The 55,980-nt window shown below is 60.8% G+C and carries 57 protein-coding genes and 1 tRNA gene (1 of these 58 only partly in view); 38 read left to right on the top strand and 20 right to left on the bottom strand.

Features of this window, described 5'->3' with window-relative positions:
* Positions 1–1,057, bottom strand: the 5' portion of a protein-coding gene (gene pdxR / locus CYR55_RS20665) for a MocR-like pyridoxine biosynthesis transcription factor PdxR (protein WP_101818232.1). Its footprint begins 425 nt before the window's first position; the window shows 1,057 of its 1,482 coding nt (coding positions 1–1,057); it begins with the start codon at positions 1,055–1,057; its stop codon lies beyond the left edge, outside the window.
* Positions 1,058–1,276: 219 nt separating this feature from the next.
* Between pdxR and CYR55_RS20660 the strand changes: the two genes are divergently transcribed.
* On the top strand, positions 1,277–2,017 hold the full coding sequence (locus CYR55_RS20660) for an NADPH-dependent oxidoreductase (protein ID WP_101818231.1): 741 nt from the start codon (positions 1,277–1,279) through the stop codon (positions 2,015–2,017).
* An 88-nt stretch (positions 2,018–2,105) separates the two neighbouring features.
* Here the strand turns inward: CYR55_RS20660 and CYR55_RS20655 are convergent, their stop codons facing one another.
* The 3 genes from CYR55_RS20655 to CYR55_RS20645 all read right to left on the bottom strand — a co-directional run bounded on the left by CYR55_RS20655 (position 2,106) and on the right by CYR55_RS20645 (position 4,222).
* On the bottom strand, positions 2,106–2,501 hold the full coding sequence (locus CYR55_RS20655) for a VOC family protein (RefSeq protein ID WP_101818230.1): 396 nt from the start codon (positions 2,499–2,501) through the stop codon (positions 2,106–2,108).
* Between the two features lies 1 nt (position 2,502).
* On the bottom strand, positions 2,503–3,207 hold the full coding sequence (locus tag CYR55_RS20650) for a DJ-1/PfpI family protein (protein ID WP_101818229.1): 705 nt from the start codon (positions 3,205–3,207) through the stop codon (positions 2,503–2,505).
* A gap of 82 nt (positions 3,208–3,289) precedes the next feature.
* A complete protein-coding gene (locus tag CYR55_RS20645) occupies positions 3,290–4,222 on the bottom strand; it encodes a LysR family transcriptional regulator (protein WP_101818252.1) in 933 nt (310 codons plus the stop codon).
* 116 nt (positions 4,223–4,338) lie between these two features.
* Here CYR55_RS20645 and CYR55_RS20640 point away from each other — a divergent pair, with 116 nt between their 5' ends.
* The 7 genes from CYR55_RS20640 (at position 4,339) to CYR55_RS20610 (ending at position 9,299) form a co-directional block, all read left to right on the top strand.
* Positions 4,339–5,091, top strand: a complete 753-nt coding sequence (locus tag CYR55_RS20640) for an SDR family NAD(P)-dependent oxidoreductase (RefSeq protein ID WP_101818228.1) — start codon at positions 4,339–4,341, stop codon at positions 5,089–5,091.
* Between the two features lie 343 nt (positions 5,092–5,434).
* Positions 5,435–6,751 (top strand): CitMHS family transporter, encoded by a 1,317-nt coding sequence (locus tag CYR55_RS20635; RefSeq protein ID WP_101818227.1) that lies wholly within the window; start codon positions 5,435–5,437, stop codon positions 6,749–6,751.
* 114 nt (positions 6,752–6,865) lie between these two features.
* Complete coding sequence (gene lysM / locus CYR55_RS20630) at positions 6,866–7,306, top strand: peptidoglycan-binding protein LysM (RefSeq protein WP_101818226.1); 441 nt, start codon at positions 6,866–6,868, stop codon at positions 7,304–7,306.
* 502 nt (positions 7,307–7,808) lie between these two features.
* Positions 7,809–8,021, top strand: coding sequence for a transcription antiterminator/RNA stability regulator CspE (gene cspE, locus CYR55_RS20625; RefSeq protein WP_101818225.1), 213 nt, complete (start codon positions 7,809–7,811; stop codon positions 8,019–8,021).
* 126 nt (positions 8,022–8,147) lie between these two features.
* Positions 8,148–8,228, top strand: a tRNA-OTHER gene (locus tag CYR55_RS20620).
* Between the two features lie 382 nt (positions 8,229–8,610).
* The gene (locus tag CYR55_RS20615; RefSeq protein ID WP_101818224.1) at positions 8,611–9,003 is read left to right on the top strand and encodes a type II toxin-antitoxin system RelE/ParE family toxin; all 393 of its coding nucleotides are present in this window, start codon (positions 8,611–8,613) and stop codon (positions 9,001–9,003) included.
* Complete coding sequence (locus CYR55_RS20610) at positions 9,000–9,299, top strand: helix-turn-helix domain-containing protein (protein ID WP_101818223.1); 300 nt, start codon at positions 9,000–9,002, stop codon at positions 9,297–9,299. The genes CYR55_RS20615 and CYR55_RS20610 overlap by 4 nt, the downstream gene beginning before the upstream one ends.
* A 62-nt stretch (positions 9,300–9,361) precedes the next feature.
* Here the strand turns inward: CYR55_RS20610 and norR are convergent, their stop codons facing one another.
* Entirely contained in the window at positions 9,362–10,879 is a 1,518-nt protein-coding gene (norR, locus tag CYR55_RS20605; protein WP_101818222.1) for a nitric oxide reductase transcriptional regulator NorR, read from the bottom strand.
* 154 nt (positions 10,880–11,033) lie between these two features.
* On the opposite strand from norR, the gene norV reads away from it, so the two are divergent.
* From norV to CYR55_RS20585, 4 genes are all read left to right on the top strand, one after another.
* Positions 11,034–12,494 carry an anaerobic nitric oxide reductase flavorubredoxin gene (gene norV / locus CYR55_RS20600; protein WP_101818221.1) on the top strand — a complete coding sequence of 487 codons (1,461 nt, stop codon included), beginning with the start codon at positions 11,034–11,036 and terminating at the stop codon, positions 12,492–12,494.
* A 4-nt stretch (positions 12,495–12,498) separates the two neighbouring features.
* Positions 12,499–13,656 (top strand): NADH:flavorubredoxin reductase NorW, encoded by a 1,158-nt coding sequence (gene norW, locus CYR55_RS20595; RefSeq protein ID WP_101818220.1) that lies wholly within the window; start codon positions 12,499–12,501, stop codon positions 13,654–13,656.
* The gene (gene tehB, locus CYR55_RS20590; protein WP_101818219.1) at positions 13,644–14,543 is read left to right on the top strand and encodes an SAM-dependent methyltransferase TehB; all 900 of its coding nucleotides are present in this window, start codon (positions 13,644–13,646) and stop codon (positions 14,541–14,543) included. Before norW ends, tehB begins: the two co-directional genes overlap by 13 nt.
* Positions 14,544–14,764: 221 nt before the next feature.
* Positions 14,765–15,115 (top strand): DUF3147 family protein, encoded by a 351-nt coding sequence (locus CYR55_RS20585; RefSeq protein WP_101818218.1) that lies wholly within the window; start codon positions 14,765–14,767, stop codon positions 15,113–15,115.
* 21 nt (positions 15,116–15,136) lie between these two features.
* Here CYR55_RS20585 and CYR55_RS20580 read toward each other — a convergent pair whose 3' ends face one another.
* The 5 genes from CYR55_RS20580 to CYR55_RS20560 all read right to left on the bottom strand — a co-directional run bounded on the left by CYR55_RS20580 (position 15,137) and on the right by CYR55_RS20560 (position 18,941).
* Entirely contained in the window at positions 15,137–15,361 is a 225-nt protein-coding gene (locus CYR55_RS20580) for a DUF4926 domain-containing protein (protein WP_101818217.1), read from the bottom strand.
* Between the two features lie 206 nt (positions 15,362–15,567).
* The gene (locus CYR55_RS20575) at positions 15,568–15,891 is read right to left on the bottom strand and encodes a hypothetical protein (protein WP_101818216.1); all 324 of its coding nucleotides are present in this window, start codon (positions 15,889–15,891) and stop codon (positions 15,568–15,570) included.
* 142 nt (positions 15,892–16,033) lie between these two features.
* Entirely contained in the window at positions 16,034–17,080 is a 1,047-nt protein-coding gene (locus CYR55_RS20570; RefSeq protein WP_101818215.1) for an NAD(P)-dependent alcohol dehydrogenase, read from the bottom strand.
* Positions 17,081–17,191: 111 nt separating this feature from the next.
* Entirely contained in the window at positions 17,192–17,419 is a 228-nt protein-coding gene (locus tag CYR55_RS20565) for a tautomerase family protein (RefSeq protein ID WP_101818214.1), read from the bottom strand.
* 133 nt (positions 17,420–17,552) lie between these two features.
* Positions 17,553–18,941, bottom strand: coding sequence for an aldehyde dehydrogenase family protein (locus CYR55_RS20560; protein WP_101818213.1), 1,389 nt, complete (start codon positions 18,939–18,941; stop codon positions 17,553–17,555).
* A gap of 225 nt (positions 18,942–19,166) precedes the next feature.
* Between CYR55_RS20560 and CYR55_RS20555 the strand changes: the two genes are divergently transcribed.
* Together CYR55_RS20555 and CYR55_RS20550 are read left to right on the top strand one after the other, a co-directional pair.
* Entirely contained in the window at positions 19,167–19,979 is an 813-nt protein-coding gene (locus CYR55_RS20555; protein WP_101818212.1) for an AraC family transcriptional regulator, read from the top strand.
* 80 nt (positions 19,980–20,059) lie between these two features.
* On the top strand, positions 20,060–20,422 hold the full coding sequence (locus CYR55_RS20550) for a cupin domain-containing protein (RefSeq protein WP_101818211.1): 363 nt from the start codon (positions 20,060–20,062) through the stop codon (positions 20,420–20,422).
* A 113-nt stretch (positions 20,423–20,535) separates the two neighbouring features.
* Here CYR55_RS20550 and CYR55_RS20545 read toward each other — a convergent pair whose 3' ends face one another.
* Positions 20,536–21,255: a pirin family protein gene (locus tag CYR55_RS20545; protein WP_101818210.1), complete on the bottom strand. Its 720-nt coding sequence runs from the start codon at positions 21,253–21,255 to the stop codon at positions 20,536–20,538.
* A gap of 122 nt (positions 21,256–21,377) precedes the next feature.
* On the opposite strand from CYR55_RS20545, the gene CYR55_RS20540 reads away from it, so the two are divergent.
* The 16 genes from CYR55_RS20540 to CYR55_RS20465 all read left to right on the top strand — a co-directional run bounded on the left by CYR55_RS20540 (position 21,378) and on the right by CYR55_RS20465 (position 36,651).
* On the top strand, positions 21,378–22,268 hold the full coding sequence (locus CYR55_RS20540) for a LysR family transcriptional regulator (RefSeq protein WP_101818209.1): 891 nt from the start codon (positions 21,378–21,380) through the stop codon (positions 22,266–22,268).
* 134 nt (positions 22,269–22,402) lie between these two features.
* On the top strand, positions 22,403–22,939 hold the full coding sequence (locus tag CYR55_RS20535; RefSeq protein ID WP_206604054.1) for a TetR/AcrR family transcriptional regulator: 537 nt from the start codon (positions 22,403–22,405) through the stop codon (positions 22,937–22,939).
* A 71-nt stretch (positions 22,940–23,010) separates the two neighbouring features.
* Positions 23,011–23,874: a DMT family transporter gene (locus tag CYR55_RS20530; protein WP_101818207.1), complete on the top strand. Its 864-nt coding sequence runs from the start codon at positions 23,011–23,013 to the stop codon at positions 23,872–23,874.
* A 30-nt stretch (positions 23,875–23,904) separates the two neighbouring features.
* Entirely contained in the window at positions 23,905–24,618 is a 714-nt protein-coding gene (locus CYR55_RS20525) for an alpha/beta fold hydrolase (RefSeq protein ID WP_101818206.1), read from the top strand.
* A gap of 209 nt (positions 24,619–24,827) precedes the next feature.
* Entirely contained in the window at positions 24,828–25,448 is a 621-nt protein-coding gene (locus tag CYR55_RS20520) for a response regulator transcription factor (RefSeq protein ID WP_101818205.1), read from the top strand.
* Positions 25,449–25,472: 24 nt separating this feature from the next.
* Entirely contained in the window at positions 25,473–25,910 is a 438-nt protein-coding gene (locus CYR55_RS20515; RefSeq protein WP_101818204.1) for a hypothetical protein, read from the top strand.
* 171 nt (positions 25,911–26,081) lie between these two features.
* A complete protein-coding gene (locus CYR55_RS20510; RefSeq protein ID WP_101818203.1) occupies positions 26,082–27,095 on the top strand; it encodes a sugar ABC transporter substrate-binding protein in 1,014 nt (337 codons plus the stop codon).
* Entirely contained in the window at positions 27,085–28,617 is a 1,533-nt protein-coding gene (locus CYR55_RS20505) for a sugar ABC transporter ATP-binding protein (protein WP_101818202.1), read from the top strand. Before CYR55_RS20510 ends, CYR55_RS20505 begins: the two co-directional genes overlap by 11 nt.
* Positions 28,610–29,629: an ABC transporter permease gene (locus CYR55_RS20500; protein WP_175580823.1), complete on the top strand. Its 1,020-nt coding sequence runs from the start codon at positions 28,610–28,612 to the stop codon at positions 29,627–29,629. Before CYR55_RS20505 ends, CYR55_RS20500 begins: the two co-directional genes overlap by 8 nt.
* A complete protein-coding gene (locus tag CYR55_RS20495; protein WP_241522198.1) occupies positions 29,622–30,611 on the top strand; it encodes an ABC transporter permease in 990 nt (329 codons plus the stop codon). The genes CYR55_RS20500 and CYR55_RS20495 overlap by 8 nt, the downstream gene beginning before the upstream one ends.
* A complete protein-coding gene (locus CYR55_RS20490; protein ID WP_101818201.1) occupies positions 30,611–31,984 on the top strand; it encodes an LLM class flavin-dependent oxidoreductase in 1,374 nt (457 codons plus the stop codon). The genes CYR55_RS20495 and CYR55_RS20490 overlap by 1 nt, the downstream gene beginning before the upstream one ends.
* A gap of 296 nt (positions 31,985–32,280) precedes the next feature.
* Positions 32,281–33,282: a D-cysteate sulfo-lyase gene (gene cuyA, locus CYR55_RS20485; protein ID WP_101818200.1), complete on the top strand. Its 1,002-nt coding sequence runs from the start codon at positions 32,281–32,283 to the stop codon at positions 33,280–33,282.
* The gene (cuyB, locus tag CYR55_RS20480) at positions 33,279–34,004 is read left to right on the top strand and encodes a cysteate racemase (protein ID WP_101818199.1); all 726 of its coding nucleotides are present in this window, start codon (positions 33,279–33,281) and stop codon (positions 34,002–34,004) included. Before cuyA ends, cuyB begins: the two co-directional genes overlap by 4 nt.
* Before the next feature lie 93 nt (positions 34,005–34,097).
* Positions 34,098–35,105 carry a taurine ABC transporter substrate-binding protein gene (locus tag CYR55_RS20475; RefSeq protein ID WP_101818198.1) on the top strand — a complete coding sequence of 336 codons (1,008 nt, stop codon included), beginning with the start codon at positions 34,098–34,100 and terminating at the stop codon, positions 35,103–35,105.
* A gap of 2 nt (positions 35,106–35,107) precedes the next feature.
* On the top strand, positions 35,108–35,872 hold the full coding sequence (locus CYR55_RS20470; protein ID WP_420912743.1) for an ABC transporter permease: 765 nt from the start codon (positions 35,108–35,110) through the stop codon (positions 35,870–35,872).
* Positions 35,872–36,651, top strand: a complete 780-nt coding sequence (locus CYR55_RS20465) for an ABC transporter ATP-binding protein (protein ID WP_101818196.1) — start codon at positions 35,872–35,874, stop codon at positions 36,649–36,651. Before CYR55_RS20470 ends, CYR55_RS20465 begins: the two co-directional genes overlap by 1 nt.
* Before the next feature lie 67 nt (positions 36,652–36,718).
* Here CYR55_RS20465 and CYR55_RS20460 read toward each other — a convergent pair whose 3' ends face one another.
* The 5 genes from CYR55_RS20460 to CYR55_RS20440 all read right to left on the bottom strand — a co-directional run bounded on the left by CYR55_RS20460 (position 36,719) and on the right by CYR55_RS20440 (position 43,895).
* Complete coding sequence (locus CYR55_RS20460; RefSeq protein WP_101818195.1) at positions 36,719–42,202, bottom strand: trifunctional serine/threonine-protein kinase/ATP-binding protein/sensor histidine kinase; 5,484 nt, start codon at positions 42,200–42,202, stop codon at positions 36,719–36,721.
* Between the two features lie 61 nt (positions 42,203–42,263).
* Positions 42,264–42,641 carry a response regulator transcription factor gene (locus CYR55_RS20455; protein WP_101818194.1) on the bottom strand — a complete coding sequence of 126 codons (378 nt, stop codon included), beginning with the start codon at positions 42,639–42,641 and terminating at the stop codon, positions 42,264–42,266.
* 11 nt (positions 42,642–42,652) lie between these two features.
* Positions 42,653–42,916 (bottom strand): DUF1427 family protein, encoded by a 264-nt coding sequence (locus CYR55_RS20450; protein ID WP_175580822.1) that lies wholly within the window; start codon positions 42,914–42,916, stop codon positions 42,653–42,655.
* Positions 42,916–43,149: a DUF1427 family protein gene (locus CYR55_RS20445; protein WP_101818193.1), complete on the bottom strand. Its 234-nt coding sequence runs from the start codon at positions 43,147–43,149 to the stop codon at positions 42,916–42,918. Before CYR55_RS20445 ends, CYR55_RS20450 begins: the two co-directional genes overlap by 1 nt.
* Before the next feature lie 59 nt (positions 43,150–43,208).
* A complete protein-coding gene (locus CYR55_RS20440; protein ID WP_101818192.1) occupies positions 43,209–43,895 on the bottom strand; it encodes a hydrolase in 687 nt (228 codons plus the stop codon).
* Positions 43,896–44,116: 221 nt separating this feature from the next.
* Here CYR55_RS20440 and CYR55_RS20435 point away from each other — a divergent pair, with 221 nt between their 5' ends.
* The 5 genes from CYR55_RS20435 (at position 44,117) to CYR55_RS20415 (ending at position 49,928) form a co-directional block, all read left to right on the top strand.
* The gene (locus CYR55_RS20435; protein ID WP_101818191.1) at positions 44,117–45,994 is read left to right on the top strand and encodes an amidohydrolase; all 1,878 of its coding nucleotides are present in this window, start codon (positions 44,117–44,119) and stop codon (positions 45,992–45,994) included.
* Positions 45,995–45,996: 2 nt separating this feature from the next.
* Complete coding sequence (locus CYR55_RS20430; protein ID WP_101818190.1) at positions 45,997–46,419, top strand: DoxX family protein; 423 nt, start codon at positions 45,997–45,999, stop codon at positions 46,417–46,419.
* Positions 46,416–48,041 (top strand): MFS transporter, encoded by a 1,626-nt coding sequence (locus tag CYR55_RS20425; RefSeq protein WP_101818189.1) that lies wholly within the window; start codon positions 46,416–46,418, stop codon positions 48,039–48,041. Before CYR55_RS20430 ends, CYR55_RS20425 begins: the two co-directional genes overlap by 4 nt.
* Positions 48,042–48,125: 84 nt before the next feature.
* The gene (locus CYR55_RS20420) at positions 48,126–48,947 is read left to right on the top strand and encodes an alpha/beta fold hydrolase (RefSeq protein WP_101818188.1); all 822 of its coding nucleotides are present in this window, start codon (positions 48,126–48,128) and stop codon (positions 48,945–48,947) included.
* Positions 48,948–49,052: 105 nt separating this feature from the next.
* Entirely contained in the window at positions 49,053–49,928 is an 876-nt protein-coding gene (locus CYR55_RS20415; RefSeq protein ID WP_101818187.1) for a glyoxalase, read from the top strand.
* 36 nt (positions 49,929–49,964) lie between these two features.
* Here CYR55_RS20415 and CYR55_RS20410 read toward each other — a convergent pair whose 3' ends face one another.
* Entirely contained in the window at positions 49,965–50,156 is a 192-nt protein-coding gene (locus tag CYR55_RS20410) for a hypothetical protein (RefSeq protein WP_101818186.1), read from the bottom strand.
* Positions 50,157–50,174: 18 nt separating this feature from the next.
* On the opposite strand from CYR55_RS20410, the gene CYR55_RS20405 reads away from it, so the two are divergent.
* Both CYR55_RS20405 and CYR55_RS20400 read left to right on the top strand, forming a co-directional pair.
* Positions 50,175–50,801, top strand: coding sequence for a DUF1007 family protein (locus CYR55_RS20405; protein ID WP_101818185.1), 627 nt, complete (start codon positions 50,175–50,177; stop codon positions 50,799–50,801).
* Positions 50,792–51,802: a nickel/cobalt transporter gene (locus tag CYR55_RS20400; protein ID WP_101818184.1), complete on the top strand. Its 1,011-nt coding sequence runs from the start codon at positions 50,792–50,794 to the stop codon at positions 51,800–51,802. The genes CYR55_RS20405 and CYR55_RS20400 overlap by 10 nt, the downstream gene beginning before the upstream one ends.
* Positions 51,803–51,953: 151 nt before the next feature.
* Here the strand turns inward: CYR55_RS20400 and bdcA are convergent, their stop codons facing one another.
* Positions 51,954–52,676 carry an SDR family oxidoreductase gene (gene bdcA / locus CYR55_RS20395; protein WP_101818183.1) on the bottom strand — a complete coding sequence of 241 codons (723 nt, stop codon included), beginning with the start codon at positions 52,674–52,676 and terminating at the stop codon, positions 51,954–51,956.
* Positions 52,677–52,804: 128 nt separating this feature from the next.
* Between bdcA and CYR55_RS20390 the strand changes: the two genes are divergently transcribed.
* A complete protein-coding gene (locus tag CYR55_RS20390; protein ID WP_101818182.1) occupies positions 52,805–53,440 on the top strand; it encodes a TetR/AcrR family transcriptional regulator in 636 nt (211 codons plus the stop codon).
* 89 nt (positions 53,441–53,529) lie between these two features.
* On the opposite strand, the gene CYR55_RS20385 is transcribed toward CYR55_RS20390, so the two are convergent.
* Positions 53,530–54,630, bottom strand: a complete 1,101-nt coding sequence (locus CYR55_RS20385; protein ID WP_101818181.1) for an NADH:flavin oxidoreductase/NADH oxidase — start codon at positions 54,628–54,630, stop codon at positions 53,530–53,532.
* Positions 54,631–54,687: 57 nt separating this feature from the next.
* Positions 54,688–55,872 carry an MFS transporter AraJ gene (gene araJ, locus CYR55_RS20380; RefSeq protein ID WP_101818180.1) on the bottom strand — a complete coding sequence of 395 codons (1,185 nt, stop codon included), beginning with the start codon at positions 55,870–55,872 and terminating at the stop codon, positions 54,688–54,690.
* Positions 55,873–55,980 lie beyond the last annotated feature (108 nt).

Genomic DNA, 55,980 nt, shown 5'->3' with positions numbered 1-55,980 from the left:
AAAACGCCTCCACCAGCGCCTCCGGCACCACGGCATAACCGAGGCGCAGTGACGGGAACAGAATTTTGCTGAAGGTGCCGAGGTAAACCACCTGGGCCGGGGCCAGCCCCTGCAACGCGGGGAACGGGTGGCCGGTGTAGCGGAATTCGCTGTCATAATCATCTTCCACGATCCACGCCTGTTGCGCCCTGGCCCAGCCAACCAGGGCATTGCGGCGCGACATGCTCATCGGCATGCCGAGCGGATACTGGTGGGACGGCGTCACAAACGCCGCCCGCGCGTGCGGGGCGAGCGCCTCTCCGGCCTGCACATCCAGCCCTTCGGCGTCCACCGGCACCCGGATCATCCGGCGGTCCCGGCAGGTGCTCTCAAACAGGGCGGTAATACCGGGGTAGCCCGGGTCCTCCACCCAGGCTGCCTCACCGGCATCCAGCAGTACCTGAGCGGACAGCGCCAGCCCTTGCTGGATACCGGCGGTGATGATCACCTGTTCCGGCGTGCACTGAACCGACCGGGCGGTGCGTACGTACTCCGCCACCGCCTGGCGCAACGGCCACGCACCGTGCGGGGCGGCGTAACCGGCGGGCGCACCTGCGCCCCGTGCACGCAGGCGGTTGCCCAGTGTGCGCCAGACATCATCCGGCGCGGCGGCCCCCACCGGCTCAGAGACGGCAAAGGGTGCGGCGGGGAGGGTGACGATGCAGCCGGCGGCCCGGGCAAAGGCCTGCGCCTGCGCGGACAGGGGCGGTGCGCACAGGGGCGGAGCACTGGTGGGCGGCGTCACGTCCTGAAATGGGGTCACCCAGGTGCCTGACCCGCGGCGCGAGACCAGAAACCCCTCCGCGACCAGTTGTTCATACGCCTCGGTGACGGTGCCGCGCGCCAGCTGCAACGCCCGCGCCAGCCTGCGCGTGGAGGGCAGCGCCTCGCCGGGTTGCAGGCTGCCATTGCGGATGGCCTGCCGCAGGGCCTGCGTCAACTGGCGGCTGAGTTGCCCGGCCTGCCGGTCCAGCGCACCCAGCGCAGGCACATCATTCTGTTTTGCTTTTCTGGTCACCCGCTGCACCTTTCGTCCGTTCTCTGGTCAGGCATCGTACCCGATCCGCCCGTGGTTACCGAGGGTTAACCCGCTGATAATGTGCTTATTGCGCTTTTTCATCCTGTTTTGCATCGCGCTTTCTATGGCGCTTTCCATCGCACTTTCCATGGCACAACGAAACAATTATCAGGCCAGGAATCATAGTAGGGTGACGGGCAAGACACCGTGGAGAGCACTATGAATTCCGTTATTGACACCCTGACCAGCCATCGCAGTGAAAGAAGTTTCCTTGATACCGCTATTTCTGACGAAACCCTGGATGCAATTATTGCGTCCGCTTACCGTGCGCCGACCTCGGTGAACTCCCAGCAGGTGTCGGTGATTGTGACGCGTGACAGCGCGCGCCGCCGCCAGATTGCCGGGATTGCCGGTGGTCAGCCGTGGATTGCCCAGGCACCGGTGTTTATTACCTTTGTGCTGGATATGCATAAAAGTGAACAGGCGATTGCCATGAATGGGGAGACGCAGATCGCCCATCAGAGCATCGAGAGCCTGGTCTCCGGCTGCACCGACATCGGCATTGCGCTGGCCTCCGCGATGGCGGCCGCCCGCTCGGCGGGGCTGGGCGTGGTGCCGATTGGCGGTATCCGCCGCAGCCCGGACGAGATGATCGCCCTGCTGGATCTGCCGCCCCTGACCTTCCCGGTGGTGGGCCTGGCGCTGGGCTATGTCGATCAGCCGGCGCACCAGAAACCGCGCCTACCGATGGAGACCTTCCGCCATAGCGAAACCTATAACAAGGATGGCCTGCCGGCACTGATCGCCCGTTATAACCAGGAAATCCAGCAGCATTGGGAAACCATTGGCCGCAAAGACGGCGACAGCTGGAGTGAAAGCGTGGGCGGGTATTATAAAAATATCTATTTCCCGAACGTGCTGCCGGCCGTGATTAAACAGGGCTTCGGCACTGAGAAATAATGAGGTAAAGGCGAAGGGCAACCCTTCGCCTTAGTTTTTCCGCCCGTCTTTATATTCTTATCCCTTTCAATAAGATGACCAGCGCACTTCAGGCGTTCTGGTAGAGATCCCAGCGGTTGCCGTAGAGATCTTCAAACACCACCACCAGGCCATACTCCTCCTCGCGCGGTTCCCCGCAGAAGTGTACGCCGTTGGCTTTCATCGCGTGGTAGTCGCGCCAGAAGTCATCCGTCTGCAGGAATAAGAAAACCCGCCCGCCGCACTGGTTGCCGATAAAGCCCGCCTGGCGTTCGTTTGAGGCGCGCGCCAGCAGCAGATTGCAGTCGCTTTCCGGGTTGGGCGTCACCACCACCCAGCGTTTGCCGGGCTGGGGCGTGTCTTCCACCAGGGTAAAGCCCAGTTTTTCGGTGTAGTAGGCGATGGCGCGGTCGTAATCATCCACCACGATCGCCACATAGCCCATGCATCGTTTTTGCGTTCTCACGTTATGACTCCTTGTCTGAAGGCTGCAACGCAGCGGCGGCGCGTTCAGTCACGGCGCGGCGTTTTTCAATAAAGGCCGCGCTCTGTTCGCGGGCGGCGTGCAGTAATGCCGGGGAGGCGCTGTGTGGGGAGCCGCCGGGGAAGGGCGGGGCCGGGTCATACTCCATATGCAGCTGGATCAGCTGCGCCACCTCGGTGCCATAGATTTCCGCCACCACATGCAGGGCAAAATCGATGCCGGAGGTCACCCCCGCGCCGGTGATACGGTTGCGGTCATGCACCACGCGCTCCGCCACCGGCTCTGCGCCCAGCAACGCGAGCTGGTCCAGCGAGGCCCAATGGCTGGTGGCGCGGTAGCCCTGCAACAGCCCGGCGGCACCCAGCACCAGCGAGCCGGTACAGACCGAGGTGATAAGCCGCGCCCGTTGCGCCTTATCACGCAGGAACGCCAGCGTCTCCCTATCTTCCATCAGGTCAATCTGCCCCGGCCCGCCGGGTACGCAGAGAACATCCAGATCCGGGCAGTCGGCAAAGGTGGTGGTCGGCAGCAGGCCCAGGCCGCGGTCAGCGGTGACCGGATCGAGGGTTTTCCAGATCAGGTGCACGCGGGTATAGGGCGCACGCACAAACACCTCGTACGGCCCGGTCAGGTCAAGCTGGGTGAGGTGGGGGAACAGCAAAAAGCCAACAGAAAGCGGGCCGGACATGGGTGTCTCCTCGCAGGAAAGGGGGGCTTATCTTTTGCTGTTTTTTGAGCAGGATGCAAGCCAATTGGTATCGTGGGGCGCTTCACTCCCTTTTTTTCAGATTCAGCCCCGCTTTATCACTCAGCGCCTCGGCCGGGAACCCGCCGGCGAGGCAGTCGATAAAGGCCCGCACCGCCGGGGGCAGCCCACGCCGGGTGGTGAACACCAGATGCACCCGCCCGGCCTGGCTGTGCCACTCGGGCCAGAGGCGGATTAACTCCCCCTGCGCCAGCGCCTCACGGCAGCTGTGATCCGGCAGAAACGCCACGCCCAGCCCCTGGATCGCGGCGGCGCGCACCGCAGCGAAATCACTGCAAGTCATGCGCGGCACATGGCGCACGGTGTGCGTGTCGCCCGCCATCGACTCCAGTTCCCACACCACGTCGCCCGGTTCATCCTGGGTGGCGAGCGTCGGCAGGTCAGCAAGCGCGGTGATCGCCTGGCCGCGCTGGGTTGCCCACTGCCGCCCGGCCACCAGAATACGGCGTGATTCCCCGAGTGAGCGCATGATAAGTTCCGCATCGCTGGTCAGCGCGATGCGGATGCGCAGCGCCACATCTATCCGCTCCTCAATCAGATCCACGGCGCGATCAATGGCGATCAGTTGCAGCCTGACTTTCGGGTAACGGTGCAGGAACGCGGTGATAAGCGGCGAGACCACCTCCACCATGCCGGTCGGGCAGCTGAACCGCACCAGGCCGTGCGGCTCGGCCTGGGTCTCGGCCACCACCGCTTCGGCCTGTTCTGCCTCCAGCAGCATCGCCCGGCAGCGCAGGTAAAACGACTGCCCCACCTCAGTCACCCGGAAACGGCGGCTGGTGCGCTCAATCAGCCGTACCCCGAGGCGCGCCTCAAGATTGGCGATGCGGCGGCTGAGCTTGGATTTCGGCTCATGCAGCGCCCGCCCGGCGGCGGCAAACCCGCCGTGGGCCACCACCTCTGCAAAGTAGCGGTAATCATTTAAATCAATACGCATCAGCACCCTCAGTGTTCCGTAAACAGAACGATGGATACCATTTTTGCTGACTTTTTGCACCTTCGTTGCGGTGATAGTCTCATTTCCAACAACCCAATAGATAACGGAGAGACAACATGAAAACGACATTTGCGCAAAAAGTAGTGGTAGTGACCGGGGCAACCAGCGGTATTGGCCTCGCCACCGCAAAAGCCTTCGCTGACCAGGGCGCGGCGGTATTTATCACCGGCCGCCGTAAGGAGACGCTGGCCGCGGCGGTGAAAACCATCGGCGGTGACGTGACCGGGGTGCAGGGTGACGTCAGCCAGCTTGCGGATCTCGACCGCCTGTATGACGCGGTGCAGCAGAAGCATAACCATATCGATGTGGTGGTGGCGAACGCCGGTGGCGGGGAGTTTGCGCCGCTGGGGGCGATTACCGAGGCGCACTATCAGCAGACGTTTGATATCAACGTGAAAGGCGTGCTGTTTACGGTGCAAAAGGCGCTGCCGCTGCTGCGTGACGGCGGCGCGGTGGTGCTGACCTCTTCGACCACCAGCATCGCCGGCACCCCGGCCTTCAGCGTGTACTCCGCGACCAAGGCGGCGGTGCGTAACTTCGCGCGTAGCTGGATTCTGGATCTCAAGGAGCGCCGCATCCGGGTCAACGTCATCAGCCCCGGCGTCACAGACACCAGCGGGCTGGACACCTTGTTCGGCAACGGTGGACAGGCCGAAGAGATCAAGGCGCAGATGGTTGAGTCCATCCCGGCCGGGCGGGTCGGCCAGCCGGACGAGATCGCTAAGGCCGTGCTGTTTTTAGCCTCTGACGACGCCAGCTACATTAATGGGGTAGAACTCTTTGTGGATGGCGGCCTGGTACAGATTTAAGGCTTCCTGCTGTTCACAACGCGTGAATCAGGCCGGCTCCGCGCTGGCCTGCTCTGTTTCCCTGCCCGGTAGCATTAGCCGTTTTTATGCGTGATCCCTGTCACATTCCCTCCTTCGCTACGCCCTCCTGCATGATCGTCATCACCTTTTAGGGTTAAAAAAAGTATGCATGAAATTTTATTGCTACGCTGCAAAGTGGATATATCAATCTAAAACAAAAGGTTAACCGTTTAACGCGCGCCTGTGAAAACCTAAGCGCCTGGTTGGTTACCTGCATTCTCATCACATCGCGGCCGCGCCCCATTTCGTTGCCCACGTTCGCCACTGATAAGAGGAATTGATTTTGCTGACGATACTTGGTTTTTCGATGGTGATCTGTTTCATGTACTTAATCATGACCAAAAGGATGTCAGCGCTGATTGCGTTGATCATTGTGCCGACCCTGTTTGCGCTGGCGGGCGGTTTTTATTCCGGGCTGGGCGATATGATGCTCAACGGCGTTAAAGTGTTGGCCCCGACCGGCGTGATGCTGACCTTCTCGATCCTCTATTTTGGCCTGATGATCGATGCCGGGCTGTTTGACCCGCTGGTGCGCGCCATTTTGCGGATTGTGCGCGGTGACCCGCTGAAAGTGCTGATGGGTACCGCCATCCTGACCCTGCTGGTGTCACTCGACGGCGACAGTTCCACCACCTATATGATCGCCGTGGCAGCGTTTTTACCGCTCTACCGCACACTCGGCATGAACGTGCTGGCGATGACCTGCCTGATCAACCTCGCCAGCGGCATCATGAACCTCTCCCCGTGGGGTGGGCCGACCGCCCGCGCCGCGGCGGCGCTGCATATTGATGCGCTGGATATTTTCATCCCGATGCTGCCGGCGATCTTCCTCGGCTGCGTCACGCTGGTGGGGCTGGCGGTGCTGTTCGGGCTGCGCGAGCGCAAACGGCTGGGGGTGATGCGCCTTGACAGCCGGCACCTAGACGCCATCGATCTGGGCTTTGGCGATGCCGAAGAGAATGAGGCCAACCGCCGCCCACGGATGTTCTGGCCGAACTTCATCCTGACCACGGTGCTGCTGGTGTTGCTGGTGGTGGGGCTGCTGCCGATCCAGATCCTGTTTATGCTGGCGTTCGCGATTGCCGTGATGCTGAACTACCCCTCTCTGGCGCAGCAGAAAGCGCGTATCGGTGCCCATGCCGGCAATGTGCTGGCCGTGACCTCACTGATTTTCGCCGCCGGGATATTCACCGGCATCCTCTCCGGCACCGGCATGGTGGACGCGATGGCGAAAAGCCTGCTGGCGGTTATCCCCCACAGCTTCGGCCCCTATCTGGCGGTATTTACCGCACTGGTCAGTTTGCCGTTCACCTTCTTTATGTCGAATGACGCCTTTTACTTCGGCATTCTGCCGGTGATTGCGCAGACGGCCGCCAGCTACGGCATTACCCCGGAGCAGATCGCCCGCGCCTCGATCATCGGCCAGCCGTTCCACCTGCTCAGCCCGCTGGTGCCGTCGGTCTACCTGCTGGTGGGGCTGGCGAAAGTGGACATCGGCGACCACCAGCGTTTCGCCATAAAGTGGGGGATTCTGGTAAGCCTGGCGCTGATGGCCGGCGGCCTGCTGTGTGGCGCGTTCCCGCTTTACCAGAAGGGGTGAGGGCAGGGCGGCGGTCAGAATCGTCCGGAAACGGCGCGGGTTTGCCGCGCCAACCGGCTGAAACGCCAAATCTTTGCTACGTTTACTACTCTTAGTCATAACAAGGAGCAAGGCATGGGACTTTTTGATTTTGTGAAAGATGCAGGCGAAAAACTGTGGGATGCGGTAAAAGGCAACGAATCGCAGGCCAGCGATGCCCTGAAAAAGCACATCAACGAACTGAATCTGCCGGGCAGTGACAAAGTGGATGTGAAAGTGGACGGCAATAAAGCGGTAGTGACCGGCGACGGCCTGACCCAGGAGCAGAAAGAGAAGATCCTGGTGGCAGCCGGTAACGTGCACGGCATCAGCGAAGTGGATGACCAGGTGACCAGCGCGGCCGCTGAGCCGGCGTCACAATTCTATAACGTGGTCTCCGGCGACACGCTGAGCAAAATCTCCCAGAAAATGTACGGTGACGCGAACCAGTACAACAAGATTTTCGAAGCCAACAAGCCGATGCTCTCCAGCCCTGATAAAATCTATCCGGGCCAGAAACTGCGTATTCCTGCGTAATCTCGTCTGTCCGCGCCCCGGCCAGCCGGGGCGTTTCCTCCACGCGGTTTTAGCATCCTGATGCAAAAGCGTGTATTCTTTACTTCATAGTTACAACATACTTATAACATCAACTGATTTATTCTCACTTTTCCCTCCGGGAAACTCTTTTTTGCCTGGCAGTGTAACATGGTGCGTTTCGCCGGGGATCGGCGCACAGCGCGGAGGATTCCCTTCGGGAAATAAATAATGCCTGTGTCATGTCCGCGGATTGTTGCCGCTGCCTTTGCGGGTAAAATAAATAGCGCTTGCTAATGCCTGTTAATTATGTGTAAATAGCGTTCTCGGTTTGTGGTACAGATTTTTGAAAGCAATTTTAGTCAAGCGATTCTCCGTATTAGCGATATCTTCAGATACCCCTTCTTCAGTGAAATTTCTTCTTTTAGTGCCCCATAAATTCTCACTAAAAAAACAGACCTCCTTCGCCATTATGGCGGCCTAAAAAAACAGAAAGGAAATTTCTATGTCTACTAAAATGACCGGTTCAGTAAAATGGTTCGATGCAGGTAAAGGTTTTGGTTTTATTTCTCCGGCTGACGGCAGCAAAGACGTGTTCGTGCACTTCTCTGCCATCCAGAGCAATGATTTCAAAACTCTGGAAGAAAACCAGCAGGTTGAATTCAGCATTGAGCAAGGTGCGAAAGGCCCATCAGCCGTGAATGTTGTCGCGCTGTAAGCTGAAAAAACAGGGAAGGCAGACGTGCGACAGCGATGATGGGTTCCCCGGAGCAGACACGTTGCGTTAACTTCCCTTATTCCCCCGGCGCATGACGTTACCGTTATGTGCCGGGGTGAAGAAAATACGTCATTAGCTCAGTTGGAAGAGCGGCAACCTTATTCCGAAGGTTGGCAGTCCGGGGTTCGAACCCTCGATGGCGGTCCATATTTTCTTTTATTCCCTGTTTATAATTATTGACCCGCAGCAAAGCCTGTTCAGGTGTATTTATTCACGCGCATATTTTGCTGCCGGAAATAATCATTGACCCCGTGTGCCTCTGGCATACGGGGTTTTTTATTTATAACGCTAATCAAAATAATAAGAAATCAGCTGTGAGTGCTTCCGCCGCTGCCACCAACCCATTCAAAGACTTTTGAGAGCTGTTGGTCATGAGGTTGGATCTGCTCCTCGACAGCGCCAATTGCCCCCTATCTTATCGAGCATCATGGGTAAAAAGTGATCTTAATCAGCGTGTATCGACACAATTTAGTTTATAAACTACAGGTTATATAATATAAACTATAGTTTATAGGGACGGGTCGGTAAGATGGGAAGATGGATTGTTGATACCACGGCATACTTTGATGAATGGTTGGAAGAACAAGATACTGACATGATCGAAGATGTGTTGGCAGGCTTAAAGGTGCTTGAGCAATTTGGGCCGATGCTTGGCAGGCCGGAGGTTGACCATATCAAGGGGTCAACGATTTCCAACATGAAAGAGCTGAGGGTACAAAGTAACGGTCGGTCTGTCAGAGCGTTCTTTGTATTCGACCCAAAAAGGCAGGCTATTGTGTTATGCGCGGGTGACAAAACTGGCCTTAAAGAAAAAAGATTTTACGCAGATATGATAAAAACTGCTGAAGAAGAGTATAGAAAACATCTTGAAACAATGAACAGCGCCGACGCAAACAGAAAATATCCGGAGTCAATAAAATGAGTAAACTCAATGAATTAATTGCTAAATGCTCCCCGGAGTCACAGGCGCGCATCCAACAGAAAGCAGAAGCGAAAATCCTTGAGATCCGGCTTCGCCAGCTACGCGAAGAGTTAGAAATGTCACAAACAGAGTTGGCGAAAAAGATGGGGATCAGCCAACCGGCGATAGCGGCTATTGAAGCGCGTGGGGAAGAGATCAAACTTGCCAGCCTGAAAAGATATGTTGAGGCATTAGGCGGAACCCTCAGTCTCAGTGTTGAAATGCCGACCGGCACAGGCCGTATTTACCGCCTCTGAGACAACGTGTATAGGGGCTGATTCAGCTATCTAAGCCCCGCCGTAAAACTATTATCTGCCCCCTATTTCAACCCCAGTTTCTTCGCCAGCCGGTGCAGGTTGCCGGGGTCCATCTCCAGGCGGCGGGCGCAGGCGGCCCAGTTGTGATTGCTGGCCTGAAGGGCGCGGCGCACGTAATGGCGCTGAAATTCCCGCGTGGCGGCCTGCAAATTTTGCAGCGGCAGCGGGTCTTCCGGTGCCTCATCCTGCGGCGCGTCACTGCCCGGCGTCAGCGCAAAGTGGTGGGGCAACAGCAGCAGGTCACCGCCACCGTTTTCCGCCTGCGCAATCACCGTGGCACGGTAGATGGCGTGCTCCAGTTCGCGGATATTGCCCGGCCAGGGGTAGGCACGCAGCCTGGCGCGGGCGGCGGCGCTGAGCGCCAGATGCCGCAGCCCGAATTTCACCCGGCATTTTTCACAGAAGTAACCCGCCAGCAGCACGCTGTCTTCACCGCGCTCCCGCAATGGCGGCACCTGCAACGGGAACACGCTCAGCCGGTGGTAGAGGTCGGCACGGAATGTGCCCTGCGCTGCCGCTAACCGCAGATCTTTATTGGTGGCGGCCAGGATGCGCACATCCACCCGCAGCGGCCGGTCTTCCCCGACGCGTTGCAGATCGCCATACTGCAACACCCGCAGCAGCTTCGCCTGTAACGGCAGCGACAGCTCGCCGATCTCATCCAGAAACAGTGTGCCGCCGTCGGCCATCTCAAATTTACCGGTGCGATCGTGGATCGCGCCGGTAAAGGCCCCTTTGACGTGGCCGAACAGCTCGCTCTCCGCCACCGATTCCGGCAACGCTGCACAGTTCAGGTAGATAAGCGGGTTCGCTGCCCGGGCTGAGCGCCGGTGCAGCGCCTGTGCCACCAGCTCTTTGCCGACCCCGGTCTCACCGGTGATCAGCACATTCAGGTCGGTGGGCGCGACCACCGCCATCTCCCGCTGCAGCTGTTGCAGCGCCGCCGAGTCACCCACCATCTCGGTCTCACCGGCCTCATGCGGCGCGTCATCCGCCATGGTCAGCCGCTGGCCCGGCTTCTCCAGTTGCTCCATCAGCAGGGCATTGTTGAGCGCCCCGGCCACCAGCGAGGCCACCACCCGCAGCTCCTCATCGCTGTAGGCATCAAACTGTCGGGCGTCCATGCCGTCCAGCGTCAGCGCGCCGATCAGGGCCTGCCCGGAAAACAGCGGCAGCCCCACGCAGGCGTGAACGTGCAGATCCTGCTGTGCCGGGATCAGCCCGTCATAGGGGTCGGGCAGGTCGCTGTCTGCCGGGAAGCGCACCACGTCCCCGGCGCGGGCAATCGCCTCCAGCCGGGGATGGGCCGCCAGCTGAAACCGCCGCCCCATCACATCCGGCGCCAGCCCGGCGGTCGCCAGCGGGCGGAAATGTTGCGCTTCATAGCGCAGCAGGGCGGTGGCATCACACTGCAACAACTGATGCAGGCTGCCAATCATCCGGTTAAACCGGTCGGGCCGTGATAACCCGTTTTGCATCTCGACTGCCAGCGCAGCCAGCCCGTTTACGGACATGTTCATGGTGTCTTTTCCACAATAACCGTGTCAAAAACACAATAGCCTTCGGGTGTCATTTTAACAATCTCTTATTTTTAGTTGTTAAAATTCAATAAGATAAAAACTGGCACGCCACGTGCACTCTCAGGGTAACTGAATACTATTCTGAGGACATTCCATGAGCATCCACGTTAAAAACAACATCACCTGGGTCGGCCAACGTGACTGGGAAGTGCGTGACTTCCACGGCACCGAATACAAAACCCTGAAAGGCAGCAGCTATAACAGCTACCTGATCCGCGAAGAGAAGAACGTCCTGATCGATACCGTGGACCACAAATTCAGCCGGGATTTTGTGCTGAACCTGATGCAGGAGATTGATCTGGCGAGTATCGACTACATCGTGATTAACCACGCAGAAGAGGACCACGCCGGCGCGCTGACGGCGCTGATGGCCCAGATTCCGGACACGCCCATCTATTGCAGTGAAAACGCCATCGATTCAATTAACGGCCACCACCACCATCCGGAGTGGAATTTCCATGTGGTGAAAACCGGTGACCGGCTGGAGATCGGTAACGGCAAGCAGCTCATCTTTGTCGAGACGCCGATGCTGCACTGGCCGGACAGCATGATGACCTACCTGACCGGCGACGCGGTGCTGTTCAGTAATGACGCCTTCGGCCAGCACTATTGTGACGAGCACCTGTTCAATGACGAAGTGGATCAGAACGAGCTGTTCGAGCAGTGCCTGCGCTACTACGCCAACATCCTGACGCCGTTCAGCCGGCTGGTGACGCCGAAAATCAATGAGATCCTCGGCTTCAACCTGCCGGTCAGCATGATTGCCACCTCGCACGGCGTGGTCTGGCGCGATAACCCCACCCAGATTGTGCAGCACTACCTCAACTGGTCAGCGGACTATCAGGAAGACCGTATCACGCTGCTGTATGACACCATGTCCAACAATACCCGCATGATGGCGGATGCGATCGCCCAGGGCATTATTGAGACTGACCCGCGCGTGGCGGTGAAAATTTATAACGTCTCGCGGCACGACAAAAATGAGATCCTGACGCAGGTGTTCCTCTCCAAAGGGATTCTGGTCGGCTCCTCCACCATGAATAACGTGATGATGCCGAAAGTGGCGGGGATGCTGGAAGAGATGGCGGGCCTGCGTTTCCGCAACAAAAAAGCCTCCGCCTTCGGCAGCTACGGCTGGAACGGCGGGGCGGTTGACCGCATCCAGACCCGGCTGATGGATGCCGGGTTTGATACCACGCTGGCGCTGAAAGCCAAATGGCGGCCGGATGGCGATATGCTGGAAGTCTGCCGCGAGCATGGCCGCACCATCGCCCGCCAGTGGGCGCTCTCTCCGCTGCCGGTGAAGCCCCAGCCGGTTCAGGCGCCGCAACCGGCCGCGCTCACCGATCTGGCGGTCAATGCCGCGCCGGAGAGCGAGGGCGCCGCCACCGGCCAGTGTATGCAGTGCAGCGTTTGCCAGTGGGTCTACGATCCGGCGCTCGGCGAACCGCTGCAAAATGTGGCACCGGGCACGGTGTGGTCAGATGTCCCGGACGATTTCCTCTGCCCGGAGTGTGGGCTGGGAAAATCGGTGTTTGACCCGCTGGAGGGCTGAGAGGATGACTGACGACATCATTATCATCGGCTCCGGCTTTGCCGCCCGTCAGCTGATTAAAAACCTGCGGCGGCTGGATAACCGCCTGAGCCTGCGGCTGATCGCCGCCGACAGCTGTGATGAATATAATAAACCGGAGCTGAGCCAGGTGTTCAGCCAGCGCCAGCGGGCAGAGGATCTCACCCGCCTGCCTGCCCGGGCGTTTGCCGAAAGCCATAACCTGATGCTGCACCCGCATACGCCGGTCACGCGCATCAACCGGGCGGCGCACCGCATCGAGACCAACGCCGGAGCGTTCACTTACCGTAAGCTGGTGCTGGCGCTGGGGGCGGAGCCGCGCATCCCGGCAATCCCCGGCCGGGAATGGATGCACACGCTCAACAGCCAGCAGGAATATCGCCGGGCAGAAGCAGAGTTGCAGGGCGCGCAGCGGGTGCTGTTGCTGGGGGGCGGGCTGATCGGCACCGAGCTGGCGATGGATCTTAACCGGGCGGGCAAGCAGGTGATGCTGGTGGACCGCGCTGCCGCGCTGCTCGCCACGCTGATGCCGCCGGAAGTGAGCGCCCGCCTGCAACACCGGCTGATCGGCGCGGGGGTGCAGATGTATTTCAACGCAGCGCTGGCTGGGCTGGCACGCCAGGATGACCAGATTGTCGCAACGCTGGCCGATGGCCGCACGCTGCATACAGACGCGGTGGTCTGCGCCATCGGGCTGGTGCCGAATATTGCGCTGGCGCAGGAGGCCGGGTTGCAGGCCCGCCACGGCATTGTGGTGGATGACTGCCTGACCACCTCAGACCCGGCGATTTTCGCCTTGGGCGACTGCGCCGAAATCCAGGGCAGGCTGTTGCCCTACCTGCAACCCGCGCAACTGGCGGCGATGACGCTGGCGAAAAACCTCACCGGCGCACAAGACAGCCTGCGCCTGCCACCGATGCTGATCAAAGTGAAAACCCCGGATCTGCCGCTGCACCTGGCGGGCCAGACCACCGCCCCGGATCTGCACTGGGCGATCGAGGCCGGCCCCGAAGGGCTGGTGGCCTGCGGCAGGGATGGGCAGCAGCAGCTTCAGGCTTTTGTGGTCAGCGAAGGCCGGATGAAACAGGCTTTCCAGTTATTGAAACAGTTACCCGACACCGCGAGGCACCTATGTACGATGTAATTTGCGACACCCAGATTTCCGGCGACACCCTGATCTGCTACAAAACCCTGCCGGTCTGGCACCACGACACCTTGCCCGCGGCGTTTCAGCAGCAGCACAATACCCAGCCGGGCACCTGGGCGCAGCTGACGATCCTCCACGGCACGCTGGAGTTTGCCCTGCTGACTGAACAGGGTGAGGTGACGCAGCGCTTTACCTTTGACCCGGAGCACCAGCCGCCACGCATCGCGCCGCAGCAGTGGCACCGCATTGTGGCGTTCAGCCCGGACATCGCCTGCCAACTGGCGTTCTACTGTGAACCGGCGGCCTATTTCCATAAAAAATATCAGCTGACGCTGCCTCATTCCGAGGTAATCGAAGCGGCCGGGATCATCCCGCCGGGGCGGGCGCTGGATCTGGGCTGCGGCAACGGCCGCAATGTGCTCTATCTGCACCAGCAGGGGTTTTCGGTGGAAGGGTGGGACAAACACGCCGACAGCCTGGCGAATCTGCAAGAGATCATCAACGCCGACGATCTGGCTGGCATCACGCTGGCGCAGCGTGATTTGAATGGCGTCAGCATTGAACGGCAGTACGATTTTATTGTATCGACAGTGGTGATGATGTTCCTGCAACCGGAAAGCATTGCGCCCCTGCTACAGCAGATGCAACAGGCCACGGCACCGGGTGGGTATAACCTGATCGTGGCGGCGATGGACAGCGAAGACTACCCCTGCGTGATGCCGTTCCCGTTTACCTTCCGGGCCGGGGAGCTGCGGGACGCCTACGCGGGCTGGGAGATGGTGAAATATAACGAGAACCCCGGCGCGCTGCATAAAACAGACGCACGGGGTGAGCGGATCAAAATGCGTTTTGCCACCCTGCTGGCACGCAAGGGGCGCGGGTAAGGCAGGAAAAGACAAAAAAAGCGGCCTGGGCTGTGTCCCTTAACGTAACAACTGCTTTAAAAATAACCGGATGGCAGTCAGTTTAAGCATGCTCTGCGCGTTTCTGGCTGCCTTTTCTGAACGTGTTGCGTCAGATCCCGGAAACGCTGCCAGTAGCGATCTGACAGGGTGTGCAACAGATGTTATGGTAAATACGGGCCACTGGGATAAGAAGGAATGAAATGATCTGGCTGATTGTGAAATATGCGGTGACTGCAGGGATGGTTGTGCTTGTCTCTGAGGTGGCAAAGCGAAGCGACCGGCTCGGCGGACTGCTGGCTGCGTTGCCACTGGTGACTGTTTTGGTGCTGATATGGATGAAGCTCGAGGGGCAAACGCAGGAGAAGATCGCCAGCCACGCGTGGTACACGTTTTGGTACGTGCTCCCGACGCTTCCCATGTTTCTCTGCTTTCCCGTCATGTTACAGCGCTGGGGCTTCTGGCTCGCGCTGCTGGCCTCCTGCCTCATGACCGTGGTGATTTTCTGGTTGTATGCGCTTGTGCTTCACTGCTTCGGTATTGACCTCATGTGACACCGGTACTAATAGCGGGTGTCAGGGTAAATCGGTGGCATAATCGTTCAGTTGAACAGGTAGTAAGGTCGGCAGCGCAATCGTTCTTCCTTCCTCATCGCAAAACTCAACTAAATAGGCGAGTGTAGGAACTTCAAATACGTTAACAACCGTACCGATCATCCCTTTAGTTAGCCTTTCATCCGGTAAATCTTCAGCTAAAACGACAACCTCTAATTCAGATCGCAAAACAACGTTCCACGACATTGCATTTTTGTACCACCGGAAGTTGAGTTTCCGGCCTGAATATCGTTTATCCGCCAGAGTGGCTCAGATGCCCACTCTGGCGGATAACGACGACCGGAAAATCAGCGGCCATGCATCTTCAGGGAAATCGTAACGGGCCACATTAAAAGACTTTTTGTAGTCAGAACATGCACTGGATGGTGCTAAAAACAGTGACGGAACACGGCCTAGTGCCGCTCACTCTCCCCCGGGTGTTGGCTCTCCTGCCAGTGCTCCTCACACCGGGTAATGGCGTCACTGACCAGATCGCGCAGGGCGGCGGCGCTGTCGCTGTAGCCATAATCCATCACGGAACCGGCCTCCTGCTTTTCCTGCCCAGCGGTCAGGCTGATGTGCTCCTCACTCTCCACCCAGCTGCTGCCGTTGGCCTGCCGCTCAAACAGCAGCGCATAGTCCGGGGTCTGACTATCTGACCCGTAAATCTCATATTTATGGGTCGGGTGCTCATCTTCCCCGATCAACAGGGTCTCAATCAGACGTACAGATTTCATTCGCGGCTCCTTGGTTAAAGGGTAAGTGTAGCAACCCTGGGGAAAAGGCCGGTTTCAATCAGGTGACTTCAGAAAGAGGGAGAAGGGAAGGAGGGGAAGCGAAAGGAAAGAACGCTGCGCCCACCGGGCGCAGCGTGGAACATCAGGCGGAAAGGGACGCCATGTCGATCACGAAACGGTAACGCACGTCAGAACGCTCCATGCGCTCGAACGCTTCGTTGATCTGGTCGATGTTGATGATTTCACACTCCGGCAGAATGTTTTTACGGCCGCAGAAGTCCAGCATTTCCTGGGTTTCTTTGATGCCGCCAATCAGGGAACCGGCCAGACGGCGACGGCCAAACACCATCGGGAAGGTGTTCTGCTCGTCGATCGGGCCAATCTGGCCGACCATCACCATGGTCCCGTCCACATCCAGCAGCGGCATGTAAACCGACACATCGTGGCGTACCGGGATGCTGTCGATGATCACATCAAAGCTGTTGTACGCCTGCTGCATCGCCTGCTCATCGGTGGAGATCAGGTAGTGATCGGCACCCAGTTCGCGCGCGTCGTCCGCTTTGGCTGCGCTGCGGCCAATCACGGTCACGGTGGCGCCCATACCGGCTGCCAGTTTTACCGCCATGTGGCCGAGGCCACCCAAACCGACCACGGCGACGCGGCTGCCCGGGCCAACGCCCCAGGTGCGCAGCGGGGAGTAAGTGGTGATACCGGCGCACAGCAGCGGGGCAACTTTGGACAGCTCCAGCGTCTCCGGCACGGAGAGCACGAACTCTTCACGCACCACCAGGTGCTTGGAGTAGCCACCCTGGGTGGTTTCCTGCGTGATGCGATCCTGGCCGGCGTAGGTCGGGGTCATGCCTTCGCGGCAGAACTGCTCTTCGCCCTGGCGGCACTGGTCACAGGTCTGGCAGGAATCGACCATACAGCCTACGGCGACCAGATCACCGGCTTTATAGCGGGTAACGCCTGCGCCGATGTCCGTCACGCGGCCGACAATCTCATGGCCCGGCACCATCGGGTAGGTGCCCATGCCCCAGTCGTTGCGGGCCTGATGCAGGTCAGAGTGGCAGACGCCACAGAACAGAATTTCCATCGCCACATCGTTGTCACGCAGGGCGCGACGCTCAAATGAGAAAGGAACCAGCGGTGCGCCCGCCTTCAGTGCGGCATAGCCCTGGGTTTTCATCGTTTACCACCTCTTAGATGTAAAAAGAAAACGGACACCCTCGCGGCGCCCGTATACAGCGTAATGTAAGAATCCGGTTTGTGCGTGCCTGCCCTGTCAGGCAGGCGGCCATCACAGGGTGTAGCCGGGCTTTTTATAGATTTTATCCGGGCAGCCGACGATTTCGGGGCGGTAGACCGTCTCCGCCCACTGATCCATCGGTACCTCTTCAAACGCCACGGAGACTTCGTCTTCAGTGGAGCCGAGATGCTGCTGGACGCTCTGGGAGATGGCGTCCGTTAACGCGCGTTTCTGCTCCTCGGTTTTACCGGGTACCAGTTTTACAAGCACATGGGGCATTTTCTCTCTCCTTTAACACAGGCTTTGCCAAGTATAGGCAATCACAGGCTCATCGCTTAGCAGCCTAAACAGAATGCTGTTATGAGGATTATTCATTTATGCGATCCGGGGGCGTCACGCCCCCGGCAGCCGGTCAACGGCGGTTTTTCCATACGGTCTGGATGTTGCAGAACTCGTGCAGGCCAAAATGGGAGAGCTCACGGCCAAAGCCGCTTTTCTTCACGCCGCCGAACGCCACGCGCGGGTCACTGGCGCTGTAGCCGTTGATGAACACGCCGCCGCACTCCAGCGCGGCGGCCATCTGTTCCGCCCGCGCCACATCGCCGGTGTAAATCGTCGCCATCAGGCCGAAGTCGCTGTCATTCGCCAGCGCCAGCGCGTGGTCGGCGTCCTGCGCGATGCTGATGGCGGCCACCGGGCCGAACAGCTCCTGGCGGAAGGCGGTCATCTCCGGGGTGACGTTGCCCAGCACGGTCGGCAGGTAGTAGTTGCCCGCCCCGGCCAGTTTGTCACCGCCGAGCAGCAGGGTCGCGCCCTGTGCCAGGGATTCCTGCACCTGATTATGCAGCTCGTCGCGCAGGTCATAACGCGCCATCGGCCCGACATAGTGCTCCGCCTCACGCGGATCGCCCATTTTGATGGCGCGCACCGCCTCAACAAATTTCTCCGTGAAGCGTTCGGCAATACCGGCTTCAACAATGAACCGCTTGGCTGCCGCGCACACCTGGCCGCTGTTCTGGTAACGCCCGGCCACGGCGGCTTTCACCGCGTCATCCAGATCGGCATCGTTCAGGATGATAAACGGATCGGAACCGCCCAGCTCCAGCACGCATTTTTTCAGCGCCGCGCCCGCCTGTGCCGCAATCGCGCTGCCGGCGCGGCCACTGCCGGTGACCATCACCGCCGCGATGCGCGGGTGGTTGATAATCTGGCTGACGCCCGCATTGGTGGCGTTCAGCTGGGTAAACAGGTGCGCCGGGAACCCGGCATGCAGGAAAATCTCCTCGATCAGCTGCGCGCTGCCCAGCACATTCGGCGCATGTTTCAGCACATAGCTGTTACCCGCCAGCAGGCTCGGCACCGCGCCGCGCAGCACCTGCCACAGCGGGAAGTTCCACGGCATCACCGCCAGCAGCGGGCCGAGCGGCCGGTATTCAATCACCGCGTTCTGGTTTTCAACTGTGGTGGGTTCGGTTGCCAGCATCGCCGGGCCATGTTCCGCATACCAGTCACACAGCGCAGCGGATTTCTCCACTTCAGCGCGCGCCTGGTTCACCGGCTTACCCATTTCCTGGGTAATCATCAGCGCCAGCGGCTCCGCATGGGTGCGCAGCGAGGCGGCCAGATCGCGCAGCTTTTGCCCCCGCGCCGCCAGCGGCAGGGCGCGCCACTGCTGGTACGCGCGGTAGTTCGCCTCAACGGCCTGATCAATCTGCTCTGCCGTTACAAACGGATAAGCGGCGATCTTCTCACCAGTGGCGGGGTTAACAGAAAATGCGTGGGTATCGGAAGACATTTGCATGGTTCGGCTCGCTGTTTTAAAAGATGTGAGCCTACTGTAAGACTGATTGTTGTTCTTTTATAGTGAATAATAGTGAATGGGTTGTTCTCTAACAGGGAAAATAAGATTGCTTGGTTATCTTAAAAAGGGGTATTTTTAACGCGTTGACTAGCCAGCGGGCGCGGTAACGTTTATCTATAAACGTCTTCTGGTCATCGCTGTTTTGACAGGAACAGGCCCCTTCTTATGTCACCCAATAAAAACTTACATGACTGGGTTAAGCTGGCCCACTCTCCCTCACAAATAGAGCGCCTCGAAGCGTTTTTTGGCGGCCACGGGTATGCGCTTCATCGCCATGATACCTACGCCATTGGCCGTACGTTGTCCGGCGTGCAACGTTTTAACTATCGCGGCAGCCGGCGAAATAGCCTGCCCGGCGGCACCATCGTCCTGCACCCGGATGAAGTCCATGATGGGGAAGCGGGTACGGAGGCGGGGTTCCGGTATCGGATGATATATATCGAGCCTGCATTAATTCAAAAAATAGTGGGCGGCAAGCCGCTACCTTTTATTCCGGGCGGCCTTTCGGATGACCCACGGCTCTTTGCCGCGGCGCAACCTTTGCTGCGGGCGATGGATGACCCATTTGAAACGCTTGAAGAAGAGGATGCGCTTTATGATCTGGCCCAGACGCTGGCGGTGGTCGGAGGACAACGCCACCCACGGCGGGTGTATGACTATCAGGCTGCGGAGCGGGCAAGGGAATATATCCACACCTGTTTTGATGAAAACATTACCCTGGAGAGACTTTCTGAGATCAGCGGAAGAGATCGCTGGAGCCTGAGCCGTGATTTCCGGGCGCTGTTTGGTACCAGCCCCTACCGGTACGTCACCCTGCGCCGTCTGAAACATTGCAGGCGGCTGATGTTATCAGGCGGGAATCTGGCAGATATTGCCATCGATGCGGGCTTTTCAGATCAAAGCCACATGACCCGCCAATTTATCCGCAACGTCGGTGTGCCGCCGGGCCGCTGGCTCAGGTTCATCAAAGGCGGCTGAGCACACCGTTGCACAATCGTTCAAGATTTCGGTCAGCCAGGGTCACTATGCTGAACGCTTCTTAAATAAGGAGCCTGCAGATGTATCAGCCTATTAATTTCGCACATAAATTCTCTCTTTTTACCGAACAATGGCAGCCAAAAGTCATCGCCGAAATGAATGACTATCAGTTTAAGGTGGTGAAAATTCACGGTGATTTTGTCTGGCATTCTCATCCAGAAACGGACGAGGTGTTTATTGTGCTGGAGGGCGCGCTGCGCATTGATTTCCGGGAGGGTGAGGTCTGGATTAAGCCGGGAGAAATGTACGTAGTGCCGCGCGGGGTGGAGCATAAACCCTATGCCGGTGTTGAGACTCAACTGATATTGATCGAACCTCGCGGCGTATTGAATACCGGCCATGAAGGCGGAGAACGGACGGCAGTAAATGATGTCTGGATTTGAGCATCCGGACGTTGGCGCAATGGCAGCTTAACGTGACATCAGCCTGACCCCCGTGCTAGCGCGGAGGCCGGGCATAAAAAAGCCCCCGTCTTGCAGCGGGGGCTTTTTAGTTATTACGGGTGGTTCACTTCCAGCGGGCGCAGGTCAAACAGCAGCACTTCCGCCTGGTCGCCGCCGCTTAAGGTCAGCGAGGCTTCATCCCGGACGCGTGCGCCGTCACCGGCGGTAAAGGCGATGCCGTTGATGTTCACGCTGCCGCGGGCCACATGGATATAGGCGTAGCGGTTCTGCCCGAGCGCAAACGTCTGCTGCTCATCACCATCAAACAGCCCGGCGTAGATCTTCACGTCCTGGCGCACCCGCAACGCGCCGTTGCTGCCGTCCGGCGAGACAATCAGGCGCAGCTGGCCGCGTTTTTCACTGTCCGGCACTGACACCTGCTGGTAGCCCGGCGTGGTGTTCTTCTCATCCGGCACAATCCAGATCTGCAGGAAGTGCACCCCGTCGCTGGTGGAGTGGTTGAACTCGCTGTGCGTGACCCCCGCACCGGCGCTCATCAGCTGCACATCACCCGGGACAATCACCGAGCCGGTGCCCATCGAGTCTTTGTGCGCCAGCGCCCCTTCCAGCACATAGGAGATGATCTCCATGTTGTTGTGGGCGTGCGCCCCGAAACCGCGTGATGGCGCAACCCGGTCATCATTAATCACCAGCAGGTCGGAGAAACCGGTCTGTTTCGGGTCCCAGTAACCGGCGAACGAAAAGGTGTGATATGAGTTCAGCCAGCCGTGATTACCCTGGCCACGTTGTTCAGACAGTCTTTGCTCGATCATGGTGTTCTCCTTGGGGATGGGGTGAAAGGCGGTTGCCCTTCCTATGGGGAACAAGTATACGTAAACTGTTTTGCTCAACAATCGGCTGGAATGACAATCACTGTCACAATCAGGTGGACAATGTGCAGATAGAAGACCTCCGTATTTTTATCACGGTGATCCGCGCCGGGAGCTTTACCGCCGCGGCGGATCAGCTGTTGCTGTCGAAGCAGTACGTCAGCCGGCGGATGGCGGCGCTGGAGGCGTCATTGGGCGCGCGGCTGTTGATCCGCAACACCCGCAAGCTCTCCGTCACCGAGGCGGGGCAGGTGTTCGGCCAGCATGCGCAGCGCATCCTGGATGACATCCACGAGGCGGAACAGGCAGTGGGCGAACGCCGCCAGGCGCTGCACGGCACCTTCCGCATCAGCATGCCGATGTCATTTGGCATGAGCCACCTCTCGCCGCTGATTGCCGAATTCCTGAGCCTGTACCCGGCGGTGCGGTTTCAGGTTGAGCTGGGAGACCGGCAGGTGGATCTGATTGGTGAGGGGTTTGACATCGCGATCCGCATCGGCACGCTGGCGGACTCAACGCTTATCGCCCGCCGCCTCGGCCGGCTTACGCGGGTCATCTGCGCCAGCCCCGCCTACCTCAAGCGCGCCGGGGAGCCGCAGACCCCGGAGGATCTGCTGGCGCACGCCTGCCTGCGTTACGGCCGGGAAGGGCAGACCGGCTGGGAGCTGGTGCAGGACGGCAAGCGCAAAATGCTGGATGTGCAGGGGCCGATCATCAGCAACAACGGGGAGGTGCTGCGTGACGCAGCGATCGCCGGGCTGGGGCTGGTGTTGTTGCCGGCGTTTATCGTCGGCCCGGCGCTGAAAAAGGGCGAGCTGGTGCCGGTGCTGGCGGCGCACCACCCCGCGCCGCTAAGCCTGAACGCACTCTACTCCCAGCACCGCCAGCGCAGCGAAGTCACCCGCGTCTTTTTGTCATTTTTGGAGGCGCGGCTGAAGGCACAGGGGACGGAGTAAAGAAAGGCAATGATCAAGGGCTGGCATTTAAAGACCGAATGGTCTAGATTGAAACCATGAACAGAGAAACGTTACGCCCCGCCCCGCGTGGCAGGCCCAGAGAATTCGATGTAGACGCCGCCGTAGAACGCGCGATGCAGGTCTTTTGGTCGCGCGGCTACCACGGCACCTCGCTGCCCGATCTCCTTGAGGCGACGCACCTGTCGCGCGGGAGTTTGTACGCGGCATTTGGTGACAAACATGGCCTGTTCCTGCGCACGCTGGACCGCTATATCGACGATGCCCTGGCGCGGCTGAATACCGAGCTTGATCCGCACAAACCGGCGCTGGACGGCGTGCGTGCCTGTCTGGCCGGCTACGTAGACCGCACCAGCGGCGTTGCCGGGAAACGCGGCTGTTTAGTGGTGGCAACCGCCATGGAGCTGGCCGCGCACGATGCTGAGGTCAAAAAGCGCATCGGCCGGTTCTTTACAGCGCTGGAGACGCAGCTTGCCGCGGCACTGGCCCGCGCCCAGGCGGCAGGGGAGCTGGCGGCCGGGGTTGAACCGGCCGCCGCCGCCCGCCTGCTGCTCTGTGTGCTTGAAGGGATGCGCGTCGTCGGCAAAACAGGCCCGGAACCGGCGGTGTCCCATGCGGCGGTTCAGAGCCTTATCGACCGTTTAGTCAGGTAACGCGCCCCCGCTGCGGCGCGTTTTTTCAGGCCTATATCTAGACCGATTGGTCTTTAAAGAGGGGAGTCGCGATGTCTCTGATACAAATTCTCTGTGCGCTGCTGGTGCCGCTGTTGTGGGGCGTGCAGTTTGTGGTTATCAAGGTCGGGCTGGCGACTTTTCCGCCCCTGTTTTTTGTCGGGCTGCGCTTCGCCGCCGTGGCGCTGATGCTGCTGCCGTTTGTCGGGCGGCCGACCCGGCGCGAACTCGGGCCGATGATCGCCATTTCCGTATTTTTCGGCGGCCTGAACTTTGCGTTGTTTTTTCTCGGGCTGGAACACGGGCTGGCCAGCGTCTCCGCCGTGGCCAACCAGCTCTCCACCCCGTTTACCGTGCTGCTCGCCTGGCCTTTTCTCGGGGAGCGGCCGTCGGCGCGCATTCTGTTTGGCCTGGCATTGGCCTTCGGCGGCGTGGCGCTGACGGTGGCAGAACCCGGTGCCACCGTCAGGATGCTGCCGACCCTGCTGGTTGTCGCGGCCGGGTTCTGCCTGGCGGTCGGCAGCGTACTGACGAAACGCTACGGGCCGTTTGAGCCGTTAAAACTCATGGCCTGGATGTCGCTGTTCACCGTGCCGCAGGTGATGGCGGCCTCCTTTCTGTTCGAACAGGGGCAGCTCGCCGCGCTCCATACCGGCAGTGTGTCGGCGTGGCTGGCGTTCGCCTACACCGTGCTGTTTGGCGCGATTACCGGCTGGGGCCTCTGGTTCTGGCTGATCGCCCGCTGCTCCATGAGCCGGGTGGCACCGTTTGCCCTGCTGCAAATCGTTTTTGCCGTCATCGCCGGAGTGATTTTCCTGCATGAACCGCTGTCGCTGACGCTGGTGGCCGGTGCGCTGGTGGGCATCACCGGTGTCGCCATTACCCAGACCCGTGCCGCCCAGCGGCCGGAAACATAACACCGCAATAGAAGAGAGGAGAACTTACGGATGGCTACGTTTGTATTAGTGCATGGGGCGTTTCAGGGGGCCTGGGTGTGGAGCAGGCTCGCCCGGCTGCTGCGGCAACAGGGCCATGACGTCTATACGCCGACCCTGACCGGGCTGGGGGAGCGGGCGCACCTCGCCGGCGGCGCGATCACGCTGGACACCCATATTCAGGATATCGTGAACGTCTTCCACTATGAAGATATCCAGGAGGCGGTGTTATGCGGCCACTCCTACGGCGGGATGGTGATTACCGGCGTGGCTAACCAGATCCCCGGCCGGCTCCGCGCACTGGTGTTTATTGACGCCTTCGTCCCGGCGGCCGGTGAATCGCTGATTGATGTTCAGGGCGAGGGGGCCGCCGCGCTCTGGGTGGCGCAAGCCGCCGAAACGGGCGGGATGATCCCGCCGCTGAGCGCCGCGCTGTTCAACGTGAACGAGGCCGATGCGGCGCGGATCGATGCCCTGTCATTGCCGCAGCCGCTGGGCACCTTCGTACAGGCCGTGCAGGGCGGGATCGAGGCGCCCGCCCTGCGCGCGCTGCACCGCACGTTCATCTTTGCCGGGGCCAACGGCGGGGATTGGTTCGTCTCAACCCATCTGCGGCTGAAAGACCACCCTGACTGGCGGGTGCACGACATTGCCTGTGGCCACAACATCATGCTCGACCGGCCTGAGGAACTCGCCGCGCGCCTGCTGGAAGAAACCACCCGGTGAGGCCATCCGGTCAGGGATAGCCGGTGCCGCACCCCAACGCATGGCATTTTGCTTAATTTTTCACGAAATAAAACATTCGCTCATTATATCCATACTCATTATTGTAAAGTCATAATATCCTCCCAAATCAATCTGGTGGTTCTTACGATCGCGATAATTCTGGCTGGGGGGCCTTGCGGCATCACCCACAGCAAAAACAGGACGTAACGATGGATCAGATAGTGTATGTGGTGGACGATGATGAGGCGGTCAGGCGTTCGCTTGTCCGCTTGCTTGAGTCAGCAGCGTACCCGGTGGCGGATTTCGCCTCTGCCGGGGCGTTTCTTGCGCACCCTTTCAGCCCGATCCCCAGTTGCCTCATTCTTGATATGAACATGCCGGTGTCCAATGGGTTTGAGGTGGCCGAAATGCTGCATAACAACGGCCACGCCATCCCGATTATCTTCCTGACCGGGTTCGGTACCATCCCGATGTCGGTGAAGGCGATGAAAGCCGGGGCGCATGAGTTCCTGACCAAGCCGGTAATGGCCGAACAGCTGCTGCACGCGGTGGCGGAGGCGTTGCAGCTGGCGGAGAAGAACCTCACGCTCTCCTGTGAGCAGCTGGCGCTGCGGCAGCGGCACCAGACCCTGACGCCGCGTGAGTGCGAAGTGCTGGAACTGGCCATCGGCGGCCTGCTGAACAAACAGATCGCCAACGCGCTGGGCGTGAGTGAAATTACCGCCAAAGTGCATAAACGCCGCGTGATGGAAAAAATGCAGGCCCGCTCGCTGGCGGATTTGGTCAGGGCCGCAGAGCGCCTGAATATTCTGAAATCCCAGAGCCGTTAACCCGCCCCTTGAGAGGAGAAGCCCTTGAATACCCCAACGTTGCCCGAACCGCGCGCCCAGCTGAAAGCGATGTCCGCTGTGCTGCGCCGGCTGCACAAAGCGCTGGTAGAGAGTGAAATGGCGCAGTTTGGCGCGGTCGGCAGCGCCTTTGATCAGCTGCAACTGCTCACCAGCCACCCGCAATTTGCCTGGTTACAGCAGATTTCTGCGATCCTGGTCAGCATCGATGAGCGGCTGGATGATAAAGAACAGGATGTGGAACAGGCCACGGTGCAGGCCTATAAGGGCCAGATTGAATGGCAACTGGCACCCGGGGAAAATAGCAGCGCCTTCCACCAGAAGTACCTCAGCGCTTTGCAGGATTCCCCCGCCGTGGCCATGGCCCACGGGGAACTGCGCCGCCAGTTCGCCTCCCTGCCGGGTACGCCGGCCGGTGATCGCCATGATGGCGATACGGCATAAACCGGACGCTTACCGCTTTCAGGTAAGCGTTTATCGCAGCAGGTGCAGCACCGTTAATTAACGCAATGCGTTATTTGCCGGTTTTGCTCAATTGTTATCTGAAATCAGCATTATTACTGTTTAATTCCTGTGCTAACTTGGCAGGAATTCACCTGACAGGAAAATAATGAGATGGCAGATAATAATAAAATTAAGCGCGCTTCGCGGGTTAACATAGCACTGGCGGCATTGATTTCATCCGCTATTTTACTGGCATTGCCGGCACAGGCGAATGAAAGTGATGCCGGCGTGCCTTCATTAAAAGGGAAACGCATTGGTATTACGGTGGCAGGCACCGACCATTACTGGGATTTAAAAGCGTACCAGGGGCAAATTGATGAGGTCAGGCGCCTCCGTGGTACACCGGTTGCGCTGGACGGCGGCCGTAAAGAGGCCCAGCAAATATCGCAAATACAGACGCTTATCGCACAAAAACCCGATGCAATTATCGAAACGTTGGGGACTGCATCAGTACTGGAACCCTGGTTGAAAAAAATCCGCGCTGCGGGTATTCCGCTATTCACCGTTGATACTGCCAGCCCATCAAGTATTAATGTGACGACCTCAGATAACTTTTATATCGGCGAACAGCTGGCCTTAAAGCTGGTTAATGATCTGCGGGGTGAGGGGAATATTCTGGTATTTAATGGGTTTTATGGGGTGCCTGTGGTCGCCATGCGTTACGACCAGTTAAAAGCGGTATTAAAATGGTACCCTAAAATAAAAATCATTGAGCCTGAGTTGCGTGATGTCATTCCCAATACGGTGCAGGATGCTTATTCGCAAATCAGCCAGCTGTTAAATAAATATCCGAAAGGATCGGTACAGGCGATCTGGGCTGCGTGGGATGTGCCGCAGATTGGCGCGACCCAGGCAGTGGATGCTGCCGGCCGTAACGAGATTAAAACCTACGCGGTGGATGGCAGCCCGGACGTGGTCTCCCTGGTAAAAGATCCGCAGTCCAGCGCGGCGGCGGTTGTCGCGCAGCAACCCTACCTGATCGGTAAAACTGCCGTACAAAACGCCGCCCGTTATCTGGCCGGCGAGCGTAATCTGCCGCCTGCCACTTACGTACCGGCATTGGTCGTGACAAAAGAGAATGCGGCTGACGTGCAGAAAACGCTGGGCCAGTCTGATGGCAAGTAATACGCCGCTGCTGGCGCTTCACCAGATTGATAAGGCTTTCGATGGCGTGCCGGCACTGCGTCAGGTCAGCCTTGTTCTGGCAGCCGGGGAGATACATGGGCTTATTGGCCACAACGGTGCCGGTAAATCCACCCTGATTAAAATCCTGGGCGGGCTGCAGCCGGCCGACGGGGGGCAAATCTGGCTGGATGGCCGGCAGATACATATTGATTCGCCCGGCAAGGCACGGGCGCTGGGGATTGAAATTGTGCACCAGGAACGTTTGCTGGCACCCACACTCACGGTGGCGGAAACGCTGCTGTCAGGCGAGGAACCCGTCTGGCCGGGCCTGCGCCTGATCAATCGCCGCCGCCTCAGGCATGTCGCCCGCCAGGCCATACAGCATTACTTCGGGCTGGATATCAACCCTGACAGCCTGATAGCAGACCTGAGCGTGGCGGAGCAGCAGATTGTGCAAATTACCCGGGCGCTGCGGCACTCGCCGCGCGTGCTGGTGTTTGATGAGCCGACGGCTGCGCTGGCGCGCCATGAAGTCACGGCTCTGTTTAAGGCCATTCGCCGGCTCAGGGAACAAGGGTTGGCAGTGCTGTATGTCTCTCACTACCTTGATGAGATAAGCGAGTTGTGCCAGCAGGTCAGTGTGCTGCGTGACGGCAGGAATGTGGCGCAGCATACCGTGAGCACCGTGACCCCGCACCAGTTAATCCACGACATGCTGGGTAACGCCCTGCGTGAAGGGCCGCCGCGTCAGTCGCAACGGCGTGAGCAGACATTACTGCAGGTGACGGCGCTGTCCGCAGAAGGCCGCTTCAGGGAGGTCAGTTTCAGCGCCCGGTCTGGTGAGATCCTCGGCATCACCGGGCTGCTGGGTTCCGGCGGCAAAGCGCTGGTGCGTGCGCTGTTCGGCCTGGAGAGCGGCCTGACCGGCACCATAATCCTGAACGGGCGCCCGCTGCTGCCGCGTACGCCTCATCAGGCCGTAAAACAGGGCATTGCTTTTGTACCGGAGGATCGCCGGGCGAACGGCATCGCACCGGCGTTGAGCGTCCGGGAAAATATTGCCCTGACCTCGTTAACGTCGCTGGTCAGCGGGCTTTTTATTGACCGTCGCCGTGAACAGGCGCTGGTGGCAGGCAATATCGAACGGCTGGGTATCCGCACGCCCGGCATGGAAGCACCGCTGCGTGCGCTTTCCGGGGGTAACCAGCAGAAGGTTGTGCTGGCCAAGTGGCTCAATACTGACGCATGGCTCTACCTGCTGGATGAACCTACGGTAGGTGTTGATATCGGTGCCAAGGCGGAGATCTACCAGGCCTTGCATAACCTGGCCGCGGAAGGGGCGGTCATTATTGTGTTCTCGGCCGATCTGCTGGAACTGCAGTCCCTTTGTGACCGTATTCTGGTCATGGCCCGGGGCAAGCTGGTAAAAACGCTGGATGCAGCCGCCACCGATCATCATGAACTCCTGGCCTGGGCATCGGGTGCCGTGTCCGGAACACTTGCAGGAGCCTCGCATGAGTGAACGCGCGTCTGACATGCCGTCCGCCCCTGTACGGCCGCGAGCCGGCAAAGGCGCACAGTGGTTACAGGGCGGGGCGCTGCTGATTATCATCACGGTGCTGGCCGTTTTTGCCTTTCTGTCACCCCTCTTTCTGACCCTGAGCAATCTGGGCAATGTCCTGCAGCAGACCGCCGTCACCGGCACGCTGGCTTTTGGCCTCTCGCTGGTCATGGCCGGGGGAGGCAGCCATTCGCTGACCGGGGGTATGGATTTATCCGTGGCAGCCAACATGGGGCTCAGCGCTGCGGTGCTGGCCACTCAGCTGGCAGCCGGCCACTCACTGACCGCGTCACTGACTCTGGCCCTGTTGAGCGGCGTAGCCCTGGGGGCACTGAATGCGGTTGCCGTGGTATGGCTGCGTATCCTGCCGTTACTTGCCACCCTGACGACGATGAATATCGCTATCGGGCTGGAGATGGTGTTAACCCAGAACGCCACTGTGCCGGTGAGTGGCCCGCTGTTTGAGGCATTACTCACACCCGGGCCGCTGACGTTATCGTGGCTGGCGTGGGCATTTGTGTTGCTGACCGCCGGGTTTATTTTTCTGGCCCAGGGGAGCCGCTTTGGCCTGCGGCTCCAGGCTGTGGGCGGCCACCCACAGGCTGCCCGCGCGAATGGCCTGGCCGTCGGGCGCTATCTTGCTGCCAGCTATGTGTTGTGCGGCCTGGCGGCGGCGCTGGCTTCGTTTGGTTCCGTTACCCTGCTCAGCGGCAGCTCACCCGGTTCCGGTGACAACCTGCTGATGGTCATTGCCGCCGTGTTGCTGAGCGTGGTGTTCTCACGGCGGCTGGTGCCAACGGTAACCGGTACGTTAATCAGTGCGCTGTTCCTGAGCCTGATTGCCAATGGCTTCCAGCTGATCAACATCTCCAGTTACTGGATTAATGGGGTTGAAGGTGTGCTTATCCTGTTGGTGGTGTCGTTAACGGCATTGCTGCGCCAGCGTCAACTGAGGAGTAACGTCCGTGTCTGAATTATTCTTCCCGGCATTACGTGCGAAAACAGGCGGTAATCTGCCTGGTCTGGTGATGCTGCTGGCATTCGTGCTGTTGCTGCTGCTGTTCAGCCTGTTTGTGCCGGGGTTTTTTACCGGCCGCAATATCGAAAGCGTGTTGCTGAATAATGTCGCGCCGCTGGCCATTGTGGCGCTGGCGATGACCGTGGTGGCAACGATGGGCGCCGTTGACCTGTCTGTGGGGACGGCCATTGATTTTTCTTGCCTGGTTTTGATGACGCTTACCCTGCATCATGCCGGGCTGCCGCTGGCCATCATTGCCGCGATGCTGGCAGCCCTCTGCGTGGGGCTGTTTAATGCTTTCCTGGTGGCAGTACTGGCGGTAGAGCCCTTTTTGGCCACCCTCGGCACGCTGTTTATTGGCCAGAGTATCCAGCAACTCTCCTCCAACGGCGGCCAGCCGATTTACCTGTTAAGCCAGGTGCTGCCCGCAGGATTTACTGCCATCAGCCGCGGTACGCTGCTCGGCATGCCGATACCGCTGTGGATAGTGGCGGTGCTGGCGGTTGGGCTGCATCTGCTGCTGCAAAAAAGCCGGCATGGCCGGGCGCTCACGCTGTTTGGCAGTCAGAGCAGCGTCGCCCGCTATTCCGGGATTGCCACCCGGCGCCTGATTACGCTGGCGTTTGTGCTGAGTGCCGTGACGGCCGGAATCGTGGGCCTGCTGCTGGCATCCAATGTTAAAGCCTGGGTACCGCTGTCCGGCAATGCTTACCTGCTGAATGCCATTGGTGCCGCGTTTATCGGCAGCACGTTCTCACCGTCCGGCCGCCCCAGCGTGGTGGGTACGCTGCTGGGCGTGGTGCTGTTGAGCTTTATCGCTAACGGGTTGCTGTTGATCGGCTGGAATTTTTACTGGCAGCAGGTCGCGACCGGCGGGCTGATTTTTGCCGTGCTGGCCACCGGGGCGATTAATCGCCGCCAGAAGGAGACCGGCTGATGAAAAAACCGTTTATTCTGTTTGGTTTTATGATGAACGTGGTGGGCCACCTTTCCGCCGGCCTGTGGCGGCATCCGGATGATCAGGCCACACGCTACACCGACATCAATTACTGGATAAGCCTTGCCCGCCTGCTGGATGACGCGGGATTTGATGCCCTGTTTCTGGCCGATGCGCTGGGCCAGCTGGATGTCTATCAGCAGCTTCCCGACGCCGCGCTCCGGGGGGCCGCCCAGATGCCGGTCAACGATCCGTTATTGCTGGTCTCCGCGCTGGCAGCGGCTACCCGCCACCTTGGCTTTGGGATCACGGTATCTACGACGTACGAACAGCCCTATCTGCTGGCGCGTAAGTTCACCACCCTCGATCATCTGAGCAACGGGCGGGTGGCATGGAACATCGTCACGTCCATGCTTGACTCGGCGGCACGCAACCTCGGTATGACGCAGCAGATCCCGCATGATGAACGTTATGCGCGCGCGCAGGAGTTTGTTGATGTCACGTGCAAACTCTGGGAAGGGTCATGGGAAGCGGATGCGGTAACGCGCGACAAGCTGGCAGGGATTTACAGCAACCCGCAAAAAGTCCATGCCATTGGCCATCATGGGCGGTATTACCAGGTACCGGATGCCCATTTGAGTGAACCCAGCCCGCAGCGTACCCCGGTACTGTTTCAGGCCGGCACGTCTGCCCGCGGCAGCCTGTTTGCAGCGGTTAATGCGGAGGTGGTTTTTATGGCCGGGCTGACCCCACAAGCGATTCGCACTGACATAAACACCCTTCGCCAGCTGGCGGCTGAACAGGGGCGTGATCCTGCGTCCCTGCGTTTTATCGCTGCCGTGACGGTGGTAACCGGCGCAGACGATCGCGACGCGCAGGCCCGCTATCAGGCGTTTCAGCAGTACATCAGCCAGGACGCCGCCCTGGCACTTTTCTCTGCCTGGACCGGCGTGGACTGGTCGGCGTTTGACCTGGACCGTCCGCTGGAATATATCGAAACGGAGGCCTGTCGCTCGGCACTGGCCAGCCTGACCCGTATCGACAGCGGCCGGCAGTGGACACTGCGTGAGGCAGCGGACACCATCGGCATTGGGGGGCTTCACCCAACGCTGGTAGGCGGCCCGCAGGCGATTGCCGACCAGTTAGAGCAGTTTGCAGAGGAGGCGGGCGTTGATGGATTTAACATTGGTTACGCCATCAGTCCCGGCAGTTTTGAAGATTTTGTCCGTTATGTGGTGCCGGTTCTTAAGGCGCGGGGGCGCATGGCTGAACGTCCGGCCCACCCGCTGACACTGCGGGAACGGCTGTTCGGGGCAGGGCAGCGCCATTTACCCGCTGACCACCCGGCAAGCCATTTTCGTCGGCCATCATAAAAAACCTGCCTGAAGCGGGTTTTTTATCTGCCAGCGCCATGCATGGCGGGGATAATTTTAATGGTCATTGAAAAGACAATTGGCCTGGTGAAAATACTCTGACCTGTGTGGCGGCGTTGAAAATAGCGATGAAAAGAACGCGCCGGCGGCTGGGAATAGCCTGGGTATTTCAAAGTTAATTTCCAGAAATCGTTATTGATAATTCATCCTTAGCCATAAAGCCGGACTGTGTAGAATGACGCTCTATTACCCCCTGATTATTCTGCGACTTATAATAGTGTACGCAAGGAGCTTTTATGCATCTGGCACGTTTCCCCCGGGTCACGTTGGGGCATTTCCCGACGCCACTTGAACCCCTTGATAATTTAAGCGCCCTGTTAGGCGGCCCGAAAATATGGATCAAACGTGATGATGCCACCGGGCTGGCCGGCGGGGGAAATAAGACGCGTAAGCTGGAATTCCTGTTAGCCGATGCACGACAGAAAAAAGCGGATGTGATTATTACCCAGGGCGCAACGCAATCTAACCATGTGCGCCAGACGATTGCCGGTGCGGCGAAATTAGGCCTGGCCGCACACGTCTTGTTAGAAAAGCGCGTGACCGACTTTGGAGAGGAGTATCAGCGTTCCGGCAACGTCTTACTCGACCATCTGCTGGGGGGCAAAATCGTGGCGCACTTGCCGGGCGGCACGGACATGCAAAAGGCGATGGACGAGTACGCCGCTGAACTGCGTGAAAAAGGGCACACGCCTTACGTCATCCCCGGCGGCGGTTCCAACCCGATTGGTGCCCTGGGGTATGCCGCCTGTGCGGAAGAGTTGTTGTACCAATCTTCACAGCAGCGGTTACGCATCGACCTGGTGGTTCATGCCACAGGCAGTACCGGCACCCAGGCCGGATTGGTGGCCGGGTTCAGTGCCACCAACAGCCATGTGCCGGTGCTGGGTATCAGTGTGCGGGCACCCAAAGAGAAACAGGAAGAGAACGTCTGGAATCTGGCGTCGCGTACGCGTGAACTGCTGGGCGTACCGGGTGAGCTCTCGCGCCATGCGGTCACTGCCAACAGTGATTACGTTGGCGAGGGATATGGGTTACCCACGGAAAGTATGCTGGAAGCCTTACGCCTGCTGGCCCGCCACGAAGGTATTTTGCTGGATCCGGTCTACTCCGGAAAAGGGTTTGCCGGCCTTATTGATTTGATCCGCAAAGGGCATTTCCGTCAGGACGAAAATATCGTCTTCATTCATACCGGCGGCTCGGCGGGCTTGTTCGGTTATCGGCAGGTGCTGGAGGCGTGAGCCAGCCGTTCCTGCTTGGGGTGCTGGGCGGCATGGGGCCGCTGGCCACCGTGGACTTCATGTACAAGTTGCTGGCCGCGACGCCGGCCGCCGACGATCAGCAGCAAATCCCGGTGGTGGCCTGGAACGTCCCGCAAATTGCCGATCGGCAGAAAGCGCTGGCGGGCCTTGGGCCATCCCCATTGCCCCAGCTGTTGCAGGGCATCCATAGGCTGAATGAAGCCGGTGCCAGCCACATCGCTATCCCCTGCAATACTGCGCACCACTGGTATGGCGCGTTACGCGAAGCCAGCACCGCGCCGTTGCTGCACATTGTGGAGGCAACGCTGGAGAAGCTGCAAACCGCACCTGCGCGCCCTGAACATGTTGGCATCATCGCCACCCAGGGCACGCTGGATGCCGGCTGGTTTCAGCAGGGGTTAACCCGGCTTGGGATCACGCCGGTGTTGCCCACAGCAGATGAGATGCAGAACTGGTTTGTGCCCGGTTGCTACGCCGTGAAACGCGGTGCACCGGCAGAGGGTGGGGCATTGCTGTTGCGCCAGGCGCAGGCATTGTGCGCACGCGGCGCCGGGGCGTTGATTCTGGCGTGTACCGAAGTGCCGGTCGCGTTGCAGGCAATAGGGGCGCCGGCCTTGCCGCAGACTTTTGACCCGGCCGTTGCCCTGGCGGAGCGCTGTTCGCAGCTATGGCAGGCATACCGTCAGGCCGCTTTCTCATAACATAAACCGTGGCAGAAATGCCGATCAATAAACCATGTTGCGCCGGATATTCATGACTGCGCTATTTTTTGACGTCTACACAGGGTGAATAGAGTGAAAAAACAGATCTGCTTATTACTGGCAGCAGGGAGTATATGGGCAAATAGCAGCGTTGCTGCATCACCTGATGAAGTGCGTATTGCGTATAGCGGCGGCTCTCAGGTTTTAATGCTGGCGAAAGCCGATGGCTCATTAGATAAAGCGTTACACACCAAAGTGAAATGGGTGCAATTTGCCTCAGGGGCGGATGCGTTGAGTTATTTCGCCAGCAACGCCATTGATATTGCCAACTTTGGTTCCAGCCCGGCCACTGCCGGCATTGTGCGTAAATTGCCGGTAGAAATTATTGGCGTGGCCGGTGTTATTGCCAGCTATGAACGCCTGATTGGAAAAGAGGGCATAAATACGCTGTCGGATATCGAAGGTAAACGTGTGGCCTATCCCCCGAATTCCACGGCGCAATATGCGCTGGAAGCGGCGATCACCGTAAATAAACTCGACCGCAGCAAAATCACCCTGCTGCCGCTGCGCCCGGCTGACATGGTAGCCGCCTGGAAACGCGGCGATATCGATGCCGGTTACGTCTGGGCACCCTTTGCCCAAGCGCTTGAGTCCTCTGGCGGCCATCAGGTGTTTGCCACCAAAGATCTGCAGAAAAATGGTTACCTGATCTACAACAACTACGTCGTGCGTAAAGCGTTTGCCGAGCAATATCCTGACGCAGTCACCGCCTTCCTGCGTGTGCACCAGGAAAAGGTCGACGCCTTCAAACGGGATCCGGAACACGCGGCCGCCATTGTCGCCAACGAGGTGGGCGCCCCGGTGACGACGGCAGCCAATACGCTGGGTGGGCTGGAGTACCCGACGCTGGCAGAGCAGGGGACGGCCGCATGGCTGGGTAACGGCACGCAAACCAGTGACAGCGGTATCGGCAAAGCACTGACCAAAACCGCCGGTTTCCTGGCAGACATCGGCGAAATCCGCAAGCGCGATATCCCGGCCAACTGGGACAGCGCCATTGATTCCCGCTATATCCGTGATGCGGCGGCAGCACCGAAATGAAGATGCAGCGTCAAATCACTGTCAGTGTGATGTCGGTGGTGATTTTTTTGAGTCTCTGGCAACTGGCGGCCACCCGGCAATGGGTGGACCCGCTGTTGCTGCCGTCCCTGACGGACATCGGTTTAACCACCGGGGAGTTGTTAGCGGACGGTTATCGCCAGATACCGCTATGGCAGCACATCGCCGTGAGCCTGGCCCGCGCGTTAAGTGCGTTTTCTGTGGCGATCGTGCTCGGCGTCCCGCTGGGGTTGCTGATGGGCATGTCTGAAGGCCTGGCGGCGGTGCTGAACCCGTTTGTACAGTTTTTGCGGCCGCTGCCGAAAATCGCCCTGATCCCGCTGGCGGTGGTGTGGCTGGGTATCGGCGAGGCCTCGAAGTTCTTCCTGATCTTCATCGCCACGTTTTTGAGCGTGGTGGTCGGGGCGGGTGCAGCGGTTGAGCGTATTGGGCGTTCACGCATCCGCGTGGCACAAACCCTGGGGGCCTCCCGCCGGCAGATTTTCCTGCGGGTGGTCTTGCCGGATGCGCTGCCGGAATTGTTCACCACCGTCAGGCTGTCAATTGGTATTGGCTGGACGTCGCTGATTGCGGCGGAGATGGTTGCCGCCAATTCCGGTCTCGGCTGGATGGTGATCAACGCCAGTTCCTATTTACGCACTGACATTGTGATGCTGGGCATTTTACTGCTCGGCGGCATCGGTTATTTGCTTGATTTACTGCTTCTGGGCTTACAACGCCTGTTTGTGCCCTGGGCCGGGAAAGAATAATGGCTGTACAGATTGCGCTGGAAAATGTGTCGCTGCGGTTTGCCGCAAAACCTCAACCTTTCACCGTGCTGGAAGAGATCTCGTTATCGCTGCAAAAAGGCGAGTTTGTTGTGCTGCTTGGGCCGTCCGGCTGCGGGAAGTCAACGATCCTGAATTTAGTGGCGGGCTTTAACCAGCCCGACAGCGGGCGGGTGCTCTGTGGCGGCGAGCCGGTCCAAAAGCCGGGGCCGTCACGCGGCATGATCTTTCAGCAGCCAAACCTGTTTCCGTGGCTGTCAGTGCTGGAAAACGTCACCTTTGGCCCCCGGCTGGGAAAATATCGCAAAGAGCACGTCAATGCTGAGGCGCTGGACTGGCTGGCGCGTGTCGGGCTGAAAGGCTTTGAGCACCATGCCCCATGGCAGCTTTCCGGCGGCATGAAACAGCGCGTGGCGCTGGCCCGCGCCTGGCTGCCCGGCCCGGAGGTGCTGCTGCTCGATGAGCCGTTTGGCGCACTCGATGCCCAGACACGCATGATGATGCAGGAGCTGCTGCGCACCGCCTGGCTGGAAACGCGCACCACCCTGCTGTTTGTGACCCATGATGTGGATGAGGCGCTGTTCCTGGCCGACCGCATTCTGGTGATGTCGGCAAAGCCGGGGAAAATCGTCGATGAGATTACCCTGCCGTTTGGGCGCGAACGCGATATCGAAACCCTCGCCGCGCACCCCCGTTACAGCGAAATAAAGCATCACGTTCTTCACCGCGTCCGTCAGGAGGCAAAACGTCATTTACGCTAATCCCGGCATCCGGTGCAGGCAGGGGAAACCGCCCTGCACTGCCGGCAGCTGCCCCGGAGTAATCACCTTATCCCCCTTCCCCTTCCGTCGGCAGCACAAAGGTAAAGCAACTGCCGTGCGGCTGGCGGGCTTCTGCGGTGAGTTTGCCGCGGTGGCGTTCGATGATCGCGTGGCTGATGGTCAGGCCCATGCCCATGCCCTGCGCCTTGGTGGTGTAGAAGGAGTCGAACACCCGCGCCATCACCGCCGGATCGAGGCCGATGCCGCTATCCGCAATGCAAAACCGCAGGTAACCCGGGGCCGGGTTGCTGGAGGAGAGCGTCAGCAGGCGCGGGCGGTCGGTGACGTCGATCATCGCATCGATGGCGTTGGCCACCAGATTGAGCAGCACCTGCTGGATCTGCACGCTATCACTCCAGATAAAGGGATGCGCGGCCTGCAACGCATACTCTACGCCGACCTGCCGCCGCTCCAGCTCGCTGCGGGAAAGCATCATGATGTGGTGGGCAATCTGGTGCAGATCGACGCGGGCAAACGCCGGAGGCTGATTGCGCGTCAGCGCCTGCAAACTGCGGATAATTTCACCGGCGCGCTGCCCCTCGCTGATGATCTCCTCCAGCCCGGCGCGGGCGTTGTCCAGCTGCGCCGGGTCACGGTTCAGCCAGCGCAGGCTGGCCCCGGCGTTGGAAACGATCGACATCAGCGGCTGGTTGATCTCATGGGCAATAGAGGCGGTCAGCTGGCCCACGGTGGTGGCGCGCGCCACCCGTGCCAGATCGGCCTGCGCCACCCGCGCGGCGTCCTCCGCCTGCCGGTGGGCGGTGATGTCGGTGATGGTGCCGAAATACTCTTTGACCTCCGCCCCGGCCGGCACCGGGTTGCCAATCCCCAGCAAGTGGCGGATGGCACCATCCGTGCGGATAATGCGGAACCCGGCGCGCATTGTGACGTGGTCACGTACGCTCTCTGTCACCAGCGTGCTGATGCGCGGGTGGTCATCTGCGTGAACCCGCGTCAGGAAATCCGCCATCGAGATGCTTCTCTGGCTGGGCGGCAGCCCCAGGATGCGCCCGTACTCGTCGGAAATCACCATCAGATCCTGTTGCACGTCCCAGCGCCAGGTGCCGGTGTGGCTGATCTGCTCACCCAGCATCAGCGAGGTCTGGCTGGCGCGCAGCTCTTTCTCCACCCGGCGGCGCTGGATGTTCTCCTCCAGCAGCTCCGCGTAGAGCCGGGCGGTCTCCAGCGACACCGCCGCCTGCGCCGCCAGAATGCCGATGATTTTTGAATGCTCGGCGGTGAATACCTCCGGCATCAGCCGGTTCTCCAGATAGAGCACGCCCACCAGCCTGGCCTGTTTGAACATCGGCACACACATCACCGCCGCGCCGGAGGTCACCAGATAGGGATCCTGGCTGAACGGGCTGAACTCGCCCGGTTTGCCGGTACGGATCTCCTGGCCGGTGCGGATCACCGCAGAGAGCACTGACAACGGCAGATCGGCCGCGCCCGGCGCCTCTTTCACAATCTGTACCTGCACGCCACCGGAGGTGGTGTCGGCACGGGCCTCAATCTCCGGCAGGTGGTTCTCCGCCACGCGGATCAGCACCCCGCGCTGTGCCCCGGCGCGCTCCAGCAGCATGGTCATCAGGATCTGGATCAGCCGCCCGAGGTTAATCTCCTCAGAGAGAGCGCGCGCGGCATTAATCACGCTCTGTAAGTCGCGGATCTCCTCGTTCTGGGCAAAGGCGATGGTGTCGTAGGGCGAGGTATGCCTCGGCACCACCAGATGCGGGTACTGCCGTTCAAGCTGCCGCACCCGCGCCTGTGCGCCGCAACGCCCCCAGGCGGCCATCGCCCCCCGGAAGTGCGCATCGGCCGCCGTGGGGTAACTGCGCCCCTGCACAAAGCGCCCGGCCAGTTCGTGCGCCAGCCCGTTGATATGATCGAAGGCCGCTTCGCGTGAAAGCCGGATCGCCTTCTCATACAGCTTCATCGCCAGGCTGTGCTGCGCATCCAGCCGCGCCATCTCGGCATACACCAGCGCCTCTTTGTCTGCGAAGGTGCCGGGGTTCAGCTGCGCCCACAGCGCCAGCTTGCGGTAGTGCGGTTGCAGCCGGCGGCGGTGCGCCGGGGTGATGCTCTCCGGCGTGAGTTGCTGGGTCAGCGAAAGAATGCTGAACAGGTGGTAATCCAGCAGGTGAATATGCCCCGGTGCCGACCAGCTCAGGCTGCCTGCGGTGCTGAGGCACGCCGCAGCCTGGGAAAATGCCCCGGCCGCGAAGTGCGCCAGCGCCTTGTAGAGCCAGAACCAGAACATCAGCGTCGGCATCGGGTCGCGGGTACCCGGCAACAGCGAGTCCGGCAGGAACCCGTCGCCGCTCAGCGAGGCGGCGTTCGGGTCGCGCAGGTGCTCTACCAGGTGCCGCTGGATCAGCAGAATGGTCTCGATATCCTGAAAATGCGCCTTGCGCACAAACGCCAGCCCACGGTCGATGCTGGTCAGCACGCCGTCCAGGTGGTCGCCGCGCGTCAGGAAATTGATCACCTGATGGCAGGTGGCGAAACAGGCGGAGGTCAAATCGCCGTGGGTGACGCCCGCCGTAAAGCAGGCTTTGGCGCACTCCACGGTAAAGGCCAGGGGCTGCGTCCAGACGCTGAGCTGGTCGAGCGGCAGCAGGATTTTGGCCTCGGCGTTGAGGTAATGGTGTCGGCCCACCAGTTCCCGCGCCAGCAGGCCGTAGCGGAAACCGTCCCGGTAATCCTCATAGCGGTGGCCGATAAGCACCCCGAACCAGGCAAGTGCCGTGGCCCCGGCCCCGGTCATGCCGTGGTCGAGCGTCAGGTGCAGCATCCGGCAGAGGATCAGGAAATGCAGGCGCGGGCAGCAGAAGCCGGCGAAAATCCCGGCGCTGGCCAGCAGGTTCATCACCGCTTCGGTGTCGCGGTTGTCCATGCGCGGCAGGGCATGGAAGGCGGCCGCCGGATCGCTGCCCACCCGCGCACGCATCGCCTCGTAGGCCGCATCACACTCTGCGGCGTCCGGGTAACGGCTGAGCGCGATGCCGAACACCGAAAGCCAGGCGAGCGCCGTTTCCAGCGCCTGTTGCCGGTGGGATTGCCTCATATGGATCTCCGCCAGCAGGCAGGCGGCCACTGCCTTCTCCGCCAGCCCGCCGGGCCGGCCCGCCAGTTGGGCACAGAGCCTTGCTGCGGTGGCGAGGTTGCCGAGCAGAAATTCACACTCCGCCTCCTCCAGATCCAGCGTGAAGGTAAGGGGGTCGTCCGGCACGCTATGGTCAGCCAGGGCGCGGGCCGTACGCAGATAACCCAGTGCGGAGAGCGAATCGCCGGTGCGTTTGGCACGCTGCGCCGCCAGCAGGCTCAGCTCGCGGAACATCCGGCGCTGCGGCAGCGGCTCACTTGCATCCATGGCGGAAGCCACATGGTGCACCGCCCGGAACAGCGTGTCGTTGCCGGTGGCCTGCCGCGACATCTCCGCCAGCAGGCTGGCAGTAGCCAGGTGCAGGCGGCGCTTTTCGGCCGGGTCGAGCAGGGCGATGGCCGCTTCCTGCACCCGGTTATGGGTAAAGGCATACTCATTGGCGGACAACGTGATCAGCTGCGCCGCCACCGCCGGGTGCAGTACCCGGCGCGTTTCCGCGATGTCTGTGCCGGCCACACGGGTAAGCACCGCCAGGTTCCCGGTGCCGCCCAGACAGGCCAGGCTGCCGAGCAGCGTCCGCGTGGCGGGCGGCATCTGCACCAGTTGTTGCAGCACCAGCCCGGCGACATTTTCGGTGTAATGGCGCGCGCGGATGGCCGGAAGATCGTAATGCCACTTTTTATGGGGCTGCTGGTGGGTCACCAGCCCGTCATCCACAATGCGTTTGACAAATTGCTGCACGAACAGCGGGTTGCCGCCGGTTTTCTCATGCACCAGCGCGGCCAGCGGGGCGATGCCGGCGGCACACAGCCCGGCCAGGGAAGCCCCGTGCTGGGCGTGGGTGTCATCGCGGTGCGCCACCACCATCAGCAGCGGCAGCGCGGTGCTGTTGCCCATCACATATTCCAGCAGTTGCAGGCTGGCCGCATCCACCCAGTGAATGTCATCGATCAGCAGCACCAGCGGGCAGCACGGCGTGGCAAACGCCTTGATCAGGCAGAGCACCATGTGGTTGAAGCGCGCCCGGGCATCAATCGACAGCGTATCCGGCGGGATCCAGGCGGGTTTGTCCAGCAGCAGGCCCAGCTCCGGCACCAGGTTTATCGCCAGCCCGGCATAACTGCCGAGCGTCTGGCTGAGCCGCGCTTTCCAGCGGGCGATCTCCGCGACCGGCAGCCCCAGGATATGCAGCGCCAGTGACTGGAAAGCGGAAGTCAGCACCGCGTAGGGTAACGCCGGGTGGTATTGGTCAACGTTGCTGACCGCCAGCAGCGCCGGGTGGTGTTGCAGCGCACGCAGCGCCGAGGCGATAAGCGAAGATTTCCCGATCCCGGACGGCCCGCTCACCACCACCAGCGCCTGCGTGCCGCTGCGGCTCACCTCGCTGAAGGCGGCGAGCAGCGCACGGCTCTGGGGGTGCCCGGTGAACAGGGTGTCAGAGAGCGCCAGGGCGGCGGCGCGATCCTGCAACCCCAGGGTAAACGGCGTGAGGCTGCCCGAGGGGGAGACGGTCGCCCGGCAGCGGCGCAGATCGGCCATCAGCCCTTCCGTGGTCTGGTAACGGTTTTCCGGTGATTTGGCCAGCAGCCGCAGAATCATCGCCGAGAGGATGTCCGGCGTGCCGGGGCGCAGCTGATGCGGCAGCCGCGGCTCTGAGGCGATATGGTGGTGAATCCACTCCGCCTGCCCGGCGTCGGTGAGATCAAACGGCAGGCTGCCGGTCAGCAGTTCATACAGCACGATGCCGAGGCTGTAGAGATCGCTGCGGTGGTCCACCGCGCGCCGGGTGCGGGCGGCATGTTCCGGTGACATATAGGCCAGCGTCCCGCCTGCGGCGGCAACCGTGGTCTGCGCGCCGGTGCCGGGTGCGCCGGACGCCAGCCCGAAACCGCCCAGGCGGCAACTGCCGTCATTATTGACAAACAGATTACCGGGCTTGATGTCGCCATGGACAAGGCCATGCCGGTGCATCTGTAACAACGGGGCGCAGAGTTGCAACGCCAGATCCAGAAACGTCACCATGTCGCCGGCAGGCGTGCCGGTGACGCGCGTCAGGGTATCAAAGGGGAAGGGGCGGTAGAGCAGCGCGTAACGGCCATGGTAGAGCGCCGTGGCGACCGGGATCACCGCCCAGTCCGCGGCGAGGTGGCCGCGCAGCGCGAACTCATTTTTCAGCAGCAGCGTCGCCTGTGGCTCCGCTTCTTCACCAGCGGCAGTGGCCAGAATGCATTCGCGGCCGGTAACCGGGTGCCGGCACCATGACCAGGCGAGGCAGCCATCCTGCGCCAGCGGCATAAACACCACGCGCTCATCCAGGGTAAAGGCCGGTTCATCTGCCTGGTTATCCCCGGCAGGCCAGTCGGCCTGGGGCGCGTTATTGCTCATCGTGGTGCTCCTCCCGGAGTGCGCGCCGGGCGGCGGCACGCCCTCAGCCGCGCGGCCCGGCTTATTGTTGGTCAGGCCGGTCAGGCACGCGCTGGATATGTTCTAAAAGTGTATCAATATTGATAGGTTTACGTAAAAAAGCAACGGCCCCAAGATCCAGGGCCGCCCGTTCCATCTGTTCATCACCGTGGCCGGAGATAAAAATCACCGGTGGCGGGGCGGGGTAACGCGCCAGATGGTCAAACAGGTCAAACCCGCTCATGCCCGCGAGTTTCACATCAATAATCGCCAGGATGATGGCAGGGGTGCCGGAATCGTGCAGAAAGTCTTCCGCTGACGCAAACGCCGCCACCCTGTAGCCCTCCGACTGGAGCAGATTGCTCAGCCCGCTGCGGACGGAGCGTTCATCATCAATAATGGCAATGCATGGCGGCATCATCCCGGTGTCCTCTAACGCGGCGGCGGCTCAGGGGCGCGCTCCGGCGGCGGGGTGCCGCTGATTTTAGGCACGCACTCATGCCGGAACCAGGCCATGGTCAGCGGTTGCCGGTTAATCAGCCGCCGGAGTGCGGGGATGATCTGCTCGCCTACCAGCATCCCGAACAGCCCCAGCAGGGCAACCACCGGCGGCGCGGGCGACGGCACGGCGATCGCCACGTAAACGCCGCCCGCCAACATGCCGGTCAGCAGTGAAATAAGATAGGCTTTCAGCATTATGCCTCCGGGCGTGACAGGGAGGGGGCGGGTGCCACAGGGGCTGCGGCGTGGTGCGGCACCGGCGCGGCGCTCACCCGCCCGGCCACCTCACTGACCAGCGCGCCGCCCAGCAACATGCCGAGCAGGCCGGTCAGCGCAATCGCCGGCGGGGCCGGTGACCGCACCTTCAGCAGCGCATAAAGCAAACCGATAAGGATACCGGCACCAAGGGAAAGCAACCAGGCGCTCATGGGCGTCTCCTGCCGTGGTAAGGGGCCGACCGGGCAGGGCGCCGATCGGCACAGGCGGCTTAGCGGGCCGGTACCGGCGGCAACGTGCGGTGATTGCCCGGCAGGCGCGCCTCGGATTTGTGCACCATGGTGTAGGCGTAATCCACGCCCATGCCGTACGCACCGGAATGCTCCCGGACGATGTTCATCACCGCGTCGTAGGTCTCTTTGTGCGCCCAGTCACGCTGCCATTCCAGCATCACCTGCTGCCAGGTCACCGGCACCACCCCGGCCTGGATCATGCGCTGCATGGAGAAGTCATGCGCCTCTTTGGAGGTGCCGCCGGAGGCGTCCGCCACCATGTAGATCTCATAGCCGCCTTCCAGCATCGCGCACAGCGAAAAGCTGTTGTTGCACACTTCCGTCCACAGCCCGGAGACCACCACTTTTTTCCGGCCGGTGGCGGCCAGCGCGTCACGCACTTTCTGGTCATCCCAGGAGTTCATGGAGGTGCGCTCCAGGATGTCGTGGGTCGGGAACACGTCCAGCAGCTCAGGGTAGGTATGGCCGGAGAAACTCTCGGTTTCCACGGTGGTGATGATGGTCGGAATATCAAAGACTTTGGCCGCTTTCGCCAGCGCCACCGTATTGTTTTTCAGCACCTGGCGGTCGATGGATTGCACCCCAAACGCCATTTGCGGTTGCTGGTCGATGAAAATCATCTGGGAGTTGGTCGGCGTCAGTACTTCAAGTTTCGCGTTGGTCATAACGGTACCCATTGAGGTTGTGTCACAAGGAAAAGGCGGCCGGCAAAAGGGTGCGGCAGCGGTTATGGCTCTCGGGGTGCATGGTAGGGCGGGCGTGCCGGCGGCACTATTATCTCTAGGTATACCTATCCCTACGTATAACTAGACGCTGTTCTGCACCGCTGACCATAATCCGGCCAACCCCGTGCCGCACCCTGCGGCTCCCCCCTTTTGGAGGCGTTATGGTTTCACCTGACAAAGCAGAGCTGATTTTACTTAACGGCGCAATTCACACCGTTGACCGGGCACAACCGCTGGCGGAGGCCGTGGCCATCCGTGACGGCAAATTCCTGGCGGTCGGTAGCGCGGCTGAGGTGATGCAGTACCAGGACGAAGGCACGAAGGTGGTGGATCTCAAGGGGCACACCGCCATCCCCGGCCTGAATGACTCCCACCTGCACCTGATCCGCGGCGGCCTGAACTACAACCTCGAGCTGCGCTGGGAGGGGGTGCCGTCACTGGCGGATGCGCTGCGGATGCTGAAAGACCAGGCGGATCGCACGCCCTCCCCGCAGTGGGTGCGGGTGGTGGGCGGCTGGACGGAGTTTCAGTTTGCTGAACGCCGGATGCCGACGCTCGATGAGATCAACGCCGCCGCGCCGGACACGCCGGTCTTCGTGCTGCACCTCTACGACCGGGCGCTGCTGAACCGCGCCGCGCTGAAGGTGGTGGGTTACACCCGCGACACCCCGAACCCGCCGGGCGGTGAAATCCAGCGCGACAGCAACGGCAACCCGACCGGGATGCTGATCGCCCGGCCGAACGCCATGATCCTCTACGCCACGCTGGCCAAAGGCCCGACCCTGCCGCTGGAACAGCAGGTGAACTCCACCCGCCAGTTTATGCGCGAACTGAACCGCCTTGGCCTGACCAGCGCCATCGACGCGGGCGGCGGCTTCCAGAACTACCCGGAAGATTACGCGGTGATCGCCGAACTGCATGAGAAAAAGCAGCTCACCATCCGCATCGCCTATAACCTGTTTACCCAGCGCCCGGGCCACGAAGTGGAAGACTTCGAAAAGTGGACGGACATGCTGTCGCCGGGGCAGGGCAGTGATTTCTACCGCCATAACGGGGCGGGTGAAATGCTGGTGTTCTCCGCCGCCGACTTCGAGGATTTCCTCGAGCCGCGCCCGGATCTCGCCCCCGGCATGGAAGCGGAGCTGGAGCGCGTGGTGCACCACCTGGTTGAGCACCGCTGGCCGTTCCGCCTGCACGCCACCTATAACGAGTCGATCAGCCGGATGCTCGACGTGTTCGAAAAAGTGAACCGCGAGATTCCGTTTGACGGCCTGCACTGGTTCTTTGACCACGCAGAAACCATCACCCAGGCCAACATTGAGCGGGTGAAAGCGCTGGGCGGCGGCATCGCGGTGCAGCACCGCATGGCGTTCCAGGGGGAATATTTTGCCGAGCGCTACGGCAGCGAGGCCACCAGACAGACGCCGCCGGTGGCGAAAATGCTGGCGGCCGGGCTGCCGGTGGGGCTGGGCACCGACGCTACCCGCGTGGCGAGCTATAACCCGTGGACGGCGCTCTATTGGCTGGTCTCCGGCCGCACCGTGGGCGGGATGCAGATGTATGACGTCAACGCGCGCCTCGACCGCGACACCGCGCTGATGCTCTGGACCCAGGGCAGCGCCTGGTTCTCCAGCGAGCAGGGCAAAAAAGGGCAGATCGCCGCAGGCCAACTGGCGGACCTGGTGATCCTGAGCAAAGACTACTTCCGCGTGCCGGAAGAGGAGATCAAGGGCATTGAGTCACTGCTGACGGTGGTGGACGGCGAAATCGTCTACGCGGCCGGCAGTTTCAGCCCGCTGGCACCGCCGCCGATCCCGGTGCTGCCTGAGTGGTCGCCGGTGGTGAACGTGCCGGGCCACTACCGCAGCGCCCCGCCGCAGGCACAGAGCCGGGTGGGGATGATGCCGGCGGCACACCAGTGCAGCGGCCCGTGCGGCGTGCATACCCACCAGCATGACGTGGCGCGCAAGTCCGGGGTGCCGGTGTCTGATGACACCGCCTTCTGGGGCGCGCTCGGCTGCAGCTGCTTCGCGTTTTAATCATGGCGACCTTATCCCACATCTCACACGCGGCCGCGCCCCGGCTCGACGCCGGGCTGCTGTTCCTGCGGCTCGCCGGCAGTTTCATGCTGTTTTATGTGCATGGCCTGCCGAAGGTACTGCACTTCAGCACCGAGCTGGCGCACATCGAGGACCCGTTCGGCCTCGGCCCTTACATGAACCTGCTGCCCGCGATTCTGGCCGAGGTGGTCTGCCCGGTGCTGATTGCGCTGGGCCTCTTCACCCGGCTGGCCTGCCTGCCGATCATCGCGGTGCTGCTGGTGGCGATGCTGGCGGTACACCCTGACTGGAGCATCGCGGAGGGGCAGTTTGGCTGGTTGCTGCTGATTATCTTTATCACGCTGGCGATCTGCGGGCCGGGGCGCTGGCGCCCTGGTGCGCGTAACCCGGGAGGGCTGCGATGACGCAGGTCAATGACGTAAGCAGCGACGGTGCTGCCGTGCACGAGGCCCCGGCGGCCAGTGTGTCGCCGTGGCACCCGTTGCGCCAGCCGCTGTTCCGTATGCTGTGGATCGCCACGGTGGTCTCCAACATCGGCTCATGGATGAGCGATGTCGGCACCAGCTGGACGATGCTGACGCTCAGCGCCGATCCGCTCTCGGTGGCGCTGGTGCAGGCCGCCAGCAGTTTGCCGATGTTCCTGTTCGCGTTGCCCTCCGGCGTGATGGCGGACATCGTCGATCGCCGCAAATACCTGATCTTTTCGCAGGTCTGGGTGTTTACCGCCGCCGCCGGGTTGAGTGTGCTGGCCGCGCTGGGGCTGGTGACGCCGCTGGTGCTGCTGGTCGCCACCTTCCTGCTGAGCACCGGCGCGGCCATGAGCTCGCCGCCGTTCCAGGCGATTGTGCCGGATCTGGTGAGCAAAGCGGAGCTGGCCCCGGCTATCGCCCTTAACTCGCTGGGCATCAACATCAGCCGCGCCATCGGCCCGGCGCTGGGTGGGCTGGTGCTGTCGTTTGCCGGGCCGTGGGTGGTGTTTATGCTCAATGCGCTGTCGGTGCTGGGCGTCGGGCTGGTGCTCTACCGCTGGAAAACCGCACCGGCCGTCCAGCGGTTGCCGCCGGAGCATTTCTTCTCCGCGGTGCGCGCCGGGGTGCGCTATGTGCATGCCGCGCCGGTGCTGCGCAATGTGCTGGTGCGCACCGTGGCCTTTTTCCTGTTCGGCAGCGCCGGCTGGGCGTTGCTGCCACTGGTGGCACAGCGGGAGCTGGGGCTGGGGCCGGGGGAGTACGGCATTCTGCTGGCGTTTATCGGCCTTGGGGCCATCAGCGGCGCGATGCTGTTGCCGCGGCTGCGCAAAGCCCTGAACCCCGATCGGCTGATGGTGCTGGCCAGTCTGCTGTTTGCGCTGACCATGCTGGCGCTGGCGTTTGTGCGGCAGTTCTGGCTGCTGGCAGGCGCGGAGCTGTTCACCGGCTTCGCCTGGATTGCGGTGCTCTCCACGCTCAACGTCGGCGCGCAACGCAGCGCGGCCCGCTGGGTCAAGGCGCGGGCGCTGGCGGTCTACCTCACGGTGTTTTTCGGCTCAATGACGCTGGGCAGCGCGCTCTGGGGGCAACTCGCCTCCCAGACCAGCATCCCGGTCGCGCTCTGTGCGGCCACGCTCGGCATGGTGCTGGCCAGTGCCACCGTGCTGCGCTGGAAGCTGGACAAAGACCCCGATCTCAATCTGGAGAGCAGCGCGCAGGCAGGCGCAGCGGTCAGCCTGGATATTGCGCATGAGCGCGGGCCGGTGATGGTCAGCATTGAGTACCACATCGACCCGGCCAACGTGCGGCCATTCGTGGCAGCCATTCAGGAGATGCGCCGGGTACGGCGGCGCGGCGGCGCGCTGAGCTGGTCAGTGTATGAGGACATCCAGCAGCCGGGGATTTTTGTGGAGACCTTTGTGGTCGGCTCGTGGATTGAGCATTTACGCCAGCATGAGCGCCACACGGTAAACGACCGCCTCATCCAGAGCCGGGTGCAGGCGTTCCATCTGGATGCAGGGCCGCCGCCGGTGCGGCATCTGGTGGCACCCGGTTAACCTTTACTGACACGACATCTGTTCTACCCTTGTTATTCAACGATTTTATCCGAACTGTTTATCCACTACGTTGAGGAGATTGCCATGAGCACCATCACCACCCAGGACGGCACGCAGATCTATTACAAAGACTGGGGCACCGGTAAGCCGGTGCTGTTCAGCCACGGCTGGCCGCTGGATGCCGACATGTGGGACAGCCAGATGAACTTTCTGGCCGAACGCGGCTACCGCGCCATCGCCTTTGACCGCCGCGGCTTTGGCCGCTCTGAGCAGCCGTGGGAAGGGTATGACTACGACACCTTCGCGTCGGACATTAATGACCTGATCACCGAGCTCGATCTGGACGAGGTGACGCTGGTGGGCTTCTCGATGGGCGGCGGGGACGTGACGCGCTATATCGGCCGTTACGGCAGCGACCGAGTCGCGGGGCTGGCACTGCTGGGCGCGGTGACGCCGATTTTCGGCAAAACCGATGATCACCCGCAGGGCGTGGAGCAGAGCGTGTTCGACGGCATCAAAGATGGCCTGCGCAAAGACCGTGCGCAGTTTATCAGCGATTTTGCCACCCCGTTCTACGGCCTGAACGCCGGGCAGACCGTCTCTGAGGGCGTACTGACCCAGACCCTGAACATCGCGCTGCTGGCCTCGCTGAAAGGCACCATCGACTGCGTGACCGCCTTCTCTGAGACCGATTTCCGCGATGACATCAAAAAAGTCGATGTGCCGACGCTGGTGATCCACGGCAGCAATGACCAGATCGTGCCGTTCGAGGCCACCGGCAAGCTGTCGGCTGAGCTTATCCCCGGTGCGGAGCTGAAAGTTTACGACAACGGCCCGCACGGTTTTGCGGCCACCCATCAGGACCAGCTGAACGAAGACCTGCTGGCGTTCCTGCAATCCCGCTGACCCTGCCTGAAGGTGGTGCCGCCCGGCGCCACCTGCTTCTTTTCTGATGTAGTCATTCCGGACAGCGCGCGCCGGGAAGGTCATAAAACTCAACAGGAAACCGAGATGAACAAAACCCGATTTGGCGCGCTTTCCCTGGCGCTTACTGTCGTCGCGTGCCCGGCCGCCTGGGCCGCAGAGAGCCTGGCAGTGGGTGCCCAATATGACACCACCCATGTCTACGTGCAGCCCGGCAAAATGGACGATTTCGTCAACAGCCTGCTGCACACCTTTGGCGGCAAGGCCACCAAACGCATCACCGCAGACGTGACGCCCACCCCCAGCGAGACGTTCTCCCAGCTGGTGCTGACGCCGGTCGGCAGCTTCTCAGTGTTTGATTTCCAGACCCCGGCACCTTACCCGTTCGGCAATGAGCGCAACGGCTTCCTGGTGCGGGATATGGATGCGGCCGTGGCGCAGGCCAAAGCGGCGGGGGCCGATGTGCTGGTGGAGCCGTTCCCTGACCCGATAGGCCGGGACGCGGTGATCCAGTGGCCGGGCGGCGTGAATATGCAGCTTTACTGGCACACCAAAGCCCCGGATTACGCGCCGCTGAACAGCGTGCCGGAGAACCGCGTCTACCTGTCACGTTACCGGGTGGAGGATTTCATCCGCAGCTATCAGCAGTTCTCACAGGGCAAGCTTGACCGCGATCAGCAGGTCAGCGCTGCCGTGCTCGGCGAGACCAGCGGCACCGTGCGCGAAGTGGATCTCTCCTCCACGTTCGGCAAGGTCAAGATTTTCGTCACTGACGGCCACCTGCCTTACCCGTTCGGCCATGAGCGCACCGGTTACGGTGTCACGGATCTTAAGCAGACGCTGGATAAAGCGCAGGCCAGTCATGCGCAAATCCTCTGGCGCTCCACTGATGCTGCCGGGCCTTCCGCCATGGTCGAGTTCCCCGGCGGCTATATTGCAGAGATTCATCAGGTGAAGGGGTAAGGGTGGAGAAACGGGTAGCGCCCGCGCAGTAAATAATTAAGGCGGTTTACTCAGATAAATATAAATCGGCGCAATATCGGCGAGCGGCAGGAGCAGGATGTAATCCGCGAGGCTCTTCCCTTCCGGCACGGAGCTGGTGGCGTCAATGCCGGTGTGGGTTGGCAGCGCGGCGGCCCGCGCTTGCCACCGTCGCCCGGAGCCGATATTGTCCGCGCTTGTGGTTAACAACAAGGACGCCGTGGCACTATGCGACTCACTTACCTGCCCCTGCTGTTGTCGGCTTGCGCGCCGCTGGCCTGGGCGCACCCGCACAGTTTTATCACCCTGCAGGCGACGCTCCTCCAGCAGGATGCGCAGCTGACCGGCCTGAAAATGCGCTGGACGATGGATGAGATCACCTCCGCCGATCTGCTGTATGACGCCGGGGACGCGCCGCCGGATTCGGAGGTGTGGAAAAAGCTCGCCGCTGAGGTGATGGCCAACGTGCTGGGTCAGCACTACTTCACCGAGTTTTACCATGGCGACCAGCGGGTCAAATTCCATAACCTGCCGCCCTCTTACCGCCTGTTGCGCGAAGGGCACAAGGCGGTGCTGGAGTATGTGTTGCCGCTGGCCGCGCCGCAGCCGCTCAAAGGCCAGACCTACACCTTCTCTACCTTTGACCCGACCTATTTTGTGGATATGCATTACGACAACGCCACCAGCCTGCACCTGCCGCCGGAAATGGATGCCTGTCACATCACGCTGGATACCCCGGCGCCTGATGTCTCGCTCCAGAACTATGCGCTGTCGCTGGATAAAGCCGACGCGCCGCCGGAGGATATGGATCTTGGCCGCCAGTTTGCCCAGAAGGTGACCCTGACATGCCCATAACCTCCCAGACGTCTGTTCTGCGCCGCCACCGTTGGCTTCAGATCTGGCCGCTGCTGTTGCTGGCCGCCGTGCTGCTGCTGGGCGGGTTGTGGCTGATGCACATCTGGCCCTCGCTGTTGTGGCAGGGCACCCAGTGGCAACGCAGCCTGAACGGCCAGATCGCCGCGCTGATGCAGCAGGTCAGGGCGGAACCGCAGCGCGCCGGGCTTATCCTGGTGCTGTTCAGCCTGCTGTACGGCATCCTCCACGCCGCCGGGCCGGGGCACGGCAAACTGGTGATCACCACCTACCTGGCAACCCACCCGTCCCGGCTGAAAAGCAGCCTGCGCCTGACCTTTGCCGCGTCATTGTTACAGGGCAGCGTGGCGGTGATCCTGGTGACGCTGCTGCTCGGCGTGTTCGATCTCTCCGCCCGCCAGTTGCACCAGAGCAGCTTCTGGCTGGAGCGCGGCAGTTACCTGCTGGTGATGGGGCTGGGCGTGCTGCTGATGTTCCGGGCGGTAAAGGCGCTGCGCCAACAGTGGCACAGCCTGCGGCAGCCGTTCCGGGCATTGCGGCCGCTGAATGGCGAGCCGCATGTGCACAGCGATCACTGCGGCTGCGGCCACCGCCATATGCCGACCGATGAGGCACTGGCGGCAGCGGGCGATTGGCGTACCCGCGCTGCGCTGGTGCTGTCGATGGGGCTGCGGCCCTGCTCGGGGGCGATCATGATGCTGCTGTTCGCCAAGGTGATTGGCGCTTATCTGTGGGGCGTGCTGGCGGCGTTTGTGATGGCGTTCGGCACCTCGCTGACCATCTCGCTGCTGGCGCTCGGGGTACACAGCCTCCAGCGGTTGTTGATGCGCAACGTGCACAGCGGCCCGGTGCCCGCCTGGCGGCGTATCGGCCGCGCCTCCCTGACCCTGGCCGGGGGGCTGTTGCTGCTCGCGGCCGGGCTGTTCCTCTGGTTCAGCGCCCAGCCGGGGCTGACCGGCAGCGGCAACCCGCTGCTGCGCTGAAACCCCTCAGGGAGGCATCGCCTCCCTTTTTTACACCTGAATGCTGCCTTCCCGGTTGCATACTCCGCTGACAAATTGTTGTGTTATTACCTATCAATAAGCAGCTATCGGATAAAGGGCAGGCGGTGGGTGCCTGCCCTGAAAACCTTGATTACGCGCCAAAGCCGCCATCAATGGTCAGCGCGGTGCCTGTTACCATGGCCGCCTCCTGGCTCGCGACCCAGAACACCATACCCGCCACCTCGCCGGCATGGGCATGGCGTTTAATCGCCATGAAGCCGTGCATCGTCTCATGCAGCGGCCCGTCGGCTGGGTTCATATCCGTGTCGGTTGGGCCGGGCTGAACCACATTCACCGTGATGGCGCGATCGCCAAAATCCCTGGCCAACCCTTTTACCATGCCCTGAAGTGCCGCTTTGCTGGTGCTGTATGCGGACAGCCCCTCCATCGGCATACGGTCGGCGTTAACCGAGCCGATAATGATGATACGGCCCCCGGCGTGCATTCTCCTTGCGGCTTCCACCGCCGCAAAATAGGGCGCATGAATATTCACAGTAAACAGTCTTTCAATCTCCTCGGCGGGGATATCCAGGGGATCCCCCGCGGCCAGCAGACCCGCGTTAAACACCAGCACATCCAGCTCACCCGCTTCAGCAACGGCATTTGCCAGCGCAGCGCGGTCAGACACGTCCAGCTTCACCGCCTGGCTTTGCGTCTCAGCGGCAATGGCATTGGCCTTTTCCTGTGAGTGCGCATAGGTAAAAACCACGTTATCGCCGTTTTCAGCGAAGCGGCGCACGATCGCTTCGCCAATGCCCCGGCTGCCGCCGAGTACGAGAACCTGTCTTCCGCTGCTTTTTTTATCGCTATGCATGTTCTTTCCTCTGTGGTGAATTATATATCGTTTAGTACAAATATCGGGCCGGAGAGCCATTGTCAATGATTTATGTATCATTTAGTATATAAAAAAGACTTAGTATATAAAAAACAGAGGAGGCCGGAATGAGAACGGGCAGACCAAGACAATTTGACCGCGATGAGGCGGTACGGCAGGCGATGCACCTGTTCTGGGAAAACGGGTATGATGCGACGTCACTCTCTCAGCTCAAAGCAGCCATCGGCCGCGGTATTACTGCGCCCAGTTTCTACGCCGCGTTTGGCTCAAAAGAGAAGTTATATAAGGAGACCGTCGCCTGTTATTTGCACTCCCATGGCCGGGTAACCGACGCGTTATGGGATGACACGTTGCCGCCGCGTCAGGCGATTGAGACGACGCTCCTGCGTTCGGCCCGCATGCAGTGCGAAACCGGGCACCCAAAAGGCTGTATGGTGGCGCTGGGCGTGATGTCAGCGAATTCAGAGGAACACCGGCATCTGCTTGCCCCGCTCGACACGGCGCGAGCCCGCACCCGTGAAGGGTTCATCCGCTGTGTGAAGCGGGGCGTTGAGAATGGGGAACTGCACGCCGGGGCGTCCCCCGACACGCTGGGGCTGGTGTTTAACAGTTTCCTGTTCGGCATCTCAACGCTGGCACGGGACGGCGTTCCGCTTAGCATAATTGAGACGTCTGTCAGGCAAATTATGGCGTTGTGGGAGACGTTCTCTGTTAAAAACGGCAACGAATTGCCCAATGGATAACCACGGCAAGTGATGGTACGTAGCGCCGGGGGCGCAGAAGCGAAAAAAAAGGCGGCCATTGGCCGCCCTGCATACATGTACCGCGGCGATTACTCGCCCAGACGGTAACGCTCCAGCCAGTGCGCGTACGGGGCAGGCAGCACCCAGGACGGCTTCTCTACCTGGAGCTGCTGCGCCAGACGGTAGCTGTAGTGCGGGTCTGCCAGCATGGCGCGGCCAATCATCACCAGATCCATATCCCCTTCGGCAATGCAGCGCTCCGCCACGGCGGCCGCTTCCACGCCCCAGGAGGAGGCGACCGGCAGGTCAGCTTCGTTGCGCACGCGGCGGGCAACCGGCGCCAGGAAGCCCGGCCCCCAGGGGATGTTGCTGTCCGGCGTGGAGAAACCGACGCTGACGTTGAGCATATCCAGCCCTTTTTCGCGCAGGATGTTGGTCAGGGCAATCGCCTCGGCCAGGGTTTCCTCGTCGCGGCCGTCATACTCGATCACGCCAAAACGGGCGGTCAGCGGCAGATCCTGCGGCCACTCGGCGCGCACGGCGTCGAAGGTTTCGATCAGGAAGCGGCTGCGGCCGGTGAAATCACCGCCGTATTCGTCGGTACGCTGGTTGGCGTGTACCGAGAAGAAGCTCTGCGCCAGGTAGCCGTGGGCGAAGTGCAGCTCCAGCCACTCGAACCCGGCGTCACGCGCACGGCGCGCAGCGGCCACGAAGTCCGCCGTGACGCGCTGGATGTCCGCTTTGGTCATGGCTTTCGGCACTTTCGGCAGGTTTTTGCCGAACGCCACCGCAGAGGGTGACAGGGTTTCCCAGCCGCGCGCATCGCCTTCCGGGATATGGTCGTCGCCTTCCCACGGGGCGTTGGCGCTGGCTTTACGGCCTGCGTGGGCGATCTGAATGCCCGGCACGGCACCGGCTTCTTTGATCGCTTTCGCGATGTTCGCCAGCTCCGCGGCCTGCTCATCATTCCAGATGCCGAGATCCCCCGGGGTGATGCGCCCTTCCGGCGCCACTGCGGTGGCCTCGACGATCACCAGACCGGCACCGCCGCGTGCCAGCCCCGCGTAGTGTACCCGGTGCCAGTCATTTACCAGACCGTCAACCGCTGAGTATTGGCACATCGGCGGTACGGCAATACGGTTTTTGAGTGTCACGCTTTTCAGCGTAAACGGTGTAAATAGCTGAGCCATGGTTATCTTCTCTTTGTCATAAAATAGCCTCTGCCCACACGGGCAAGGGCAAATAGCCTAGTGCCTTTCCTGCGGACGCGAGTTGATATTTGTGCGGTTTGGGCGGCTCAACTGCCCATAAAGCATCAACGACAGCATGGCCGACAGCGACAGCAGCGCGGCCGGCAGGGCGACGTAGTTGTACGCGAAATTCATCGTGATCATCATCCCGCCGCAGAATGCGCCCAGTGCGCTGCCGAGGTTAAAGGCGATCTGCCCGCCTGCCGCGCCCAGCATTTCGCCGCCTTTCGCATTTTGCAGCAGCAGGATTTGCAGCGGCGCAGAAAGCGCAAACAGCCCGGCACAGCTGATAAACGCAAAGCTGAGCGATGCCCCTTGCTGGGTGGAGAAGAAGAAAATCATCAGCAGCGAGACAACAATCACCAGATCGGTGATGACGGCGATACGCAGCGGCGAGACGCGGGCGGATAATCTGGCACTCACCAGGTTCCCCAGCACCATGCCCAGACCGGCCAGCATCATAATCCCCGGCATGGCGGCTTCAGAGAAGCCGGAAACGCCCAGCATCACCGGTTTGATGTAGCTGAACCAGGCGAACACCCCGGCGTTACCCAGCATGGTGGCCAGAAAAATCAGCCACGGCGCGGGTGATGCCAGGAACCGGAACTGCTCGCGGAGTGTGGTTGATGCCTTATCCGAGATATCGGGGATCCAGCTTATCACCGACAGCAACACCGCGAGGTTAAATGCAGCGATCAGCAAAAACGGCGCGCGCCAGCTGAACATATGGCTCAGCCAGGTCCCCAGCGGAATGCCGAGCAGGTTCGCCAGCGTCATCCCCGAGACCATGCCCGCCACCGCCGCAGTGACTTTGCCGGGGCGCGCGACTTTCGTCAGCATAATGGCCCCGACGCCGAAAAATGCGCCGTGCGGAAAGCCGGAGAGCAGCCTGCCGATGACCAGCATCGGATAGGAAGAGGAGAGGGCGAACAGCGCGTTGCCGAGCACGCACAGCGCCACCAAAAACAGCAGTTGGGCTTTCAGGGAGAACTTGCCGGAGACCAGCGCCATCACCGGCGCACCGATGACCACCCCCAGCGCATAAAACGAGATCATATGCCCGGCGTCAGGGATCGGGATCTGCACGTCGCGCGCCAGCTCCGTCAATACCCCCATCATGCCGAACTCGGCCATGCCCAGCCCGAACGCCCCCATTGCCAACGCGATGACTACTTTTTTCATCGAATGCCTCCGAGATACCCCGTCCTTTTAGGGCGGGGAGGAAAGGAGGCGGTTTTCTGCCTGACTTCTTTTTGTTTGACCATCGTCAATGCCTCTCACATTTTTGCC

It is taken from the genome of Chimaeribacter californicus (genome assembly GCF_002858675.1).
Classification (GTDB): Bacteria; Pseudomonadota; Gammaproteobacteria; order Enterobacterales; family Enterobacteriaceae; genus Chimaeribacter; species Chimaeribacter californicus.
This window is presented reverse-complemented; position numbering and strand designations above follow the sequence as displayed.

Excerpts from the sequence above, each read along its gene's own strand:
- CYR55_RS20500 (WP_175580823.1), top strand. The coding sequence starts at position 28,610 with ATGAGTGAACGCGCGTCTGACATGCCGTCCGCCCCTGTACGGCCGCGA.
- CYR55_RS20430 (WP_101818190.1), top strand. The coding sequence starts at position 45,997 with ATGGCGACCTTATCCCACATCTCACACGCGGCCGCGCCCCGGCTCGAC.
- CYR55_RS20455 (WP_101818194.1), bottom strand. The coding sequence starts at position 42,641 with ATGATGCCGCCATGCATTGCCATTATTGATGATGAACGCTCCGTCCGC.
- CYR55_RS20645 (WP_101818252.1), bottom strand. The coding sequence starts at position 4,222 with ATGCGTATTGATTTAAATGATTACCGCTACTTTGCAGAGGTGGTGGCC.
- CYR55_RS20560 (WP_101818213.1), bottom strand. The coding sequence starts at position 18,941 with ATGCAAATGTCTTCCGATACCCACGCATTTTCTGTTAACCCCGCCACT.
- tehB (WP_101818219.1), top strand. The coding sequence starts at position 13,644 with ATGTACGATGTAATTTGCGACACCCAGATTTCCGGCGACACCCTGATC.
- norW (WP_101818220.1), top strand. The coding sequence starts at position 12,499 with ATGACTGACGACATCATTATCATCGGCTCCGGCTTTGCCGCCCGTCAG.
- bdcA (WP_101818183.1), bottom strand. The coding sequence starts at position 52,676 with ATGCATAGCGATAAAAAAAGCAGCGGAAGACAGGTTCTCGTACTCGGC.
- norR (WP_101818222.1), bottom strand. The coding sequence starts at position 10,879 with ATGAACATGTCCGTAAACGGGCTGGCTGCGCTGGCAGTCGAGATGCAA.
- CYR55_RS20505 (WP_101818202.1), top strand. The coding sequence starts at position 27,085 with ATGGCAAGTAATACGCCGCTGCTGGCGCTTCACCAGATTGATAAGGCT.
- CYR55_RS20385 (WP_101818181.1), bottom strand. The coding sequence starts at position 54,630 with ATGGCTCAGCTATTTACACCGTTTACGCTGAAAAGCGTGACACTCAAA.
- CYR55_RS20530 (WP_101818207.1), top strand. The coding sequence starts at position 23,011 with ATGTCTCTGATACAAATTCTCTGTGCGCTGCTGGTGCCGCTGTTGTGG.
- CYR55_RS20545 (WP_101818210.1), bottom strand. The coding sequence starts at position 21,255 with ATGATCGAGCAAAGACTGTCTGAACAACGTGGCCAGGGTAATCACGGC.
- CYR55_RS20610 (WP_101818223.1), top strand. The coding sequence starts at position 9,000 with ATGAGTAAACTCAATGAATTAATTGCTAAATGCTCCCCGGAGTCACAG.
- CYR55_RS20555 (WP_101818212.1), top strand. The coding sequence starts at position 19,167 with ATGTCACCCAATAAAAACTTACATGACTGGGTTAAGCTGGCCCACTCT.
- CYR55_RS20490 (WP_101818201.1), top strand. The coding sequence starts at position 30,611 with ATGAAAAAACCGTTTATTCTGTTTGGTTTTATGATGAACGTGGTGGGC.
- CYR55_RS20650 (WP_101818229.1), bottom strand. The coding sequence starts at position 3,207 with ATGTCCGGCCCGCTTTCTGTTGGCTTTTTGCTGTTCCCCCACCTCACC.
- CYR55_RS20435 (WP_101818191.1), top strand. The coding sequence starts at position 44,117 with ATGGTTTCACCTGACAAAGCAGAGCTGATTTTACTTAACGGCGCAATT.
- CYR55_RS20615 (WP_101818224.1), top strand. The coding sequence starts at position 8,611 with ATGGGAAGATGGATTGTTGATACCACGGCATACTTTGATGAATGGTTG.
- CYR55_RS20585 (WP_101818218.1), top strand. The coding sequence starts at position 14,765 with ATGATCTGGCTGATTGTGAAATATGCGGTGACTGCAGGGATGGTTGTG.
- CYR55_RS20565 (WP_101818214.1), bottom strand. The coding sequence starts at position 17,419 with ATGCCCCATGTGCTTGTAAAACTGGTACCCGGTAAAACCGAGGAGCAG.
- CYR55_RS20450 (WP_175580822.1), bottom strand. The coding sequence starts at position 42,916 with ATGCTGAAAGCCTATCTTATTTCACTGCTGACCGGCATGTTGGCGGGC.
- CYR55_RS20535 (WP_206604054.1), top strand. The coding sequence starts at position 22,403 with ATGCAGGTCTTTTGGTCGCGCGGCTACCACGGCACCTCGCTGCCCGAT.
- CYR55_RS20525 (WP_101818206.1), top strand. The coding sequence starts at position 23,905 with ATGGCTACGTTTGTATTAGTGCATGGGGCGTTTCAGGGGGCCTGGGTG.
- CYR55_RS20660 (WP_101818231.1), top strand. The coding sequence starts at position 1,277 with ATGAATTCCGTTATTGACACCCTGACCAGCCATCGCAGTGAAAGAAGT.
- CYR55_RS20445 (WP_101818193.1), bottom strand. The coding sequence starts at position 43,149 with ATGAGCGCCTGGTTGCTTTCCCTTGGTGCCGGTATCCTTATCGGTTTG.
- CYR55_RS20470 (WP_420912743.1), top strand. The coding sequence starts at position 35,108 with ATGCAGCGTCAAATCACTGTCAGTGTGATGTCGGTGGTGATTTTTTTG.
- CYR55_RS20465 (WP_101818196.1), top strand. The coding sequence starts at position 35,872 with ATGGCTGTACAGATTGCGCTGGAAAATGTGTCGCTGCGGTTTGCCGCA.
- CYR55_RS20390 (WP_101818182.1), top strand. The coding sequence starts at position 52,805 with ATGAGAACGGGCAGACCAAGACAATTTGACCGCGATGAGGCGGTACGG.
- CYR55_RS20580 (WP_101818217.1), bottom strand. The coding sequence starts at position 15,361 with ATGTCGTGGAACGTTGTTTTGCGATCTGAATTAGAGGTTGTCGTTTTA.
- CYR55_RS20420 (WP_101818188.1), top strand. The coding sequence starts at position 48,126 with ATGAGCACCATCACCACCCAGGACGGCACGCAGATCTATTACAAAGAC.
- CYR55_RS20550 (WP_101818211.1), top strand. The coding sequence starts at position 20,060 with ATGTATCAGCCTATTAATTTCGCACATAAATTCTCTCTTTTTACCGAA.
- CYR55_RS20510 (WP_101818203.1), top strand. The coding sequence starts at position 26,082 with ATGGCAGATAATAATAAAATTAAGCGCGCTTCGCGGGTTAACATAGCA.
- cspE (WP_101818225.1), top strand. The coding sequence starts at position 7,809 with ATGTCTACTAAAATGACCGGTTCAGTAAAATGGTTCGATGCAGGTAAA.
- CYR55_RS20400 (WP_101818184.1), top strand. The coding sequence starts at position 50,792 with ATGCCCATAACCTCCCAGACGTCTGTTCTGCGCCGCCACCGTTGGCTT.
- CYR55_RS20460 (WP_101818195.1), bottom strand. The coding sequence starts at position 42,202 with ATGAGCAATAACGCGCCCCAGGCCGACTGGCCTGCCGGGGATAACCAG.
- CYR55_RS20640 (WP_101818228.1), top strand. The coding sequence starts at position 4,339 with ATGAAAACGACATTTGCGCAAAAAGTAGTGGTAGTGACCGGGGCAACC.
- CYR55_RS20440 (WP_101818192.1), bottom strand. The coding sequence starts at position 43,895 with ATGACCAACGCGAAACTTGAAGTACTGACGCCGACCAACTCCCAGATG.
- cuyA (WP_101818200.1), top strand. The coding sequence starts at position 32,281 with ATGCATCTGGCACGTTTCCCCCGGGTCACGTTGGGGCATTTCCCGACG.
- CYR55_RS20405 (WP_101818185.1), top strand. The coding sequence starts at position 50,175 with ATGCGACTCACTTACCTGCCCCTGCTGTTGTCGGCTTGCGCGCCGCTG.
- CYR55_RS20575 (WP_101818216.1), bottom strand. The coding sequence starts at position 15,891 with ATGAAATCTGTACGTCTGATTGAGACCCTGTTGATCGGGGAAGATGAG.
- norV (WP_101818221.1), top strand. The coding sequence starts at position 11,034 with ATGAGCATCCACGTTAAAAACAACATCACCTGGGTCGGCCAACGTGAC.
- CYR55_RS20520 (WP_101818205.1), top strand. The coding sequence starts at position 24,828 with ATGGATCAGATAGTGTATGTGGTGGACGATGATGAGGCGGTCAGGCGT.
- CYR55_RS20415 (WP_101818187.1), top strand. The coding sequence starts at position 49,053 with ATGAACAAAACCCGATTTGGCGCGCTTTCCCTGGCGCTTACTGTCGTC.
- araJ (WP_101818180.1), bottom strand. The coding sequence starts at position 55,872 with ATGAAAAAAGTAGTCATCGCGTTGGCAATGGGGGCGTTCGGGCTGGGC.
- CYR55_RS20425 (WP_101818189.1), top strand. The coding sequence starts at position 46,416 with ATGACGCAGGTCAATGACGTAAGCAGCGACGGTGCTGCCGTGCACGAG.
- lysM (WP_101818226.1), top strand. The coding sequence starts at position 6,866 with ATGGGACTTTTTGATTTTGTGAAAGATGCAGGCGAAAAACTGTGGGAT.
- CYR55_RS20570 (WP_101818215.1), bottom strand. The coding sequence starts at position 17,080 with ATGAAAACCCAGGGCTATGCCGCACTGAAGGCGGGCGCACCGCTGGTT.